Consider the following 51,188-nt stretch of genomic DNA (forward strand, 5'->3'; position numbering starts at 1 on the left):
AGGTTGTACTTTTATTGCAGATGTAGACAACAGCGGACCGTATTCAACGGTACATATGGCAAGATTCAACCTCAAGCATCAGGCCGCACAGATGGGAGCTACTCATCTGGTTGAGAAGTACGCTTACACTTCCCATATTACGTTCAAGCTTTTAGGCGTAGTTCTATCAGGACGTGCCTATAAGTGTCCAGCCGGAAAAGGACCAATTCTTGATAATGAAAAAGGAAAACTGCAGTACGATTTTCCAATGACAGATCCTGAACAGGATATCATTAACGACTAGTCAGATTGACTCACCGCAGAATTCTCTGCGGTGTTATATATCCGGCCTAATCCGAAAAGATTTTTCTCCAGATTTCCTCAACTCTGAAGGTTGCAGGAATTCTGTCTGAAGCAGCAATAACCCTAGGCAAATCAGCCAATGAAAGTTCATGATAGATCTGTCTGATGTCAATGTAGGCAGAAATCAGGACATCAGTTATGTTCTTGTCCACAATTCCAAGATTAGAACATTCTTCCAGAATACGAACATTATCGGACCACAGTTTCATCTGCGGATAGGATGGTGCATATTTTAAAAGCAGATACTGAGAGATGAACTCAATGTCAATCATGCCTCCGACGCCATGCTTGATGTCATAAAGCTTATCGTTTGAACGATCCAGATGAGCACGCATTTTCTCTCTCATACCCACCACATCATCCTTGAGTTTAGTCTCATCCTTAGTGGCTCTTATAACCTCCTCTCGAATCAGATTAAACTTCTCGATAATATCAGGAGAACCGGTAATCGGACGGGCTCTTACAAGAGCCTGATGCTCCCAAGTCCACGCTCTGCCCTTCTGATAAAGCTCAAAGGAATCTGTATCAGAAATCAGAACTCCTGTGTCTCCGTCAGGTCTTAAGCGCATATCAAGATCATAGAGAATTCCACCAACTGTTGTGGTGGTGGCAAGATGCATGATTCGCTGAATCAGTCGCTGGTAGAAGATAGTCTCAGATACTGCGTTTTCACCATTGGTAACTCCATCACCTTCTTTTTTGAGGAAAACCATATCCAAATCGGATTTATAACCAAGCTCAATACCGCCAAGCTTTCCATAACCAATTACAGCAATACCAGGATCATCCACACTTCGGCCCTCAGGTTCACCATACTTTTTGGCATTAAGTTCCCAGGCAATAACAATCAGTTCTTTGATAAGAGCTTCAGCAAGCCAGGTTAAAGCATCGGAGATCTTCATGAGCGGAAGCTTACCCGCCTTATCTGAGAGAGCAATTCTGAATACCATCATCTTCTTGAAAAGACGAAGCTCTTCCATAACCGCTTCAAGATCATCCCGGTCTATTCTTAAAAGCTGCTCCTGAAGCATGGACAGGAACTCTTCAGGTGAAGGAGGTTTGTTGAAATACTGAGGAATAAAGAGCTCATCCAGAAGTATAGGATGCGAAGTAATAAGCTCACTGGCAAAGTGGTTATCCTTCAGAAGTGCAATGAATCTCTCTAACACCTCATTCTTATCTCTTAGAAGCTGAATGTAAGGGGTTCTTAAGGCAATCTTCTCTATAAGTCCTGACATTCGCTTAAACAGAGCTGCAGACTGAGGTTCTTTTGCAATCAGATAGATAACCTTAGGCATAAGTTCGAGGAGAGTTTCTCTACCCACAGGCCCCACAGGCATACGGGCCAGAGATGACTTTAGTGTCAGGATATCCCCTGCCATCTCTTTGGTATTGTCCTTATTGACCATATGAGGCTCAAGTTCAGCACACATCTCCTCAAGATCACTGTCGGCCTCCCAGAGATCGAAATTCTTATAATCCTCCTCAGAATCTTCCTCATCAGCTACAACCTTCTTGAATTCATCATGAACAAACTGCATAACTACATCAAGATCATTGCGGAAAGCCTCTTCTGAAGAGTAATTCATTGCAACAACAACTCTGGCCATGTCCTTAGGATTATCAGGCAGATTCTGAGTCTGCTTATCTGAAAATTCCTGAATGACATTCTCAAGACGTCTTAAAAATACATAGCACTTATCAAGCTTCTCGCATATTTCTCTTGGGATTAGATCAAGAGAAATGATGTTCTTAAGACTCTTGCGCAATGATTCTTCTCGAAGCTCATGATATCGGCCACCACGCATTAAAGAGAAGGCCTGAGCGATAAATTCTACCTCACGTATACCGCCTTTACCCAGCTTGAAGTTATTGTTAAGACATCTGCGTCTTACCTCAGACTCAATCAGATGCTTTAGTTTTCTTAAAGACTGAATGGCTCCGTAATCAAGATATCTGCGATACACGAACGGACGCAGCATAGAGGTTAATTCCTGAGCATACTCATCAAGAGGTTCTCTCTGGCCTAAGATTCTTCCTTTCACAAGAGCATAGCGTTCCCATGTTCTTCCCTGAGTCTCGTAATAAATCTGCAGGGCATCAAAGGAATTTACAATAGCACCTGCATCACCAAAAGGTCTTAAGCGAAGATCAATACGATAGCAGAATGAATCAGAGGTGATATCCGAGAGAAAGTTGGCTGAACGCTGTACAATCTTTGAGAAGAACTCCCTGAAGGTTACAACTCTTGGACCTGCTGTCTCCCCTTCCCTTGGATAAGTAAAAATAAGGTCAATATCTGAGGAGAAATTAAGCTCCTGACCACCAAGCTTGCCCATACCGATAACAAGTAAGGGCATAGGAGCTCCATCTGCATCAAAGGCATCACCGTAAACTTTTTTAAGCTGGATACGAACCACCTCTAAAATACGCAGAACAATTGACTCAGCAAGAGAAGAAAGCTTTTCAAAGATTTCGTCGATATCTGCAAAGCCACATAGATCACGCCAGGCTATTGCCATATGATGGATTCTTCTTAGGATTCTCAGGCGACGCTTAATTTCAAAATCATTAAGCTTCTCATCAATGAATTCATTTACAAAAGAAGATGGATCGATATGAAATTTAGGATCATCCAAAGCCCCCTCCTGTACAAGAGAGCAGCATTCTTTTGGATAGGAGAAAATAGTATTAGAGACAAACTCTGATAAAGCCAGAACAAATCTGAATTCTGGACGAGCATATAAAAGAGCAAACTGCTCCTCGCTAAGTTTGCTCTTGAGGCGTTCATACTGTATATCAGAGTGCTGTTTTAATTCTTCTGGTAAATTCCTATAATCTGTTGATTCTGGCTGTATTGAAAAATCCATCAAAAATCCTTACTTTGCCATTAAAGACAGAAGCAGCCTGAGCTTTAGAGGAATCAGGAACAGCTTATTTGCCTTCTCACTGGCACGAATTTTCTCAAAGCTGGAGTCAATGCCCTTTGAGTTTTTCCTGAATCGGCATAAAAGCATTCTCTTTGAAACATGACGGCATACTCTGTGGAAAGACTTCAAAAGTCTGATGATAATCTGCAAATCACGCTTATACTCAACCGGTTCCTTTCTGCCGATAATAAAGGCCAGGAAATTTCTGCGTTTCAAATACTTCAAAGAAAGCAACAGAGAATCCAGAAGAGAGGTAATGTGAGAGAACAGTACCGCATCATGAGAAATCAGGAAGTAGCCGTATAACTTTTCTAACAGAGCTACCTGAGCAGTCACATAGTCAATGAAGGTCTCAGCATCATCAAGCTCAGAGAAATCCACTGTAGGGTGTCCCTGATGCTGCAGTAGTGCAGCACGATGCATTTTAGAGAAAGGCTCTAAAAGCAGAGGAATATTGTTTGCAGCCAGATGGGTGCATAGAATTGAGAACAGATTTAAAAGCTCATCAGAATGAACTGAGGTTTCCTTAAGCTCAATTTCAAGTTCACTCAAAGGATACTTGTTTGAACTGTCCACCTCTATGTAGCCATGATCATAGGCTACCTCAAAAGTACTGTCTAAAAGCTCAAGATTGAAAAGGTATCGGGTAAAGTTGATACGACAGATAGGCTTGAGTCTTTTCTGAACATTTTCAATATCAAAGTCTGAAGGAAGTGCTTCCTTAGGGAACTTCATCAGATTAGGGACATCATCAGCAAGCTCAATTGGAAGATTGAATTCCTGTCTTTTATGAAGACCGCCGATATTCTCACCTTTTACCTTTAAGGTCTGCTCGGAAAAATTGTCTCCACGTCTGATTCTAAGACCGGCATGAATACCGAATAAGGCTTTATCGTCAGTATCAAAATAGGTATTATCAAGATGCAGTGTAGTTTTATTGCTTACTGCGCCAATATGAGAAAATATCTCGTATAGATTTGAAGCATCCCCATCAAATCCAAACTTTAGCTCAATCTCTTTGTCCTGCATTAACATTCTCTCCAAAACAGAGTACGGACCTCATACTTAACTAACTCTGTCTCTGTATTATATGCAGCTTAGTTGTTATGAAAATAATCTGCTGCAAAGACTTTAATAAAATATGTTTCTGACTATTTTACTTACTATTTTTTCTATCATCTAGCATTTAAGCTTAAATATCAAACAAAAGTATTAATTCACAAAAAATGCGCTGAAAATTCAGAAAGAAAGGAAAGCGATCCACGAGCGGAGTCACTATTAAAGAAAAATGTTATGAAAAATTGTGTGCAAACTCGTAGTTAACTCGTGATACATTAAAACTTTACCCAAAGCTTGTGCTAAAATTCTTTGCAGAACAAGAATGATTTAAGGATTTACAAGTGATTTCTATTAAAAAAATTATATCAGGCTCACTATTAGGTTTATGCATCTGCGCAGCCGGAGCTGTTCAGGCTGAACCAGAGAACAATGATAACACCGATGAAATTAAGGCACCTAAGGCCAGAGAGGTATCTGATCTTCAGATCGGAGATACTCTATACGTTTCAGAGAACGTAAATGTCTGGCTTAGAACCTGCCCTCGTGCCAACTGCAAAATTGTAAATTCAATTCACGTGGGTGAGAAAATCACCTTTAACAAACTCTCTGACGATAGAAAGTTTGTTGAGATTACCTACAATGGCAAAGAGTACTGGATGCAGTACCGTGATCTTCAGGTAGAACCTTGCGGTGAAGCAAAAGTTGACGAGCTTGAAGGAAAGATTGCCGAACTAAAGAATTCTCTTGAAAACTACGACTCTGAGGTTGCAGCAAACTACAGAGCAGCAAAAGCAAAAGTAGAAAAGCTTGAGAAAGAAAATGCAAGCTTAAAGAGCACTCTTGCAGCACAGAATGAAAAGATCGAAGACCTTGATGCAACTAGAAGAGATTTTGCTGACAAGCTTGAAACCAAAGAGCTTGATATGCAGATGAGATGGTGGCTTCAGGGAGCTGTTATTGCTTTCTGTGGTGCCATTATTGGAATTATCTGTGTTTATATTCCAAGACCATCCTCAAAGAGAAAAAATCGTTTCTAATCTTTGCTGAAGTACTTTAGCAGATTCATCCATTAAAAAAAGTGAGATCATACAATCTCACTTTTTTGTTTTTGGTCTCAGAAAGTCAGTATCTATCAGTTTCCCGCAATTTTCTGTTTTACCTTCATCACACCAAGATCAAGTGCTGAATCAATAGGCTCATTGTTCTTGATAATACTGTAGAGTGCCTGCTCCATAGGCTCCCACACATGTGCCATCTGAGGAATTGTTGGCATAGGATCAGCATACTCAACCTGTGCAGAAATGGCACTGGCATAATCATCATTAGTAATCTCCTCCTTAGCTAGAAGCTCTTTGATAGGAGGAAGCTCTGCGATTCTGTGATAGCGTTTTAATGCAAAATCAGTCTGATTTATAAACTTTAAGAACTCCTCTGCAAGTTTCTTATTCTCAGATTTAGAGCAGATAGCATAGGATTTAACACCAAAGAAAGGTCTCATCTGAGTTCCGTCTGGAAGCTTAGGTAGAGGAGCAACACCATAGTTGATCCCCGAACTTGCATATCCGTCTAAGGTCCATGGTCCATTGATGATAGCTCCAACCTTTCCGGATTTGAACATCTCATCTATATTAGCCCAGCCTTCCTGACCTAAGACTGACATAGGTACATGTTTTTTGGCAAAGTCAGCAAGAACAGAAAGCCCCTTTACCGCCTTATCGTTATCAAGTCCTATATTATAAGGATTGAATTCTCCTTCAGCGTTCTGCTTGAACACATAAGAGCCATAAGCACCGAAAAAGCCATAGCTATAGTAGAAATTATCCACCTTACTGATAAGGCCATAGATTCCCTGAGCCTTATGCTTATTTGTAAAATCAATGTATTCAGATAGATTCTCATAAGGAATAGGCATTACATCCTTGTTGTAATATACAACAAGAGCCTCTACAGAACGAGGAACGCCATAGTATTTGCCATTAACCTTAAACAGTGCAGTTGCATTATCAAGATAGTGGGATTTTTCCTGCTCCATATTTTCAATAGGAGCAAGGATACCTTTGGACATGGCATCACCCACACGGTCAGATACAATCAGGAAAATATCCGGAGTCTTCTCTCCCCTGCTTATCAAATCCGCAACATCGTAAACATGGTTGGCTGAGTCTTTCCCCTGAATATCAACCTTCACGCCATACTTCTTCTCAAACTGGTCTGCAAAATCTCTTATACCGTCAGCCTTGTTAAGATCTTCCCACACCGTAAGAGTTGCACCGTAGGATGACAAACCAAGCAACATAAGAGCAAAACCAAGAGAAACTTTAAGTGTATTCTTCATATCAGAGTTCTACCTTTCAATATCCCAAAAACAAGCCTGCCCTGTTAAACCTTAACCTTAGCAACAAGTTCAGATAGTTCTGCAACAGAACAGCTTGCATTGTTGACCACGCTCTGAGTTTTCTCAACCTCAATCACAAAGCCCTGAGCTGAACTGGTAATGTTCTGCATATTTGAGGATATCTCTGCAGTGGCTGTAGTCTGTTCCTCTGCAGCGGTCGCAATCTGATTAATCTGAGAATTAACAACCGAAACCTTGTTGATAATCTCATTTAACAGCACTTCAATTGAGGAGGCATCCTCTGCAAGATTAAACATGGAAGTAACAGATTTTGACATAGACTCATTGGCAAGGTTAGCTTCATTCTGTACCAGGGTAACCATGCTGGTAATCTCCTGAGTTGAGGCAGAAGTTCTTGAGGCCAGAGCACGAACCTCATCTGCAACCACAGCAAAGCCTTTACCGGCTTCACCGGCACGAGCAGCCTCAATCGCAGCATTCAGAGCCAGAAGATTTGTCTGAGATGCAATCTCGTCAATGGTCTGAACAATGGTTCCAATCTTCTGAGCCTTATCAACCAGAGACTGAATCTGTTCAGCATCCTTCTTGGTCTGTTCTACCTGCTGATGAATAGCGTTAATGGTTACACGAACCTTGGATACACCTTCCTGTGTGGTCTTGTTGGAATCATCTGCATTTACAGCAGCTTCCTGACAGTTTTTAGCAATGTCTGAGGTGGTGGATACCATCTGATCAGCTGCCGCGGCAACAGTTAAAGAACGGCTTTCTGTTTGCTTGGCGGAATCTTTGATTTCAGAAGTTGAAGAACGAATCGTATCAAAGTTTGAGTTCAGATCATTCTCGGACTGTTTGATGGCTGATACAATTCCCTGCCACTCTGAACGCATGGATTCAAGCGAATGCAGAAGAACACCAAAATCATCCTTAAGATGAGTCTTTATTTCTTTTGAAAGGTCTCCTCTTTCAATAGTAGCAGTTGCATCACAGGCACGTTTAATAGCTCCGGTAAACACAGCTGACAGAGCAAAGCTGATTACCAGAGAAACAACAATTACAGCGACAGAAACAACACCAACCACAATGAGAGGAGTATTTGAATTCATCTCTTCAAGATGCCCCATAATATTGCCGAGAATGTTGTTGTTAATGTTCACCAGATTTCTCTGAGCGGCAATAAACTTAGGGTAAATATTGGCCGAGTAGATTCCGCGTGCCATTGGCTGGAAGTTTCTATCCAGTGTAGGTATCAGCTCATTATGATAAGTATCGATCGCCTCAGCAAGATAAGCTTTTACCTTCTTTGAGGCATCAGAATTAATCTGTTTATTCAGAGCATCAGCCACTTTTTCAATACTTGCAAGCTTATCTTCAACAGAAGATTTATTCTGAGGAGTGTATTCCTTGATGTTATTTACAAAGGTAAACAGCTCATCATTGACGTATGTGATATTCGAGCTTAATTCAGTATTCGGGTTGTACTCTGTTGAAAGAGCTATATCCGCATAGTCAATTGATGCTTTGATGTTTTTCAAATTGATCATCGCAACAACTGAAATAATCAGAGTTAAGAAAATAACAACCATGAAAGCTAAGATAAGCTTTGCGCGTACAGCTAAACGATTAAACCAACCAAACATATTCCACCTAAAAAAAGAATAACCACCTCTTTTAGTTATAGGAATAAAAACTGGTGGCTCTTTTGAGTTATATTAACTTTTTGATTTAGTTCAAAAGTTATTTTGAGGATTTGAGTTGGGAATTCAGAAGGACTTAATAATGGTATGCACGCTGGCATACCAGTCATATTACGCTCTTCTTTTGGCAGGACTCATTCTAGAGTGAGAAATGTAATCTGTGATTATAAGACAGCCCAATGCTACACAATGAGCTGTTGTACAGGCAATATCTTCAGCAACATCGTTCTCTAGAACAGCAAAAATCCAGATTGAAACAATGAAGGTCTGAAGTAGACCGGCAATGTTTAAGGTAACAAATTTAAAAAGTGATTTTTTGCGTTTTGTAAAAGCAGAGCACAGCATACTGTAGGCTGTAACTGTTCCCACGAAATATGAAAGTAATACTGACAGTTCAAAGCTTAAGGCTTCCTGAAAAAGGAATCTGCTTAAAAAATTACATCCGATACCAATGAGATCTGCCAGCATGAATTCGACATATCGATTCTTCTGCATTTTTAATCATTCTTAACTTTTAGGAGGAGTTTTTTTTGACTCCTCGATTTATTATTTTTTTGCGTTGTATTTTAGTATTTTTTTAATAACAGATCATCAAAAAATTACTTCTTATATCAAGCAATCTCTTCTAAGATTCCTATTCAAACTTACAAAAATCTGCAAATTGTACGTACATAATTTTTTTTATTTTTATAGAATGCGCTCACTGATACAAACTGACGGTAAACAGGTTCTTTTTCTGTTTGAGAATTAAACGTCGGTTTCAGTATCCGCACTTCACTTTTATGAGGAAATTACATCTTAATACAGACAGACGTTCTGTTCGTCTGATTATCATCATGCTGATTCTGCTTAGTATCAGTTCATTTCTAATCTATATCGGATCAAGAGGAGATGCCACCTCAGTTGCCCAGAGAATTAAATCAGGAGTTCTGACTGCAGATGAAGTTAACATCGCCTTTGAAAATGTTGGTGGACGTCTTTTGTCACGTAAGGTAAAAGAGTCAGACTTTGTCAAAAAAGGTCAGGTTCTTATGGTTCTTGATGACAAGGATACAGCCCTTTCCATCCAAAAGCTGCAGGCTCAGATTCAGGCTCAGGAAGCATCCATAAGACAGCAGCAGGACGCAATAAAGATTCAGACTCAGGCTTGCCGACTTCAGGAAATCTCACAGTGGAGACAGATAGAACAGTTTTACGCCGCATTAAAGGCAGCACAATCAGCCGAAAAACTGGCAAAAGTTGAGTTCGGAAGATCAAAACAGCTGATTAACTCGAAAAGTATATCAAAATCAGCCTATGACACAAACGAAAGCGCCCAGAGTCAGGCAACTCAGGCAAGAATTCAGGCTCAGCGTCAGCTTGACTCCATATCTTTAGGAGCAACTCCCGAACAGAAAGAAAAGCTCAGAACTACGGGAAGTGCTGAAGGCATGACCTTAACCGCTATCGAGAATACCAGAGCCAACATTAAAAACATGGACAACACGCTGTCAGAAATGAAAGCCCGTTTAAAAGAGTTAAATACGGAACTGGAGATTCTAAATCTAAACTATGAACGACTGACTTTAAGAGCCCCAGAAGACGGAAAGATTTTAAAACTCCTGTATCAGGAAGGAGAGATGATCTCTCCAAATGCTCCTGCAGTCTTACTAGAGTCATCTCGTAAGTATTTTGATATTTATGTAAACGAGAAGCAGGTCTTAAACTATAAGGAAAACCAGAAGGTAACCGCAAATGTAATTGCTACTGATGAAGAGGTCAGCGGTATTATCAGATTTGTTACCGCAGCCCCTTCCTTTGCAGATCTTAGAATGACCAGAGAACACGGACAGGCGGATTTAACCATGTTCAAGGTAAGAGTGTACCTTGAAAAGCCAGAGAGCTGTCTTGCCGGAATGACTCTTGAGGTTGAAAATGATTAAAAAAATCACCGATGCAATCCTCGAAGAAGTTGATGCGATGATGTCAGGTCACTTTATTCCCTATCATCTGGCGGCCTTCATGATGGCGATTCTTACAACTTTATTCTTCTCAGTGACTATGACTCACAGTGCAGTGTTTGAAGGAAAAATTGCAGTAATTGATCTTGACGCCTCCAACTACTCAACCAGTCTGATACAGCAGCTTAACACCAGTGCTTATATTGAGGTAACAGAGGTTTATCACACCCCGCTTCCAGTAATGAAACTGCTTGCTCACGATAGAAATATCGGAGTCATCTATATTCCAAAAGGACTTGAACAGGCAGTAATGCGAGCAGAGAAAACCTTTAATCTTGGATATTTTGCCGATTACTCAAACATGGCGCAGAATGGGCAGGCTATAGCAAATCTCAAGAGCGTAATTTCAGAGATCGGAGCTCAGAGTACGGGTACCAGAATCGCGCTCAAAATGGAAACCAGTCAGGAAAAAACTCAGGCACTGATGCAGCCTATCAGTATAATTGACAGAGATCTGTATAATCCGACACTGTCTTCAACTATATCTATCTGCTCGGCTTTTATATATTTCTTCTCATCCATCATCTTCGGTATCACCGTACTGATGATTATAGGAAGGCTTAAAGTAACCAACCGATGGAATTCCGTATTAAACGAAAGCGTAATTGTACTTATAGCAAGACTTGTTCCATACGCTTTAATCTACACCACAGCCATAACTCTGGTAACTTCGGCTATTGTGGTGTTTGGACAGTTAAGATTTGCCGGAAATTATTTTCTACATATTCCAAGTATTTTTATGACCGCGATGGGACTGGGAATGCTTGCATTCATTATCACATGGAACACAACCAATCCTTCAGAAGGTGGAAGCAGAATGATTCTGATTATTCCTCCAGGTTTTATTCTGGGAGGAGCTCTTTTAGCTGCAGCAGTACTGCCTGACTGGGTCAATACCTTTAAATATATCTTTCCTCTAACCTGGATGTTTGAGTTCTGGAGGGATAATGCCTATAGAGGAGTCGAATTTACCACCATGCTTGGAACCTATGGAAAGTATATTCTATACCTCACTGTACTGTCAGGTATTCTTTATGTTCTGCATTACAAAAGCCAAAAGAAGGAGCTAGAGAACTCGTCTGACATTGTGCATATTGAGAAGGAAGAAAAAAAAATTACAGAAAACGTAAATTAAAGCGCAGGCAGTGCGAATCATAAAACCACACAAGACCTTTAATGTTAATTTCTCTCTGTTTTGGTTATCAGAATAGAGAGTTTTTTTCAATATTCTTTATAGAGGAAGAAGCCCAATTATAAAGATTGACAGGGGTACCATTAGAAGGGCCGGAATGTAGTTTATTACCTTAAACTGAGTTATGCCTATCATATTGAAACCTAAAGCCAGAATAATTGCACAGCCGGTCGCGGAAATCTCACCTATCAGAAAATCGGACATATATGGAGCTAGATACTTAGAGAAAAGAACAATTGCTCCCTGAAATATTAAAGTAAAGGCGGCTGAACCTAAGACGCCGGCTCCCATAGTTGCCGCCAGCATGATTCCAGATATAAGATCTAAAAGAGATTTGGTATATAGCATACTGTAGTTTTCACGTAAACCAGCATCAATAGAACCAACAATAACCATTGCACCAACGTTCATGATAAGACATGAAGTAACAAAAGCCTCAGTAATTCTGGACACACTGTCGCCATCTTTTGCAAGTTTTCCCAAAAGATTCTGAGAAAAGCGATTTACCTTCCCTTCAAAATTAAAGAATTCACCAACAAAAACACCAAGAGCAACAGATAAGATGAGAATCAGGATATTAGAAGTCTGAATAGCCCCCTGAACACCAATAATCACAGTACATACACCGAGAGCTTTTAGAATATTGCCGGATATTTCCTTTGGAATGCCCTTTTTTATAAGAAGACCTACAAAGGCCCCAATGATAATAGCGATAGTATTAACTATAACCGCAAACATATTTCTATCTCGATATTCAAAGTTTAAATCTAACTCTTTGATTTATTATACAGTTATTTCAGATTCTTGATTTATATTTTCTAAAACAGAAGTAAAAAGGATAGTAACAAATATGACAAAGCTCATTGCTAAGTCTTGTCTTTCGGTTCAATTTAATTAAAACTTGGTCCGTCTGTACTATACAAATACGGAGCATTTTTATAGTTAAAGATTCTGAAAATCATAATCAAAAGGACTCCTATAAGTGCACATATTTTAATTGCTTGACGATGGAAGTCAGAATAAAGATAATAACTAAACTAGCTTTAGCCTTATTTTAAGAGATAAAGAAAAGATTCCCCAGAGAGATCCATACAGGAAACTCTCAGATTACATAAAACAATGTAATGCTTGTCGGAGTGCCTTCGGGCTGAGACTGCATCAGCAGAATCCGTATACCTGATCAGGATAATACCTGCGTAGGAAACAAGACTTCGGCATGCATGTAAAAAAACATAATGGAAATGCCGATGTCTAACAATACCCTCAATACTTTCTCTGTTAATTCAAAAAGAATCACAAAAGGCGCACTAAAGGTACCTTTCAAAGAACTTACCCTATCCAACGGCGAAAAAATACTGCTGCAGACAGTTGAAGGCTGTCCTGAGAACTTTCCTAATCAGCCAAAGATAACCTCTGGATGGACGGAATCATATCAGGATGGCGATGCCAGAAAGGTAAAAAAGACTCAGCTTGATTACGCTAAAGAAGGTGTGATTACACCTCAGATGGAATATGTAGCTATAAGAGAATCCTTCTGCACTGAAGATGAAGGGAAAATGGCCTTTACACCTGAGGATGTCTGCAACACCATAGCTCAGGGACGAGCAGTAATACCTTCAAACATCAATCACCCGGAAGCTGAAAGCATGATTATCGGCGCAAAGTACAGCGTCAAGGTAAATGCAAATATCGGAGCATCTGCTATTGGTTCTGACTATTCAAAGGAGCTTGAGAAACTAAGGTTCTCTCTGCAGTTTGGTGCAGATACTGTAATGGATCTGAGTGTGGGAATCGAAGGTATACCAGAACTTCGCAATGCAATTTTAAGAGCATCCCCAGTTCCTCTAGGAACTGTTCCTGCCTATGAAGCACTGGACAGAGCTGAGGGTAACATCAAAAAACTTACCTGGGATCTGTTTCGCGATACTGTTATTGCACAGGCAAGACAGGGCGTGGATTACTTTACGATTCACGCAGGTCTTCTTCATGAATATCTTCCATACGCAGCGCAGAGAATTCTGGGAATTGTCTCACGCGGTGGATCAATCATGGCAGAATGCATGATGAGTCAGGATACCGAGAATATGGCTTATGAGCATTTTGATGAACTACTAGAAATATGTCATGACTATGATGTTGCCCTATCCTTAGGTGACGGTCTCCGACCTGGCTGTATCAATGATGCCTGTGATAAAGCTCAGTACGGTGAGCTTAAGACTATCGGTGAGCTTGCAGCTAGATGTTATAAGGCAGGAGTGCAGTGTTTCATTGAGGGACCAGGTCATGTAGCCATGGATAAGATAGAAGAAAACCAGAGACTGCAGGAAAAATACTGCAACTATGCCCCATTCTATACCTTAGGACCACTGGTTACAGATATTGCCCCAGGCTATGATCACATCACCTCTGCAATCGGAGGCTCTCAGATCGCAGGCTTTGGAACCGCAATGCTCTGCTATGTTACCCCTGCAGAACATCTTGCACTTCCTGATGCCGAGGATGTAAAGACTGGACTTATCACCTACAAGCTTGCTGCACATGCAGCTGATCTTGCAAAAGGACTTCCTGGAGCTAAGATTCGAGATGATGCAATGGCAAGAGCTCGAGCAGATTTCAGATGGTTCGATCAGTTTGCATTGAGCCTGAATCCAGAGCACGCCTACAAAGTCTGGAGTTCTCAGATGCCGGACAACTGCAGTCATAATGCATCGTTCTGCTCTATGTGTGGTCCAAGATTCTGCCCTATCAGACTGAATAGAGTACTCAAGAACAAGTACAAAGAGGATCTGCTGTAAAAGCAGAGTTATTTATTTGTTCTGCTCCAGTATCCACTGGAGCTTTCTTTTCAGTATTTTTCCATACAAAAAATACTCTTTCCTGAACCACAAAGATTAGATTAAAGCTTAACGATATTTCCGTTCTTGTGAACGACTACGTATGACTGAAGAATTTCCTTGTTCTTCTCAAGAAAAGTCTTTACTTCGTCAATAGAACCAAATTCATAGCTAACTTCAGATGGATTGGTAATTGTTGTAAATTCGACGATATACATGTTTCAGTCCTCCAAAATAGTAGCGAACACAACCTTATGTTTTCTACAATTTAGATTGTGACATAAAACACAAAAGATTAAATCCGATAAATGAATCCACAAAAATAAACCAAAATTGGATATTTAGTTTTACATATTACTGTGACAGTCTCCAGATAAAAGAAAACCTTAAATACAGTCTCAACCGTATTTAAGGTCATTATAGAAAACGAAACTTTTAATATGAATTAGTTAACAAGCTTTGTTACTGACTCTGAAGGCTTCAGACCGCCATGAAGTTCCTCAATTGCCTTGACCACCGTCTTGGCAAGCTTCTCTGTATCAAATTTTGCAACACAGGAGTTTGCTCCTGAACGATGAAGCATACTTTCATTGAACACACCTGACAGAGAGGTATGCAGAATTACATAGATATCCTTGAGCAAAGGATCTTTACGCAATGCCGCACTCAATGAGTAACCATCAAGCTGAGGCATTTCCACATCAGAAATCAGAAGCTCAATTTCATCAAGCTTGCCCTTGGCAGCGTAATCCTTAATGATATTCAGAGCCTCAAGACCGTTATTAGCCTCGATAACCTCAATTCCAAGGGTTCTTACAGTATCACCTGTCTGTTTGATTGCAACCTTAGAGTCATCTGCAACAATGATCTTAGCCTCTGGATGCTTGAGCATAGAACGAATATGCGCCTTGAACTCTTCGGTGTTGTTATCGACAATTTCCTCGTAAGGAGAAATCTCAGAGAAGATCTTCTCAACGTCTACAATTTCAACCAGCTCATTCTGATACTCGGTAACAGCTGTCAGATAAGCCTTGTTGCCAAGTCCACTAGGAGGGATCATGATCTTATCCCAGCTATAGTCAACAATACGCTCAACCTTAGATACAATAAAGCCCTGAACAGAGTTATTGTACTCACTCATAACCAGCAGATACTTACGGTAATCATCGGTTTTTGGACCTTCCATTGCCAGACTTAAGTCAATAACAGAGGAAGTTGTGCCACGGTGATTCAGCACACCAATCACTGATTTATGCAACTTCGGCATGATGGTAAGATGAGGACAAGGAAGAATCTCCAAGATCTTGAACACATTCATACCATAGAGTTGTTTTCTGTTAGGAAGGCGGAACAACAGCATTTCCATGCGGTTCTGACCAACCATACCAGTACGTCTTTCAATATTTTCAATTAAACCAGCCATTTGCAGATCCGTTTTCTAGTAATAATGAACTTCTACATAATCTATTTTAGGTTATGAATGAAAAATTTCCTTTTTTTACTGATATTTTTGTAGTTTATGTGAGAAGGCGAGCTGTATATCTCAAATTTTCATTCAAAAACGTGATAGCTACAAAAATTCTAGGACAGTAAATGCTCTTGGATAGTCGTTTTTTGAGCAAAAAAAAGCCTAAATCCAAAGAAGAAAGGATCTAGGCTTATGACAATAATGGATTTAATGTTTATTTAATAAGGTCCTGATAGAACTCGTAAGCTTCCTTGTCAGTAAAGCCCTCATGAACAATCTTGTTCACTGCCTGAAGCATCTCAACGCTGTGCAGACTCTGGAAGATGTTTCTTCCCATATCAACACCGTGAGCACCGCCCTTGATTGCATTGTAGGCCAGAGTTAAAGCCTCATTCTCAGGAAGCTTCTTACCGCCGGCAACAACGATAGGAACAGGACATGCTGCTACAACCTCTTCAAAGTCATCGCAGTAGTAGGTCTTAACCATATTTGCGCCTAACTCTGCCAGCATACGGGTTGCAAGCTTGAAGAACTTGGTGGTTCTCTCCATCTGCTTACCAACAGCAACAACACCTAAAATAGGAATTGAATATCTGCAGCCCATGTTTACTGCATCTTCAAGATTCTTAAGTGAGCTTAGCTGACCGTCACCACCGATGAAGGTCTGGATTGCAAGACAGTCTGCGTTCAGTCTTACAGCCTCTTCAGCATCAACAGCCAGAATCTCATGAGAAAGATCTTCCTGTACCATGGATGAACCTGAGGTTGCTCTTAGGGCAACAGCCTTACGGCAGGATGGGTCGATACAGGTTCTGAGGGCACCGCGGGTACACATTAGAACATCAATATAAGGCATCAGCTTTGGAAGCAGCAGATCAAGTCTCTCAAGACCTGATACTGAGCCCATGAAATAGCCGTGATCAAAGGCAAACATTACTGTATTGCCGCTTACAGGATTGAAGATATTAGCAAGGTGCTTCTTCATGCCCCAGTCCAGAGCGTTAGCACCTTTAACATAGAAACCTTTATTATTAGCAAAAGGCTCATCGATATGATAATCGTGAGCAACCTTTAAGCCGTCTAAATCTGCCATTTTTACTCCTAGAACCGCCGGATAGTACCGGCGGTCGCATAATTAAACAAGATCTATAAGATCATTAGAAATTGTAATTGTCAACATTGTCCTTGGTGAATACCAGACGCTCTGGAAGCAGAACAACACCATTGTTCTTAGCACCAGTCTTTGAGCCTGGAACTAGAGAATCATTTGGCATTACCTTGATCTTGCCGATTTCTGGTAATTCAATCTCGTCACCAACCTTAACCTCGTTGCCAGCTGCAAGATAAGCACCTAGGTAGGTACCGATCGCGCCCTGAACACCGCAGTCCCACAGGCCCCACTCTTCAATGATGTCTGACTTGGCGAAGTTCTTGATAGACATTGGTGAAGCAAAGCCGGTAATGGTTACCTTTGACTTGTTCAGACCCTTGTTCTGAGCAGCGGTTAACTGTCCTGGAAGTGCAGTTGAGTCATTGCAGATAATCAGATCGATATCTGGATTTGCCTCAAGTACGGAAGCACCGATAGATACAGCCTTCTCTGCATCCTGCTCTGAATAGTAGTTATCAGGAGCAACATTTACCCAGTTAGGATAATTTGCCTTGATGAACTTCTCGCCTTCCTTCTGCCAGGAGTTCTGATCAGCTACGGTTGCCTGTGAATAGTGCCAGCAGTATTTAACAGCCTTCTTCTTAGGATCAACGCCACGCTTCTGCAGAGCATCTACAGACATATCAACCAGCATCTTGCCTAGAATATCAGGAGTACCCTGTGAAACCATCAGAGTACGGCAGTCTTCACCGACGTCAGAGTCCCAGGTTACCACAGTAACACCATCCTTCATGGCATCAGACAGAGCCTTATTCAAACCGGTAGCATCAACTGAGGAGATACAGATTGCATCAACACCTCTTGCTACTGCCTGGTTGATAACATTAACCTCATCTGCTACTGATGCATTTGGTGAACCCATATATTCTACGGTATAGCCTACCTTCTTTGAATAGTTCTGAGCACCGACATTAGCAGACTCGAAGAATGCATTACCGGTTAACTTTGGAATAAAAGCAACGGTCTTATCTTTAACATCACCAGCATATGCGCTTGATACTGATAAACAGGCTGCAATTGCTGCTGAGAGGACAGCTGATTTGAACCAAGTTTTTTTCATATAAAACTCCTTATGTAGTCTTTATCAAAGGTAAATTATGTTTAGGATCTAGTTTTTTTTTAAATTGCTGATGAATACAATGACTTCAGGACGATTGCTTAGTGCCCTTGCACTGATCACAATCAGCAATAGCAGACCTACCGGAATATCCAGATACTGCATATTCACCCTGAAGCATAGTGGCAGACCGAACTTAAGCACACCGATAATCACAGCAGCCAGTGCGGTTCCGATAATACTGCCCTTGCCTCCGGTCATAAGAGTGCCACCTAAAACCACTGCGGTAATGATAGGCAGGGTTATGGTTGCGCCAAGATCACTCTTTGCTGTACCCAGATATGAGGTTAGAAGAATTCCTGAAACTGCAGCTGCAATACCAGAGAGCACATAGGTGGTCATAATGATGAATCTGGTATTGATACCTGAATACTCAGCCGCATTCTGATTGATTCCGATTAAGAAGATCTTGCGTCCATACTTGGTCTTATGCAGCAGGAACCAGGCAAAAGCAGCCATAACCAGAAAGACCACAACCTGAACAGGAAGCACACCGCCTATACGATAGGATGCGAAATTAACAAAGGATTCAGGGAAACCGCTGATACCCTTATAGCTTTCTGTTGAGGACAAAGTAGAGATCAGAAGAGCAAGACCCGCATAAAGGAAACTTCCGCCCAGTGTAACCACCATAGGCTGCACCTGATAATAAGCCACAATATATCCGGTAAGAAGACCAACTAAAGCTGCGATAATAATGGCAACCAGAGAAGCCACCCAGATATTAAGGCCCAGATCCTGCCAGGTAACACCGATAATAATGGAGGATAGACCAACCACGGCACCGGCCTGAATATCGATGCCGGCGGTAATCATCACCATAGTGACGAACAGAGAAATAATACAGATTGGAATAATATCGTTAATAGAACCAAAGATAACTCTTGGCATCAGGAACTTTGGATTTGCATAGGCAAATATGCAGATTTCCAGAATCAAAATTATAAGTAAGGTCAGATCCCAACGTTTCATTTTGATACCTCCTGATTATCAATAAAAGCTTTCTGGGCGATACGCTTTAGAGAAATCTCTCGACGGCTCTTTACAATTTCACGATTCTGAATAATTGTATTAACCACCACGATAACAATCAGAATGATACCTGTAATGGTGTTGTCGTAATTTGAAGATAATCCCAGGAACACCAGAATTCTGGTGATGGATGTCATAATTACCGCACCAATGGCAGCTCCAATCAGAGTACCAAGACCGCCTGACAGAGATATACCGCCAAGCACGCAGGCTGCAATAGCCTTCATCTCATAGGAGTTTCCTGACATTGGGGTGATAAAGCCGATACGGCTGGTAAAGAGCAGACCTGCTACCGAGGCGAATACGCCTGAGATTACATAAGCGTAGATTTTTGTCTGAGTAGGATTGATACCCACCAGTTCTGCGCCCTGATAGTTATCTCCCACAGCAATGAAGTTATGGCCCTTCTTGGTATGGGATAGCAGGAACTGAACGAAGATGACAAATAGAATTGCAAGTGCATAGTACCAGGTCAGATAACCGCACATGTAGGAGTGGGATGCAGAGGTGAACCATGCAGGAAGATTCTCAACCCAGGCACCGCCTGTATACACATACACCATGCCTCTTGCAACACCATAGGTTCCAAGAGTAAAAATAAGGGATGGAATCTTCAGGACTGCAACACCAATGCCATTGACAAGACCAAAGAAAGCGCCAACCATTATCGAAAGAGATATAGCAGTGAAAAGCGAGCTGCCATCACGCAGAGCGGTTGCAGCAACTGCAGCACTGATTCCAAGTACCGAACCTACAGAAACATCAATCTCACCGGTTAGAATTACAAAGGCAGAACCTACAGCTAATAAAGTAAATACCACCGAGTCATTGAAGCAGTTTACGATTGACTCACCGGTTAAGAAATCTGAGTTTACCAGTGAGACCAGCACAAACATCAGAATCAGAAAGGCAAAGGCCTTAGACTCATAGCGGTTTATTATCTTACTAAACATTAGCCTCCTCCTTATAGATACCGAATGATGCAGATGTAATGTTCTGCTGATTGATCTGATCTTTCTCCAAAACCGCGCTCACTCTGCCGCGACAGAAAACTATCGCTCTATCGGCAAGCTCGATAATCTCTTCGGTGTCAGAGGAGATTACGATCACTGCCACACCGGTCTGACTTAATTCACGGATAATCTTGTACACATCGCCACGGGCGCCGGCATCAATACCACGGGTTGGTTCATCTAAGATCACCAGCTTTGGCATGGTGGATAAAGAACGGGCAATTACCACCTTCTGCTGATTACCGCCAGAGAGTGATCCTGCCTCCTGATAAGGAGAGGTAACCTTGATTCTGAAATCCTTGATGTACTTTTCGCTGATACGGACCTCTTCAGAGGTATTAAGAGCAATATTTCCGGTGATCTTTGAATTAAGTAAAGCTGAAGTTATGTTTGCACAGACAGGAGATATTCCGAAAAGACCATTGCATCTTCTGTCCTCAGGGACATAGTTGATTCCCATTCTGATGACATCAGAGGTACTGCGTCCGGTTATATCCTCACCATCTAAAATTACATTTCCACCTAAAGGGATCTCCTTTCCGAAGATGGTATTGGCAAGCTCGGTACGACCGGCACCTACCACACCAGCAATTCCGACAATCTCACCTTCCAGAACATTAAAGGAAATATCCTTAAAGCCATAACCGGAGAAATTCTTAAGTTGCAGAATTGGCATAGCGTTTCTTATTTTGCTTTCGATTTCTGTTCTGGTCTTCTGAGCTGGAGTAAAGGAAGGAGGAAGCAGGGCCTGAACCAGCATTTCTCTTGTAAACTTGGAGGTCTCACCTCTTAGAGTGATTTTACCGTCAGCCATAATACAGATACTGTCTGCAAGTTCAAAAACCTCTGACAGTCTGTGAGTAATATAGATAATGCCAATACCTTTTTTCTTAAGGTCGCGAACAATCTTAAATAAAGTCTGAACCTCATCAAAGGTCAGAGATGAGGTTGGCTCATCTAAGATCAGGATCTTACTTTCACGCATCAGTCCGCGCAGAAGTTCGACCATCTGCTGTTCTGCAATAGATAAGGTCATACCCAGACGGGTTAAATCAATTTTGCAGTTAATCTGCTTGTAAAAATGGTCAAGCTTTTCGACAAGATCAGATTTCTTTCCGCTAAAGCCTATAAGAATGTTATCCAGAACCGTCATATGAGGGAAAATCATAGGCTCCTGAGGAACCATGTAAATTCCGGCTTTCATGGATTTCTTAGGATTAAGATGATCAAGGCTTTGTCCATTGATTTTGAAAATTCCGTCATCAGGCTTGTAGATACCCATCAGAATCTTCATCAGTGTAGATTTACCTGCACCGTTACCGCCGATCAGAGCAACGACCTCTGAACTCTTCAATGTCAAAGTAATTCCCTTGAGGACCTGATTAAGTCCAAAACTCTTATGCACATCGCGAGCTTCAAGGAGGAACTGGGACTCAGACATTTTTCAATTCCTTTTACAAAAGTAAGTCAGCATTGACAAAAAATTTTTTTCGAGACTATTGTTAATTTAAACTGTTTTTTACAAAAAAATACTGAATTTTTGCAAAAATAAGCGTTTTATCTCACTTTCTTAAAAAGAGATATTTTTTTTGTAATTGCCTTTTGATTTACATTTGTTATAGATATAAACTTATGTGTAGAATTTGTCTGTAGATATTTTTTCTGACAAATATATTTAACAAAAACATGGGTAAATACTATGTCTGATACAGCCGATCTTCGTTTAATTGAAAAAATTTGCTGGTATTACTACTGTGACGGAATGACACAGCAGAACATAGCAAAACTGTTAGGATTAAGCAGATTAAAAGTTATTAAACTGCTTGAGGAAGGAAGACAGAAAGGCATAGTCAGTTTTTATATAACAAGACTTGATAACAATAAGCTTGATTTAGAAAAGAAGCTAATAGAAAAGTATGCTCTTGAAAATGCCTATGTGGTACCAGAGCCAGAGAACAGCAAAAATATAACTGAAAGTCTGGCAAGAGCAGCCTGCTCCTATGTAAATCTAAGACTCACCAATGATTCGGTAATCAATATCGGCTACGGAAAGACTCTATCTTTAGCCTTTAACTATCTGGCATCTGAAAGTCAGTGCAACTGGACCGCAGTATCTCTAACCGGCGGTGTTAACAACTATCTGCCAAATGCGCGCTCAGATATTTTCAAAGCCAAGATGTACCTCTACCCTGCCCCTCTTTTAATGAACTCAAAAGAGTTATGTGACAAGCTCCGCGAGCATCCTGATTTAACCTGGATTAAGAGAATGGCTTCAACCTCCTCAATGACTCTCTTCAGTGCCGGTGGTCTGGATGAGCATGCAACCGTGATTGAGCAGGGACTGTTTGACAGATCAGATTTCATCTATCTAAAGAGACTTGGAGCTGTAGGCGATATCCTTGGACACTTTATCAACAGAAACGGTGAAATTGTAGATGTGGATATCGACTCAAGACTGGTTTCAACACCTCTTGATACTTTAAAGGCTATGCCTCAGACCATCATGGTGGCTGGAGGTTCAGAGAAACTTCAGATTATCACCGCAGCTTTGGCCAAAGGCTTATGCAAAGTGCTTATCACCACGGAAAAAACAGCGGAGAATCTGATTTAAAAAAATAACAATTTTAAGGTTTTGCCATAAACATATATAACAATCAAAGATAAAAAGGCAAAACAAAATACTGCTATAAAAAACAAAGGCTCAGAACAAAACAATTTTATTGAGCCTGAATAATGATACACAGACAAACAGTATAAGGATTTATACAAACATAGGGAGTACACATGGGCAAGTATCTTATGGCAATCGATGCCGGAACGGGCTCGGTTAGAGCTGTCCTTTTCAATCTTAACGGAGAACAGATAAGCGAAGGACAGAGAGAATGGTTCCATAAAGAGGATCCAAGATATCCTGGCAGTATGGATTTTGATTGGAACTATAACTGGAAGCTTGCCTGCGACTGTATAAAAGAAGCTATTACTAAAGCCAATATTTCCAATAAGGAAATTATCGCCGTATCTACCACCTGTATGCGAGAAGGCATTGTGCTTTATGATGAGAATCTAAATGAAATCTGGGCCTGTGCCAATGTAGATGCCCGCTCAACCGATGAGGTTGTTACACTTTCAAAAGGCGATCCCTCCTTTGAACTCAAACTCTATCATATTACAGGTCAGTCCTTTGCCTTAGATGCCCTGCCAAGACTTCTCTGGGTAAAGAACAAGATGCCAGAGATCTACGAGAAAATCAGATACGTTGGTATGTTCAATGACTGGCTTTGCTATAAGCTCACTGGGGTATTAGCAGTTGAACCTTCTAATGGATCAACCTCAGGTCTGATGGATCTTAAGACCCGTAAATTTGATAAGAGCATTCTTACAAGCTGCTCACTTCGTGATGACATTCTGCCTCAAACCATAGAATGCGGTGACAAGGTTGGTGTAATCACAAATAAAGGTGCTGAAGATTCTGGTCTATGTGCTAGTACCGAGGTCATAGCCGGAGGCGGTGACTGTCAGCTTGGAACCATGGGCGTTGGTGCTGTTGCCAATGGAGAAGCTGCAATCTTTGGTGGCAGCTTCTGGCAGTATGAATACAATACCGATAAACCTTTAACCGATCATAAGGGCCGTGTACGTGTAAACTGTCACAGTGTTCCTGGCATGTGGCAGTTTGAAGCTCTAGCCTTTAAACCAGGTCTTGCCATGAGATGGTACCGAGATGCCTTCTGTACACATGAAAAGGAAGAGGCAAATAGAACAGGTACTGATGCCTATGATCTGATGAACAGAGAAGCACAGAAGATCCCTGCAGGCTGTTATGGTATGATGTGTGCCTTCTCTGATGTTATGAATTTTACATGCTGGAAACACGCTTCTCCAACATTTACCAATTTCAATTTCGAGCCAGAGAAATTCAATCGCTATACATTCTACAGAGCAATTTTAGAAAATACGGCTCTGGTAACAAAAGGTCATATTGATCTGGTTAAAGAATCAACCGGTCATGAGCCTTCAAGTGTGGTCTTCGGAGGTGGTGCTTCAAAATCACCTCTGTGGTGTCAGATCCTCTCCGATGTAATCGGAAAACAGGTCAATGTTCCGGTTGTAAAGGAAGCAACTGCCCTAGGAGCAGCAATGCTCGCTGGATACGGAATCGGCGAGTATAAGGACATGAAAGAGACCGCTTTAAAACTTGTAAAGATTGAAAGAACCTTCACTCCAGATCAGAAGAATCATGAAACCTACATGGCGATGTATGAGAAGTGGAGAGAATTCTATAATACACAGCTTTCGCTGGCTGACAGAAAAGTAACCAACTATATGTGGGCCGCACCAGGAATCTAAAGGAGAAAAAAATGTTTAAACTAAACGAGAATGAAAAGGAATATCGCTTCGGTGATTCAGGCCCAAAGTATCTTATGAAAGGTCCACGTCTGAACTTTGCCGTAGTTCAGTTCCAGCCTGGACAGGATTTCCCTGCTCACTACCACAATATCATGGAAGAGAATTTCTACATCATGGAAGGTGAGATTGATATCGTGGTTGATGATAAGGTAAATCACATGAAGAAAGGTGATTTCATTCATATCGAACCAGGTGAGATTCATTACGTAAAGAACAATTCTGACAAGAAGATCGTGATGATTTCAACCTTAGGCCCATTCCAGGATACAGATAAGGTAGAAGTAAAAGATTTTAAGTGGCCTGAATAAAACGGATTTGGAACTTCCCCTTGGGATCTGATGTAGAAATACACAGATCCCATTTTTTGAGCAGCTATTTGCTTCTCTTGAAAGACACTTATCCTGCGTTTTGGCGTCTAGGTATAGTTTAGTCCTCTCTGGTGGTGCTCCATATCAGCCATTTCCTACAAAAAAGGCTTAAGAAAGCCATTTTCTGTCTAAAAAAATGCGATCAACCCCGATATAAATCAGTTTTTCGATTGTGATACCATGAAACATATAGGAAAAAGTTATAGAAGGGCTCTGGTATGGATGCATCAGCTCTGCTGGAACAGATTCAAGTCACCGATATAGAAGATCTCAAACTGTTTTTTGTCTCCAGGACAAAAACACAGACTACAGAGGCTCCATCCTTCAGTGTGTATGAGATGCGTACTGACGATTCCGTGCGTTCATCTCTGTATCTTGCTGCAATCAGGCAGCTTGATGAGCTGCTATCCCCTAAAGAGTTTCTGGACTTTGAAAATAGCATTGAGGATTTTGATATTGTTCCCTTCAATGACGATTTCCCTGACCTATCTTTTAAAGCAGTAATCCATGAGCTTAGAAACAGCATTCCTGCAATGATCTCTTCCCAGGCTGGAATCAGTTCCAGAGAGGAAGTCTGTGCAATGTGCATTGAATTCTTTGACAATGACACCATGGAAAAGGTCTTTGTCTTCGCCAAAGTATCTCCTGAGAGGCTTATTGGAAGAACTCCTGATAATGCTGTTAAGGTGAAACTTGATCCTGTCTCTGCGCAGCTGTCTTTGGTGAAAGATGAGATTGTAAATCTTGATGCTGAGATTGACTGTGTTTTCTTCAGAGACAATCTTCTGGTGTTCAACAAAGGGCATTTTGAGGAGATGGTTGAGAAGTACTCAAGTTCTGCCTTTGAGCTTGCAGATGAGCTTTATAGCTGCTGATTGTCCTATTCTAATAAGTAGTATCTTCCTACCAGCAGCTTATCTGGTCGCAAGGCTCTCTGACGCCTAGTGCCTTAAAGATTTTTCGGTCCTATGTAATCTTCCACATTGTTTTTATCAACAAGTGTCACCGGAAGGATATAGGTTGGTATATTTTCAACTCCATTAAAATAAGACGAATTCTCTAAAACAGGAACCCCATCTTTATTAGTAATTCGGTTAATTACAACCTTAGTGATATAGGGAAGAGCCTGGGGATCTTTATATACACACATTGGCAGCTTTCCACTCTTAATCTGACTAAAGTCTGCATCTGAACAGTCGCGACCGGTTATAAAAGGGAGATCTTTACTCTTATAACCGTATTCTCTTGTTAATGTTTTTTCAATTGAGTTAGGAATATCTGGTCCTTCACTCAGGATTATATCTAGCTGCTTGGTGTTGCTCTTTATTTGGTATTGACTGAGATTTATTACATGTCGTAAACGTCTTTGAGCCGTAGCCTCATTCCATGTATATTCTGTAGTCTGATTGAAGTCAGTTTCAAAAGAGAGACTTCCTAATATTCCGGATTCAAAATAAGGAAGAAGAACCGACATTTCGCCTTTATAGATATCTCTGGCAACATTATCAGATCTCGCTCCACTAAAGAACTCAACATTCAGCCTATGTTTTTCATCATCCAGATGGAATTTATCAACAAGAAACTGCGCCTGTTTTACTCCTTCCGAATAATGGTCAAATGTAACGTAGTAATCGACAACTGGAGAGTTCATGATTAACCTGTCATACGAAATGACTGTAACGTTTTTATTTTTGGCTTCTTCAAGAATCCCAGATAGAGCTTTATCATCAATCGAGGCTACAACAAGTATATCGCAGCCGCCTTCAATCATGGTCTTTATATCTTTTATCTGAGTTTTTACACTGTTTGCCTGCATATATGAAACAGCATAGCCCTCATCTTCAAGATAGTTCTGCAGGAACTGTCCCTGTTTTTGCCAGCTGGAGTTTGAATTGAATGGAAAAGAAATCCCAATAATCTCTGATGTTGCAGAGGATAGGAATAGATAACTGCACAGTGCTACACCTGACACTGCAATGCGAAGAAGTTTCATACCTAAAAAATGTTTTTTTTATTTAAATTAAGTGTTTTTATAAATTTTAACAGTAATAAATATAATTCAGAAGAAAAATCTGTGTATTCCATATTTTCCGGAGCTTTCCTTCCATATCCTCAGATGCAGAACTAAACAGATTATTTGGGAGCCATTAGAAATATAAAGTTTGACTTTTGATAACTAATTAGTTATCTTTAACGTAGAGGGAGGTTAATTCCTTTACACGATATATATTTCTATAAAGACCATAATGGAAATCAGCCTGTTCTTGAGTATCTTAGAGAACTTGCATCTAGTGACAGTAAAGACTCAAGAATTAAGCTAAATAAAATCAGAGATTACATTCAGATCTTGAGGATGTATGGTAAACAAGCAGGTGAACCTTATATCAAGCATCTTCAAGGCGAAGTTTATGAACTCAGACCTTTAAGAGATCGTATTTTGTTTGTAGCATGGGTGAATAACAGTTTTGTTCTTCTACACCATTTCACAAAAAAGACACAAAAAACTCCACGAAAGGAAATTGAAAAGGCTTTGCGTGAGTTACAAGACCTAATGAATTCTGGGGAGGTTTCAAATGAATAAAGCTTTAGGAGAAAAATGGGAAGACGTTGAGAAAGAACTCTTCACACCTGAAGAGATTGCAGAGAGTGATCTCAGGGTTGCGGTTATAGGTGAACTGATTAAAGCTCGCAATGAGAAAGGTCTAAGCCAGAGAGAACTATCTTCTTTATCTGGTATCGCACAACCAGTAATTGCTAGAATAGAGAAAGGGACATCCTGTCCTAATCTGGAAACCATCATTAAGCTGCTAAGAGCTTTAGGGAAAACCCTTGCTGTTGTTCCTGCCGCAAAGGCGTAAAAGAGAGGGCTAACAGCCCTTAGCCGGCGCTGTTGGCGTATAAGAGAACCTTAGCCGGCGAATTTTAGCGACTAACTGCATTTAGGCGCCAATTACTAAGAAAAAGAAATGCAATTTGGGATAGACTAATTTCCACAATTTATCTTTAAAAACTTTTATTTTGACAATTAAGCCTGATAATCAATTCCATCCAACTATTATTAGTATATTCTTTTCCTCCAAAAACATTGGAATAACTTGTAACTTTAGATACATTCCATTTGCTGAGGTGTCTGTTAAATTATGAGTTATTGAACATTGAAGAAATGTTGGTTACATTAGAAACATCCCATTGGCTGATATCTCCGTTAAATTCTGAATCCATGAACATTCTATCCATATCATCAACGTTGGATACATTCCATTGACTAATATCTCCGTTAAATTTTGATTCCCAAAACATACTATACGTTTTGGGAATTCTAAATCTCCATCAAAACAGCTATAACAAAACCTACCTAGTTTTAATTTTGTTACATTAATAAAACGATATCAGGCTTTTGTGACAGTAGTTAATTACTACCAGCCTCACCCAAAAAGATTATCCCGTATTCAACATTAGATGCAGGGACAGCACTTTATATAGAACACAGAGAAAACGAGAAGAATTTCCTGATGACTATGAAACATACTCTAGCAGGAAAATCTGGTCACGCAATTTAATGTTGCCGCATGAAGACGAGGAAGCATTAACGTAATCTTGATATCGTTTTGTGGCGAAGGTTCCTCACCACACATGAATGCAAACAGATAGAGTCTAGAAGAAGGATAGGATCTCTTTTGCTATTTCCTTACAATGGGATTCAAGAGCAAAATGTCCGCTCTCAACACCAACAACTCTTGCCTTAGGAACATCTTTTAAAAAGGCCTTTGCACCTTCAAAAACAAAAGAAGGATCATTCTTGCCCCATACAGCAAGAAGTCTTGGCTGATGCTCACGCAAATACTTCTGAAATTCCGGATACAAAGCAACATTAGTCTGATAATCAAAAATCAGATCAGACTGAATTTCAGCATAATCAGGAATTGTCTGAGAATAATAAATATCAAGAAGATAGCCATCCGGAGCAACTGTATTTGAAGGAGCTCCAAACTCATATTGACCTTTCACGGTTTCAAGTGCAAAAGCCTGTTTATAACTTTCCCTTAACTCTAAGGTAGGATTTTTCCAGTACTGAGCTCTAGCTTCCCACTTCTTTCCAAGACCTTCTGAATATACATTTCCATTCTGACTTACAATTCCGAGTATTTTCTGAGGATTCCTCATGGCGATTCTAAATCCTATAGGAGCACCGTAATCAAAAACGTAAAGATAGAATCTTTCAATTTTTAGCTCTTTTAGAAAACCTTCAACATAGGAGGTAAGATTTTCAAAAGAATATTCAAAAACAGAACGGGAAGGAGCTTCAGACTGACCAAAGCCAATAAAGTCAGGGGCAATTACATGATATTTGGTTGCCAAAAGAGGAATCAGATCTCTGTACATATGGCTTGAAGAAGGAAAACCGTGCAGTAAAACAAAATATTCTTTATGTTCTTCCCCGCTTTCACGATAAAAGATCTTCTGTCCATTTACATCAACATTTGAATATTTCATGACAAGTCCTCATATGAATTTGATTTTAATGTTTACATTTTAGTTTTATCAGCTATCATTTAAAATGATAGTTTTTTTATTTTGCTATCGCTATTAAAGATAGGTAATTAATATGAACATTACGTCAGTCAGAATTTTCAAGGCAATAGCGCAGACAGGAAGTTTCTCAAATGCAGCTAAGAAAATGCATTTTGTTCAGTCGCACATTTCAACACAGATAAAATTACTTGAACAAGAACTCGGAAATCCTCTATTTATCAGAAATAATCGTGGAATAACCCTTACTTCAACAGGAGAAATATTTCTGGATTACGCAGATAAACTTCTTGAGCTAATGGAGGAAATGGAATCGAAGCTTAAATCCCAAAATGAGCTTTGCGGAACTCTTAGAGTAATCGCTACACAAAGTTCTGCTTTATGTGTTCTTCCTTATGCCATAAATGAATTCCGTAAAAAGCATAACAATATGAAATTTAAAATAAAAACTGCAGGAGCGGTCGGTGCAATTGAATCAATTCTCCAAAACAATGATGATCTTGCGGTTGTATCATCTGATTTTGAGTCAGAACTGATAGAATCAGTTGAAATTGCAAAAGAGCGCTTATTACTTGTTGGTTCAAGAGAGTTTTCATTTAATAAACAGGATAAGCCGATTTCAATAATATCTTTTAAGAGCGGGTGTGCCTACCGTAAAAGACTTGAGGAATATCTTGATAACAAAAAAATATACCTGAGAGAATATTTAGAATTCGATAACCTCAGTGCAATTATCAGCGCTGTCAGTGCAGGATGCGGAATAACTCTGCTTCCTCATCGTGTCCTTAAACCATACCTTTCTTTGAATACATTTAACGTACTTGCTGAGGATGTAGGTGAGATCCCATTAAAAATATTCTTCAGCAAAAATAATGGAAAGAAAGAATCGATAGTTCGTTTAATTGAAGTAATTAAAAGAGAATACAGAAAGCCAGTTTAAAAGTTAGTAACCTTCTTCACATAAGAAATTCTATATTGTTTATTAGTGGTAAAAATGCGTCTATCCGCAAAAATATCTTATTAAACTCCTAAAAAAAACATTGTTCATTCGTATATATGAAACCATGGTATGACGACCACGGTATTCTTTATGTAGGAATTGAGCAGTTCCTGTTAGACGAAACTATCCTAAGGTAAAAAATAGAGATCCTTAATCTCAAAGACGATCCGTCTCCACTTTTGATTTCACAAATCTGACTTCATAGATATTCTGTGAAAGCTGTCTCTTCTGCCCTTTCACATTAACCAGCGGCTGATGAGAACTTAAAGTCAGATCTTTAGGTCCAATCTTCTTTTTTACCTCAAAAGGATATCTTTCTGATCCAATCAGGTTCTCATTGTAATGAGTATCATTGGTATATATTGAGTTTAAGAGGGTAAAGGTCTGCCCCAGCCCAGATGATACTGTTCTTGCTACTGAATAAAAGGAAACATGCATCCAGAAGGCAAGGACCAGAACTCCCAGCGAAGAAAATACCAGAGAGAACACAAATAGCTTTAGCGCCTTTCGAGGTGTAAAGCCATATTCCTTAAGCAGCAGAGCAGGATCCTCGATTTTGCGTCTAGTCCTTGGCAAGATAAGGGCCCTCCGCAAAAGCATTATCCATTACAGAATAAGCGATATTCTCATCAGAGAAATTCTTGAGTTTATCAAATACCTTCTTAATATCTTTCTTCTCAGAAGGAGCTTCAACCTTAAGTTCAGGTACAACCTGGGCGGTTCTCTTTAAAGCCTTTGAAAAATCCTCTACACGAAGCTTATCTTCAATTTTTTCATCACTCTTAAGCTTCATTCCCACGTACATGAACTTTCCGTCATAGGCATGCTCTAGGAAACTGGTTTTAACTCTGTAGAGTCTGTCTCCCATAATGATTGATGACTCCTTTGGTCCATAGCTTTTAATTACAGCAAAGAAAGGTGTCAGATCATCACTTCTTAAGGCAAGAACAGCAGGGCGGTTGACTACTGACAGATAGGATAACTCCTTGTTAAGAGTTACACACTGCATACTGTGGTTTGCAAGATCCGCACATGAAGCTTTAGAGCCATCCTGTTTGGTATACCCCCAGAGTTTAATCAGGGTATCAATCGAATCTGATTCAAATACACTTTCCTTTATAGAATTGTTGAAAAGAGCAATTTCTCTGGAGTTTGCATTACGACCTGGCAGCATATTGTTCAAAAGACGGTGATACTCTGCCATAACAGCCTGATCCTTGTGCATCAGACTCTCAAGTGCCACAGAATCGATATGGTTGTAAAGATAGATATAGGCTGCAATAAAGGTAAGAATACTTACAAGCATGCCACACAGAATAATAGGCAGCTTAACGAACAGATCAAGACACAGATGCTTTGCAAAATTCTTGTAGCCAAGTGAGAACAGACTTCTCTTGTGACGTACAACCTCAATAGCCTTCTTTACAATACGACTGGAAACTGTTTTCCTGTGATAATCGCAGGCAATGCATAAAGCTCTGTCTGCAACGGAATTAATTATTCTTGGGAGACCTTTGGTGCCTCTGTAGATAGTGCTCACAGCTCTTGAGGTGAAAACCGGATCATGACAGCCGGCTGTCTGCATTCTGAAATTTATATAGGCCTGAACTTCATCGCGCTTTAAAGCCTGCAGAGTAGCAAAAGCCTTTACTCTACCCCAGAACATCTTATGCATAGGTTTCTGGATATTCTCAATTAAATCCTCCTGACCAACCAGAAGGAAATTGATCATCTTTCCAAGATCACCTTCGATGTTACTGATAAGACGAATCTGTTCTATGACTTCATCAGCAAGTCCCTGAGCCTCATCTAAAATCACAGTGGTTACAATACCACTCTCAACTGAGCGTTCCAAAAACTTTCTTAGCTTTAAAGTCAGTTCTGCAATTGACTCAAATGAGGTTGCAACCACACCGCTGGCACGCAGAATTGTAGCCAGAAGCATATGCTCATCCAGTCTAGGATCATCAATAGCAATGATTCTCATCCTCTTTGGAAGAGAGCGGATAAGCATTCTGACTAGAGTGGTTTTACCTGACCCTGATGGACCGGATAGAATACAGATGGAACCATTTCTTGAAAGATTGGTTGTCAAAAGATCTAAAGCCTGATGCTGGCAGTTACCAACAAAATAAAAACGGTTATCAGGAAGACCGTCAAAAGGTAGTTCGTCAAGACCAAAAAATTTTTCGTACATAGCTGCAGTTATTATTCTTAAAATTCTGTGTCAGATTATACCAATTGTTTTGTGTTAACACTTAGCCCAAACTTAAATATTGGAGATTTTGTACAAAGATATTCTTGAAAATGACTGGTCGTTTGTTTTCAAAGAAGATAAAAAAGATAAGTCTCACAACCGTTAATAAACGTGAATAAGATCGCCTTTTTTGGTAAAATTTCCTAAGAATTTAAGATTAGGTAAGATATGCAGATTTATTTAGTAGGCGGAGCTGTAAGAGATAAACTTCTGGGATTGAAGCAGTCAGACCGTGACTATGTCGTGGTAGGCTCTAATCCAGAGAAAATGCTCGCTTTAGGATTCAGTCAGGTTGGTCATGATTTTCCAGTATTTCTTCATCCGAAAACTCATGAGGAATATGCTCTGGCAAGAACCGAGTCAAAAAACGGAACAGGATATCTGGGGTTTAACTGTGATTTCAATGAGAACATTACCTTAGAAGAAGATCTGCTGCGCCGTGATCTTACCATCAACGCCATGGCCATGGATGAGGAAGGGAATGTCGTTGACCCTTATCATGGAATGGATGATCTTAAAAACAGAATTCTAAGACATGTATCCGATGCCTTTGTAGAAGATCCTCTAAGAGTCCTTAGAGTTGCAAGATTCTACGCAAAATTCCATCACCTTGGCTTTAGAATTGCCGATGAGACCAAGGCTCTGATGAGAAAAATCGCCCGCAGCGGAGAGCTCTCTGAGCTTACTGCGGAGAGAATCTTTTTAGAGCTTGAAAAGGCTTTAAAGACAAAATCACCTCAGATGTTTATCCTTGCACTGCGAGAGGTTGAAGCTTTAAAGGAAGTTCTGCCTGAGATTGATAAGCTTTTCGGAATTCCTGGACCTAAGAGATGGCATCCAGAAATCGACTCCGGCATTCATACCTGTATGACACTGGAGAAAATCAGTCTTGAGACAGAAGATCCAGTAGTCAGATTCGCAATGCTCTGCCATGATATCGGCAAGGGCGAGACTCCAGTTGTAGTCTGGCCATGTCACAAGCTTCACGATAAGCTTGGAGAAAAACCTTTAGAAGTTCTCTGTGAACGATTAAGAGTTCCATCAGACTATGAAGAGTTTGCAAGAGTTGTGGTTTTAAACCACTCAGTTATGCATAATCTTTATCGCAGGGGAGCTCAGGGTATTGTTGAGCTTTTAAATGCAATTGATGCCTGGAGAAAACCACAAAGAGTTCTGCCTTTTGCACAGTGCTGCAAGTGTGATTTTATCGGACGCAAGGGTTTTGAAAACCGACCATTCCCAAGACTTGGCTACTTCATGAAAATGTTTGAAATCTGCAATGAGGTAAAGGCACAGGAATTTGTTGCACAGGGCTTTAAGGGCAAGGAAATCGGTGAACAGATGTTCCTAAAGCGTATTGCGTTAGTTGAGGAATACTGTAAAACCCTGCCTCAGGGTGAAATTGACAACTCCGAGAACGAAACTCCTGCTCAGCTTTAATTAAGAAAAGGTCTATCAGGTCTGACGCATTCCTCCATGACCACCGTTACCGAATTTCCTGCAGCAACGACCTTTTCTTTTTTTACAAACAGATTCTGTCTTATAGTTTTCTGAAGCATATGCCTGTTCAACCAGTCTGTTCAAAAGATCATTTCTTGAAGTATTCAAATAATCAGACATGACTTTCATGCGCTCAACATTTGACTTCGTGAACAGACATAAAATCTTTTCGCTTCTGATTTCTGCTGCAGCAACTTTAAGCTCAAGTTCCTTTTTCTGAGCTTCAAGCTCTTCAATACGTTTTTTCAGTTCTATAAGAGAATCATCAGCATTATTTAATTCAGAATCTGTCATCATAAACTCCAAAAAGGGCTCAGTCATGTATTCAGGCTGTGCCACATTATACCAAATCACTATCGGTGACAGCAGCATCCTCCTTTATGATGAACATGCTCTGAGCATGAATTGAAATGATTATTCACTCCAGATTTACAACATTTTTCATGTTCGTTACAGTTGGATATACCGCTGTGACGGCAATTACCTCTTTTTAAATCATGCGTCTGTAACTCTTTACTATGTTTTGAACAGCCATGTCCCTGACCTTTACAATGGCATCTTCCTTTCCTCATTTCACCACGACCAGAGCAGTTCTGTCCGTAACGATGCAGCTGCATTTTCTGATCACCTTGAGTACCTGGCTCAGACTCTTCAAGCTGTCTTTTCAGCTCACGGTTTTCTCTAGTCAAAGTTCTTATCCTATTTAGTAACTCTCTATTATCGGAAGATATCTCTTCGTAATTCTCTGTTTCAAACTGTCTGTTATCTGCCATATTGAACTCCATATATACATCAATATTTAAGAATTATATATATACATTATATATATGTTTTTATATTTATGTTTCTTATTAAGTAAGAGAATTTATCATTATTTATATCTAATTGAAATTTCGTTAAATATTCAAGATTAAAGTAAAAAATAAATTTTAGACTATCTATATGAATTATTTTTGATATATAATAATTATATTATTATACTTATTAGAGGTGAATTTTGATTCCTACAGACTTATCCAATATTCTGATTCTTGATACCGAAACCACCGGACTTAGTAATACCGATGAAATTCTGCAGCTGTCTGTAATTGACGGCCTTGGCAATGTTCTGTGGGACAGATACTATAGACCACTTAACCACACTTCCTGGTATTATGCGCAAAAGGTTAATCACATTTCACCTGAATTTGTGGCGGATAAACCAAATATTGCAGAAGACGCTGAGAAGCTCATTGAGCTATTCAGAGGATGTGAGCTTGTACTAGGTTACAATACCAACTTCGATCTACGTATGCTTTGTAATAATGTTCCTCAATTCAATGAGTTAGTTTTAAAATCAGAGGATGTACACAATATCTACAGAAAATACGAAAAGGAAAGTAAACTTCCACATCTTGAAAAACATGATCTAGGTTCAGTTTCTTCATTTTTAGGATTTATTCCTGAGGATAATGAAGCCATGCACAATTCCCTTACAGATGTGAAAGCCACCCTCTTTATTTATAAGAAAATTTTGAAGGTACTTAGCAATTAGATTGATCCGCCTCAAAGACCTAATTATTTATAGGAACTTCTTAAAAATCTGATAATTAGTTCTAATTCTCCATTAAGTATTCCGTGCTAGTATTTAACTTGCACTATTAGAAAAATATCATATTCTCATAATTGAGACTGCAGCGTTTGGAGATTATAAAAATGAAAACCATTGGTCTTATAGGCGGCATGAGCTGGGAAAGCACAGCAACCTACTACAAGATAATCAACGAGACAGTTCAGAAGGAACTTGGCGGTTATAATGCAGCCAAGATTATTTTAAACAGCGTTAATTTTGCGGAAATAGTTGACTGTCAGACCCATGATAACTGGGAAAAGGCAGGACAGATTATTTCTGACGCCGCAGTGTCACTTGAAAAGGCTGGTGCAGACTTTATCCTGATTGCAAGTAATACCATGCATAAGGTTGTACCAATGATTCAGCCTAATATCAGACTTCCAATTCTCCATATAGCCAAAGCCACACTCATGGCACTCAAGGAGAAAGATATCAAGAAGGTTGGTCTGATGGCGACAAAATACACCCTAACACATGATTTCTACAAAAACATCCTGACAGATGCCGGAATTGAGGTTCTAATCCCAAGAGAAGAGGAAATCGAACTGGTTAATAACATCATCTACAAGGAGCTGTGTCTGGGCAAGATTAAGGATGCTTCCCGCGGTATCTATCAGCGAATTATCGACGGACTTGATATGGGCGGTGCTCAGGGAATTATATTTGGCTGTGCGGAGATCGGTCTTTTAATCAGCCAGAAATACGTAAGACTGCCTGTATTTGATACCACCGTAATTCATGCAACCATTGCTGCAAAGGAAGCAATAAAAGACTGATTCTGTTTCATATACAGATTCATTTTTCACATTCAACCAATTTCAAAAAGGAGCGTTAATCCGCTCCTTTTATGGCTTTCACCACTGGAGTTCTCCAGAATTTTCGCAACATAGGGAGTTTTATATGATTTACGATTATGAGCTTACAAGCGGTAAGGGTGAGAAGGTATCTCTTTCTGATTTCAAAGGAAAGGTCATGCTCATTGTTAATACTGCAACCGGCTGTGGCTTTACTCCTCAGTATGCTCCAATCGAGCAGCTGTACAAGGATTACCATGACAAGGGCCTTGAGATCATTGATATTCCATGCAATCAGTTCGGTGCTCAGGCTCCAGGCTCTGATGCTGAGATTAAGGAGTTCTGTACGCTCCACTACAACACCACTTATCCACTGATGAAAAAATCAGATGTTAATGGTGCCAATGAGCTGCCTTTATACACCTATCTAAAATCACAGAAAGGCTTTGCTGGATTTGATGAGCACAAACTCACTCCTATTTTAGAGGATCTTCTGACAAAGGCTGATCCAGACTGGCGATCCAAGCCGGATATCAAATGGAACTTTACCAAATTTGTTGTTGATCGCAAGGGAGATGTAGTAGCCCGCTTTGAGCCAACAGCAGACATGAAGATAGTTGAAGAGTGCATAAAGTCACTGCTTTAAAAAAAAACAAAAGGGATTTTCTGCAACACTCGAAAATCCCTTTCAAATTTTTATGTGGAGAACTGCCTTATTAGACAGAGGTTAAATCTGACTTAAAGGTTAATTTCAGGCAAAACTGACATCATGCCTCAAGATTTAAGTAGTTGTCCAATTCCATTGGAAATATAGCCAGTCCCCAAAAAGATTCCATTACCTCGAATCAATCTAACTTCTCTTAAATCATCTGTGAAAAAGCGCTTAGTGAGCTTTGGGAGCTAACGCTGTCATTATCAGAGGAAGCTGCTTTAGGATTATACTCCTTAAGAAGAATCTGATACTCTTCAAGCTTGACTAGAAAGCGGTCAAGTTTCTGGACAAATCCATCTGTATCTAACCCTTCAAGCCTTAAAGGCAGCATAAAGACGTATTTGTTGTTGCCAGGATTCTGAGAAAGGGTTCCGCCTTCAGTGGACAGAAATAAGAAATTAGCCTTAAGCAGTAGCTCTGCGAATTTTGAGGATTCTTTCTCTGGAGGCTCACCAAATTCAGCAATGATAGTAATGCTTTCATCAGTTGGAGATTTTAAAATCCCCACTTCCTGCTCGTCTACCCTGAAAAAGGTGGAGCCGTCCGTTTCCGGAGAAACTCCTTCAATAGAATATCTCTCGCAGAACTCTTTGATAATGCTGTGTATATCCATATTCTATCCATCTTCCTGTATCTGTCGCAGCCATAGCTGTATTGTTTTTTTAAACAAATAATCATCGGACTCATTTTTAAGAATCAGTATTTTAGTTATAGACCAAAGAAGCTAATTAAAACTTGACAGGATTCACAATAATATACAAAATGTAGAGCAAAAATTATTTTCAATAAATTCAGAATAATAAGCGGACAAGAGCACTAAGAATTAAAGTTTTATCAAATAAAACAGATAATTAAAGAAAAATAATAACTATATAAAACTATACATATAAAAAAATCCTCTGTATTTTGGAACTACAGAGGATGTCTTTATCTAATATAAGTTAATTTGCTTTTAGAAAATCCATAACAACAGAGCGCCAAGAAGGACTCTGTAAATTACAAATACAGCCATACCTGATTTTGCAATGTATTTTAAGAACAGATGTATCACAATAATTGCAAAAATAAAGGAAAGAAGAGCCCCAATAATCAGGTTCACCCACTGCAGCTCTAAAGTACCCATGGAATAAATCTTGTAAATCTCAAAGGTAGCTGAGGCAACAATTACAGGAATTGCCAGAAGGAAACTGAAACGGGCTGCTGCTTCTGATTTCATTCCCATGAAAAGGCCTGCGGTCAGAGTAATACCGGAACGGGAAACTCCAGGGAAAACAGCCAGGGACTGAAACAGACCAATAACCAGTGCCTGAGTATAGTTAAGACCACGTAGTGAATCTGAGCGTACTCCCTGAATATTATCAATATTACGCCACACCATCTTCTTATTCACATAGGATGCGATTCCTAAAAGAATACCAAAGCCAATGGTGGTATAGGCTATAACATCAATATTGTCACGCAGAGCTGAGGAAATATATCCCTCAAACAGAGCGCCTACGATGCACACTGGCAGAGTCGCAATAATCAGACAGAAGCCAATTCTCGCAAGAGGAGAAATCTTCATCTTGACGCAGGCTTCAATGGTATAGGAGGAGATCTTGACCAGATCTGCAAGATAATACAGTACAACAGCCATCAGAGTGCCAAGATGCACTGCAACATCAAAGGCAAGGCCCTGATCAGGCCAGCCAAGAAGTTTTGCAGGGAAAATCAGATGTGCGCTTGATGAAACAGGCAAAAACTCGGTTAAGCCCTGTATAACAGCAAGGACCAGAACATGAAGAAATGTCATTGCTAGTCCTTAGGAGCGTTGTTCCATGAAGGAGCTTCAACATTCCAGTCAAAGGAAGTCTTTACAACTTTCTTATCCTCTGACAGAGTTGGTTCCAGCTTAGCCCACAGCTCGCTTACCTTCTGATGAAGAACAGGATGTACAAAATCAGGATCAAGCTCATTTAATGGACAGGTTACAAAAGGATAGTCCTGAATGTCATGGCGAGGAATAATGCAAGGGTTTGTTGTCTCAAGATCCCCGAAAGCAAGAATATCGATATCCAGACGGCGCTTCATTCCGAAATTGGTACCATTGTTAATCATTACTTCCTTACCAGCCATTTCCTCTATCTTCATAAGACAGGCATGGAACTCTTCAAGTTTTGACTCAGTATCCCCACTGATTACCATGTTGAAGTAATCAGGCTCACCGTTTCTTACAGGTTTACTGATCCAGATAGATGATTTCTTGCAGTTTTTTAATAATGGGGATATTTTTGCGAATGCAAATCTTAATGAGTTTTCTCTATTTAGATTGGATCCAACACCTAAATAAACCTTTGTAGACATCTTCACTCCAAAGTCTTTGTTATCTGTATTCCAACCTCTCTTACATCTGCAACCGCCTTTGGCTTGTTAAGCTTTACAGTCACACTATAAGGAGCATATTCTTTTAATATTATGTCACAAAGCTCCACTCCTAACTCCTCTAGAAGTTGGGCTTTTCGATTTATGATATATTTTTTTACTCGCTGAGACAAATCTGCATAGTCAATACTTTTAGCTAAGTCACCTGTTTGACCTGCACTTTTCAGATCTTTTTCAATTTCGATTGAAACCAAAAGAGGCTGAGGAGTAACTCTTTCAAAATCTAAAATACCGATAATGCATTCAACTTTTAGATCTGTAATAAAAATCTTGTCCATGATTAAAGAGCCTTAAGAGATGATAGAGGCCATCTTGGATATACCTTGATTCTGCCGTCACCAATCTGCCCTGCCTTAAATCTTAGCATACCAACCTGAGCAATCATGGCTCCGTTATCGGTACAGAACTCTCTGCGGGCAAAAAAAGCCTTGCCATGAATAGAATCCATAAGTTTCTGCAGTCGATTGCGGATATCCTTATTGGCACTTACACCGCCGGCAACAACCAGAGTCTTCAGATGACACTGTTTTAAAGCTCTCTTGCACTTGATTTCAAGTGTTTCTGCCATAGCTTCAGTAAAGCCCTTGGCAATATCAGCCTTCACAGACTCCAGATCATCCTTATGCTCTAAGGTTGCATTTAAAACCGCAGTCTTTAGACCTGCAAAGCTGAAGTCACAGTTCGGATTCTTGATCATTGGACGAGGGAAATTGAAAACTCCGCTATTACCATTTTCAGCAAGTTTCTCAAGACCAGGACCGCCAGGATAAGGAATCCCCAGAAGCTTTGCTGTCTTGTCAAAAGCCTCGCCGGCAGCATCGTCAACAGACTGACCGATAAGTTCATACTTACCAGGCTTTTCAACCTTGATTAAAAGAGTATGACCGCCTGAAATCAGGAGGGCTACAAATGGGTACTGAGGTTTCTCATCCTCAAGCATAGGCGCTAAAAGATGACCTTCCATATGATGTACAGGAACACAGGGAATACCTAAACCATAAGCTAAGGCACCGGCCTCCATGGCACCTGCTAAAAGAGCACCGATAAGACCTGGACCTGCAGTATAGGCGACTGCATCAATATCCTTAAGCTCAAGATTAACCTTATCCAGAGCTGCTCTTACTAGAGGAACAACCCTTTTAATATGGTCTCTGGATGCAAGCTCTGGAACCACTCCGCCATATTCAGCGTGCATGGCAATCTGAGTATGCAGTACGTGGGAAATCAATCCCTTTTCGTCATCATATATAGCAACACCTGTTTCATCACAGGAGCTTTCTATTCCTAGTACACGCATAACAATTCTCTATATTACTGAAGATGGCCTATTTTAGCAGATTATTTGATGTATGTCGCAGTTTTGATGCCAAAGATCGTGTGTTACACACATATAGGAAAAGTTAAATATGGAAACATTAAATAAAAGTAGGCTTAAAAAGTAGTTAACTTGCAGAGGATTTATATTTAAATGTAATATATTTTTTATCTTTCAGATAGTTATACATTAAACAGAATAAAGATTAAGTTTTTTTTATGTGATCAATACTGTAATTTTGAATAATGTGTTTACACTACTTTTATAAACGGCTATAATAAAACTGTAAGCTAAATGCTAAGGTGAATTTTAAGAAGAGGCTTAAGCATGGATTACCTGCAGGCCCTAACACCAATGGACCGGCAACAATAGTAAGTAAGACAATACCTAAATCTTATTGAAAACAGTATTAAGAAAGTAGGTATTGAGGTTAATCCAGAGAATCTTACAAAGATTCAATCTTCAAAATAAACACCTACCCTGTGGATTCAGAAGATTTCAAACAAATGATCCGCAGAAAAAAACAGTCCAGCCTGCAGGAGGAACCTCTCCAAGGCTGGACAAAGGTCTCAAAATCAGAGGCTGACATTTAGTACCAGTTTCATATGCAGCAGACATGAAAACATATATAGTCTGCGCAGATATATAAATGAACAGAATACTCCTTATGTTTGTTTGTAAGCCTGTATAGTTTTTTTTTACAGGCTTTTTTTTGTTTTCTGGAGAATTCCTGGCTGGTGTCCAAATATAGAGCATAGAAAAAGAATAAACTAATACCCCATTTAAAACTAAGTTATTTTTTTGAGCCACAATCGTAATATTGTAGTTACAAAAGCGCAGGATTATGTGATATTACTTCCATTTTTCAACAAAAACACACATTTTAATATATGTAGTCACATCTTTATAGAATTTTTGTATTATACTTAAGTCAAAGGTTAGGAAAAGGAATCTGAATTTTGCTAAAGCTCAGCTTCTATAAAAGATTTTCATTTAGAAAGAGGTAACGATTATGTCAGTAACAGGAATTGCAACCAACGGTGTTAACTATATCAAGGGTACTGAGTTAGAGGGCATGTCAGTCCAGATGATGGCAGCAATGGTTATGCTTGAGGTTGGTGCCACCAAGAAGAAAGAAGCCGAGATGAAGATTTCTGAGATGAAGGGCCAGAACGATAAAGCAAAACAGCTGAATAATCTTCTTGACAAAATGAATGGCGAGCTTGGCAAGTACACCAAGGATGAGGATTCAGATAAGGCTGGCAGAGCTATAATTTTAGCTAAGTATATGAATGAAGCAAAAGGCTTAGGTGTTGATATTTCTAATTGGTGTGGCTCTAAGTCTTCAGAGCAGGTGCGTGCTATAACTTCCGGCATTCAGCACATGGCAGAGAACTGCAACTCCGACAACCAGACACAGATGGTTAAGCTTCAGGACTTTATGGGCCAGTACAACAGCTTTATCAGTGGCGCAAGTGATCAGGTTAAGAACGCAAATCAGATTCTGCAGGGCCTGGCAAAGAACTAGTAATAAGGCTACTGCATGTTGTTGAGCCTGAGAACACACTGTCAGTAATAGACTGTATTGCTGAGTGGTTACCTCAGAAGACAACATGCAGTGTGGAGCAAAGAGAATACAGTTTCAGATAAAGATATTTTTGGATTATGCTAGTTTGCAGAAACAGAAAGATATTCTTTTAGAACAGATTACTCCTTATGTTTGTTTGTAAGCCTGTAAATTTTTTTACAGGCTTTTTTTTCACCAAAAAATCATGAAAACAGAGCAGTCACAAGCTGTCTTAATCTGTTGAAAAGGAGAATCAAGAAAAGAAATCAGAGCTTGAGGATGAAAGTTACAGGACCGTCATTTTCAAGAGTTACCTTCATATCGGCAGCAAACTCACCATGCTGTACAGATGGAAGTTTCTCTTTGGCATAAGCCATAAACTTGTCGTAAAGTTCCTTAGCCTCAGCTGGAGGCATGGCAGGATCGAAGCTAGGACGGTTACCAGAGGCTGTATTAGCAGCCAAAGTAAACTGGGATACCACCAGTACATTTCCTTCAACCTGAGAAACATTGAGATTCATCTTTTCGTTTTCATCATAGAACATTCTGTATTTTAAGATCCTGTCAAACATCTTATGACAGAGCTGCTCGTTATCCCCTCTTTCAAGACCAAGGAAAACCAGAATTCCCTTATCAATCTCCCCTACGGTCTTTCCTTCAACCACAACCTTTGCAAAATTAACTCTCTGCAGCAGTGCTATCATTTAGATTAATCCTTAAAAAAACATCTCATCATTAAGAGCATTAAGCTACCACAAATCGCAAGGATATGCATCTTAAGATTGTGCTTAATCTGTGATAGAGATTGCCGAAAAAATCGCTTTTTTTATTTACTTTCGTTTCGTTCTAATATATAATTCGCATGTTTTTTATCGTCATGAGACCTACTGTCTCAGACATTGGAATTTTATAAGTGAGGTGGTTTTCCACATGCCAGTCATTAAAGTACGTGAGAACGAGCCATTTGACGTTGCCTTAAGACGTTTCAAGCGCTCTTGCGAAAAAGCCGGTATTTTAGCCGATGTAAGAGCTCGTGAATTCTATGAGAAGCCAACAACTGTACGTAAGCGTGCAAAGGCTTCTGCTATTAAGCGTCACGCCAAAAAGTTGGCCCGCGAAAATGCGCGCCATACTAGACTTTACTAATCACGCATCTTTGTCGAAAGACATGGCTGAATTAGTCTAGTTGCTTGGTGCACTAGCTAAAATCTATCACTAGATTTAAATTTATAAAAAAGGGGAAAGATAATTCTTTCCCCTTTCTGTTTTCTAAATTCTGTTACATTATAAGTCCATCATCTTCACCATCATCGTCATCTTTTGAGTCTGATGAATCACTATCAAGGCCCGCAACCTCTTCCCAGAATGAAGTGGCTCTGCCAATCCAGTTGATACTTACAGAAGAGTTAGGATCAAAGCCGACACCAAAGCCATGCTGTAGTCTTGGAATCAGAATAAACTTTGATTCAATTCCCATCTTATTCAGATTATTGATGGAGGACTTCAAAATTGTCTTGTTAACAATTCGATCCTGATCGCCAACCACAATTACTGTTGGCACATCATTCTCAGATGGGTAATAGCTAAGTGGATAGCTAAAGATATTAGCAACAGGCTTTTCTTCAAGGGTTCCCTTCAACTCGCCTTTTTCTGAATTCTGAGTTACGTTAATAATCAGCTGAGCTCCAACAGCTGCTCCCCATAAGGAATACTTATCCTTACGTACCTTCAGCTTATCAGCATTATTTTTAACGAAGTTGATAGCAGTAATTAAATCCTTTGAACCTTTAATCAGATTTCCTGATCTGTAGGAGAGGACGAACGCGTTGAAGCCTGCATTGGAGACACGCAGCGCGATTGGCAGACCTTCATGAATTGTACTGCGGTAGCTGTAGCCACCAGGAAGAATAATAGCGAATGGAGCATTTTCATCACCTCTAAAGAAATACAACCCAGTTTCAGCTAAAGTAGGATCCCCCTTAATATCCTCTTTAGAATAGATCGGATAGAATACTCTTTCTTTATTTTCTATTTTAGTTGCCAGATAATCTAGGCTTTCAAGAGTATTATCGGTAGTTATATTATGATGAATTGACATAATATTCTGCAATTCATCAAGATGAACCGCCAAATCAGACTGTTTGGTATTTGGCATCAAAATCTGTGCGAATGGTTTGAATCCTGGATAATTCAGAACATCCTCAATGGTATTCTTGGCATTGAAATGTAGATCTTTGCTTTTCTGTTCTGCATTAGTCTTGCTTCTTCTAAATCTTACTGCTGATTCATCATCCAGAAGCACGTTGTAGTAATTATCACTATCTCCAATATCTGCAGATACAGGAACTACTGACTGAGATGCAAAAAGCACAGATCCAAATAGTATTGCCAGATAATGTAATTTAAACTTCATACAATCTTACTCAAACCACATCATTTCTAAAGAAAACCGATTATTTTTCAATTTCTATTCTAAGAAAAAATAACAGTTTCACATACTACATATGTTAGAAGACAAATGGGCATTTTAAAAATAACAAAACATAAGAATTTGAGCTTGGTATAATTTATTTATTATGTATTTGCGGAAGAAAGCAGTTATTTAGAATAATCCACTTTTACCACTCAATTTCTTTTACCAAGCTCAATAAATTTTAAGGTAGGAAATTGCCTGCTGCAAGGTAAAGCTCATACCATTCGTATTTTGAGAGTTTTACATCACAGGCTTTTGCACTTTCAACCACTCTGTGCTGCTTGGTGGTACCAATTACAGCTTGCATCAGAGCAGGATATCTCAATACCCAGGCAATAGCAACAGCAGTTGGAGTAGTATTCTGCTCCTGAGCGATGCGGTTTAGTACCTTGTTAAGCTCAGGATACTCAGGAGAGCCCACAAATACGCCTTTGAAGAAGCCATACTGCATTACAGACCAGGCCTGAACCACAATCTTGTGAAGTCTGCAGTATTCAAGCACGCCACCATCTCTCATCACAGAAGAATCGGTGTCCATATTTACAGTATAGCCCGCGTTGAGCATAGGAGTATGACAGATACTCAGCTGCACCTGGTTGGTTGCAATGGGGAAATCCAGACCGGTCTTAAGTAATTTCATCTGCATAGGATTCATATTACTTACACCAAAGGACAGAACCTTTCCTTCTGAGTGAAGCTGATTGAAGGCCTCCCCTATCTCATCGGGCTCCATAAGAGCATCAGGTCTGTGCAGCAGCAGACAGTCCATCTGTTCAATATTCATTCTCTTCAAAGAACCATTGACAGCTTCAATGATGTGCTCCTTAGAGAAATCAAATATTGTCAGTTTTCCGGTCTCCTTTCTGATACCACATTTACTCTGAACAATGAAGGAATCTCTCAGAGATGGATTCTTTTTAAAAACCTCACCTAATAAGGCTTCAGCTTTTCCTTCAGAATAGCAGTCAGCAATATCAAGAAAGTTAATACCATTATCTCTAGCTGTATTCAGCAGTGCATCAATCCCCTGAAGATCAAGCTCAGGTATTCGCATCAGACCTAAAACGACCTTGGATGCCTTAGCACGGTTACAGCCAAACTCTATATACTCCATAATCTGCTCCTGTGGTTAATGAGCAATTTCATTTACCAGTTTTTCACCATGAATAAATGCTTTTACATTCGAGGATGAAATTCTGACAATACGGTTCTTGGTCTCATCCAGAAAGAACCAGCCTGCAACATGAGGAGTTAACAGGAATTTAGGCTCTGACCACAAAGGATGATCCTTTGGAAGTGGTTCAGGAGAGAATACATCCGATGCGGCGCCCCCAAGCTGACCAAAGTGCAGCGCATCTAAAAGATCATCCTGATTCATAGCATCACCACGACCAACATTGATGAAATAAGCTCCTTTCTTCATCTTGGAGAACATCTTCTTGTCAAAAAGTGAGGTGGTCTCTTTTGATGAAGGCAGAACATTAACCACGATATCAGCCTCTGCAACAGCTTTATCTGCATCAGAAAGAGCATACATCTCGTCAATGTAGTCAGGCTTATCCTTAACATTTCGTCTAACACCGATAACCTTCTTAGCACCTAGAGCCTTAACTTTGCGGGCATAGCTTCTGCCGATATCGCCAAGACCGAATACAGCAATGGTAGAACCTTCGACAGATATAATCTTGCCACAGTCAGACCAGTCTTTATTGTTCTGTTTATCACGGTACAGATGGAAATGACGAATTAAAGAGAAGGTCATCGCCAGAATATGCTCACCTACTGCAGGACTGAATGCGCCAACACAGTTACAAAGCTTGGTGTTAGGTGATACAAAGCCAAGATAATTGTCATAACCGGCGGAGTTTAGATTGATAAGTTCGAGATGAGGAGCCTCTTTTACTACTGCAGGAGGAACATTACCCACAAGAATATTTACATCCTTTAAATCTGCAGGTGTTACCTCTGAAGGCTTTTTCAAAATTAGCTCCAGTTCAGGATCCTTATACATCTCAAGCTGTTGCTCGTTTGGTTCTAAAACAATTAGCACTTTTTTCATTTGAAGTTCCTTATGTCTTACTGTTTTACATTATTCGAAAGGATATTTGATTCCCATCTGAGCTCTGATGGAATCCATTAGATTCATCATATACAGAATTCGTTCATGAGACATTGACCTACACTGTATTTCTCCTTTATTTATAGCATTGCAGGCCTCTTCAACCTCGTACTCAAAACCTGTCAGCTGCTCTGGTGCCTTGATCTCCTTTATAAGGTTGTAAGCTTTGTCGAAAACCTTTAGCGATTGAGGATTATTGATATTCTCAACCATGATAAATCCATCTGAACCGTGAATCATACCGTATCGGTCTGAAACACAAAGAGCTGATGAACAAAGGACTGCCATTTTTGCTGTATCCTTGTAAACAAAAGTAACAGAGTCTGACATATCCACGCCCGCAGCATTCTTTATGCAGGACGCTTCGACATCATCAGGATCACCTAGAATCATATTGGCAAAGTTCAGAGCATAAATTCCAACATCAAGTAAGGCACCTCCAGCAAGCTCAGGCTTTAACAGTCTTTCCTTCTGTGTCATGTTGTAGCTAAGATTTGCTGTTACCATCATTGGCTTACCGATGATACCAGACTTAATTTCATCATCTATGATTCGGCGCATTGGCTGATAACGGGTCCATATACCCTCAGTGATAAATACCTTCTTGTTCTCAGAAAGCTCTAAAAGCTCTTTAGCCTGTTTTGCGTTCACAGTAAAAGGCTTTTCACAGAGAACATTTTTTGAATGCTCAAGACAGCTTTTACACTGTTCAAAATGAAAGTTGTGGGGAGTAGCTATATAGACAAGCTCGATATCAGGATCGTTATAAAGCTCATCATAAGAGCCATAGGCTTTTTCAATATTAAATTCCGAAGCGAATTGTTTGGATTTGTCTAATGATCTTGAGGCTACGGCTGCGAGTCTGACAATATTATTGCCTGAAGAATTCATTTTATTGATGGTGGTTGCCATGACTCTGGCGATACTTCCTGCGCCCAGGATAGCAAAATTAAGCATTAACTTCTCCTCAATATCTCACTATTTTACTTATACAGTAATATCAAGTTATATAGCTTAAAGCAAGATTGAGCAAGAAAAGTATTTAAAGGATGGAAAGTTTGTCAAAAAAATTAAGAAAAGAAAAGCTGAATTTAATACAAGCTCTGCAAAATGCAGAGCCTGTAGGAATTATTCTTCAAAATCTACAGCAACACGCTCTAGAGTGATGTCTTTACAGATACTTGCAACAGCAACATGACGAGGATCGGTTGCGTATGCATTTAAATCCTCCATTGAATCAAATTCACAGATAAGAGATGCAGAGAACTTCTCTTTAGGGTTGATGTTTGCTCCAACCTCTAAAGATTTGAGAACCTCAATCTGACCTACAAGACCTCTTAGACCATCCAGGAACTGGTTCATCTGAGCTTCGGTTCCTTCCTTGAATTTCCACATAACTACGTGTTTTATCATCATCTCCACCTTAAAGTTTTTTGTCGATTTTTTCTATTTTAAATACATTTATAGTATCCACATCAGGACAGCAGAAGGTTGCACAGCCTTCCTCCTGATGAGGAATTTTTCCTCCATAACGAAGAATATCGATATAGGGAAAAGCCACGTGACAGGCCATAGGACACAACTGTCCACGCTCGGTATCAAAGTCAAAGGTATCCCCTACCTTATGACCTCGATGGCAGGGATGTTTTCCAAGCCTGTCAATGATTGTTATTCTTATTTTAGGTCTGGCCATGATTTAGTCAATATAGAATTCTCTCTGAGGAAGACGAGGAGCAGCTGCAGGTAAATCGCCTTCAGGATAACCTAAAGCCAGATGACCAACACCAACAAAATCATCGGCATTTAAACCTAAGGAGTGAAAGATGTCCTTGTAAACATCAAACTTTAAACCTTCCTTGGCACGGTTAATCCAGCATGAACCTAAACCAAGAGAATGAGCGGCAATCATCATGTTGCCTAAAGCAAGAGTGCCGTCTGCAAAGGCAGTCTTATCATTTGCCTTAAGAGAACCTGCAACCAGGATAATTACAGGAGCACCGTAGAAGGTATCAGTATTAGGACTTCCCATAATCTCGGCATTAACCTTTGTTATCTCGTCAATCAATTCCCTGTTGGTTATGGTAATGATTACAGGAGCCTGTTTACCTTTGCCTGATGCAGCATACAGACCAGCTTCAACAACCTGCTTTAGCAGATCTTTTGATACAGACTGATCCTTGTACTTTCTTACAGAACGTCTGGTTTTAATACATTCAAGAACAGATTCCATATTAGACTCCTAGATTATTTTATACAGATTAGTAATTGATAGTAACTTGCCGAATTTTCTTCCGGTTTCAGGAATCGTTCCTCCATCCTCAAAACCAAAAGACTTGAACAGGTTAATACTTTTCTCGTTATCAGTTGTAATCACAGCAATGATGTTATGAAGATCATCTCTAGATTCAGCATATTCTAAAACATATTTGCAGAGTTTTCTTCCTATCCCCTGCTTTCGATGATCTTTGTGGACGTATAGAGAAATCTCTGCAGTCTGAGCATAAGCATCGAGAAAACGGTATGGAGATAAAGAACAATAGCCAACAACCTCATTGTCATCGTCAACATAAACAAAGATAGGATGATTGGAATCATTGTGGCCTAAAAACCACTTAATGCCGACTGAATGATCTCTAGGCTGAGTATCAAAGGTAACAGTAGTGTTTAAAACCTCATGATTGTAGATTTTGTTAATTGAAGCAACATCATCTAAAGTAGCGTTTCTAATCATTTTGAAAAATCATAATTAAAAAGAAAATAGTTAAAGTGTAACTTATGTTTTTTTATAAGTAAAATCAACAAAAATGAATTTTTCTTAATCTATTCTATAATATTGTGGAAGAAAATATCTTCTCCTAATCTCATAAATTAATACAATTTTACAATAAGATTCATTTAAGAGGATCTGTAGAGTTATGAAAAATGCAATGAGACCTGCTATGTTAGCCTCTCTAGGTATACCTGTATTACAAACACTTATCAGTAAAAATCCAATGAAGGCATTCTCAAAGGATAAATATCAATTCATATGTCTCTCCCAGATAAAAGGCAGAAGACGTTACAGAAGTGATCTTTTAAAACAGGAAAAATTTGCAACTGCCTTAAAAGATAAAATTGATTCATTCAAACTGCTGAAGAAATTGACAATCAATCCTGTTACAGGATCTATGCTACTTGAATATACCTGCGCAGAAGAAAAGATCGATGAAATGATGGCGGCACTTAATGAGCAGAGTAAAAAACTAAGTGAGGCCAATAAACAGACTCAGCAACAGAAATCTGGGAAACAGAAATTTCGGAAAGTTGCTAAAGGAGCAATGGGAGCCTCAGCAGCATTTGCTGCCGGTAAAGGAGCGGCTGCAATTGGAAAAGGCATGGGAATGGGTATGAAAGGAGGCGGAGTTACTTCACTACTCCCAACTCTATTCTCTTCATTAAATCTTAGCGGATTATCAGGAATTGTCGCTACAGCATGTCTTGCCTGGGGAGGCTATAAGTTATTTACCAGAAAACAGATTCCGGTGGGACCACAGCTTGTATGGTTCGGATACAAGGCAGTTGAAGGATTAACAAAAAAATAGTATTCAGATACGAAAAAACCGAGATGCAAAAACATCTCGGTTTCTCAGAAAGGGAAGCCTGGCGGTGACCTACTCTCACACAAACGTACGTTGCACTACCATCGGCGTTACTGCATTTCACTTCTGTGTTCGGAATGGGAACAGGTGGTTCTACAGCACTATGGCCGCCAGGCGAATTGGGTTTAACTTAAAAAACTTCTAGCTGTTCAAACTTCTTCTTAGTCTCTTGCGTACTCCAGATGCCTTCCGGGGTTGTATGGTCAAGACGTTCAGAGTATTAGTACTGGCAAGCTTCACACCTCACGGTGCTTCCACATCCAGCCT

The 51,188-nt window shown here is 39.8% G+C and carries 53 protein-coding genes, 1 rRNA gene and 1 riboswitch (1 of these 55 only partly in view); of the genes, 19 read left to right on the forward strand and 35 right to left on the reverse strand.

What is annotated here, in order from left to right; translation table 11 throughout:
• Nucleotides 1–283 carry the 3' portion of a DUF4156 domain-containing protein gene (locus tag BM308_RS02165; protein ID WP_074942656.1) on the forward strand. 116 nt of this gene lie to the left of the window's left edge, so the window shows 283 of its 399 coding nt (coding positions 117–399); its start codon lies off the left edge, out of view; the stop codon is at nt 281–283.
• A 46-nt stretch (nt 284–329) separates the two neighbouring features.
• Here the strand turns inward: BM308_RS02165 and glnE are convergent, their stop codons facing one another.
• Together glnE and BM308_RS02175 are read right to left on the reverse strand one after the other, a co-directional pair.
• The gene (gene glnE / locus BM308_RS02170) at nt 330–3,212 is read right to left on the reverse strand and encodes a bifunctional [glutamate--ammonia ligase]-adenylyl-L-tyrosine phosphorylase/[glutamate--ammonia-ligase] adenylyltransferase (RefSeq protein WP_074942657.1); all 2,883 of its coding nucleotides are present in this window, start codon (nt 3,210–3,212) and stop codon (nt 330–332) included.
• 9 nt (nt 3,213–3,221) lie between these two features.
• On the reverse strand, nt 3,222–4,301 hold the full coding sequence (locus tag BM308_RS02175) for a CYTH domain-containing protein (RefSeq protein ID WP_074942658.1): 1,080 nt from the start codon (nt 4,299–4,301) through the stop codon (nt 3,222–3,224).
• Between the two features lie 371 nt (nt 4,302–4,672).
• Here BM308_RS02175 and BM308_RS02180 point away from each other — a divergent pair, with 371 nt between their 5' ends.
• A complete protein-coding gene (locus BM308_RS02180; protein WP_074942659.1) occupies nt 4,673–5,368 on the forward strand; it encodes a TIGR04211 family SH3 domain-containing protein in 696 nt (231 codons plus the stop codon).
• A 95-nt stretch (nt 5,369–5,463) separates the two neighbouring features.
• Here BM308_RS02180 and BM308_RS02185 read toward each other — a convergent pair whose 3' ends face one another.
• The 3 genes from BM308_RS02185 to BM308_RS02195 form a co-directional block, all read right to left on the reverse strand.
• Nucleotides 5,464–6,666 (reverse strand): sugar ABC transporter substrate-binding protein, encoded by a 1,203-nt coding sequence (locus BM308_RS02185; protein ID WP_074942660.1) that lies wholly within the window; start codon nt 6,664–6,666, stop codon nt 5,464–5,466.
• Between the two features lie 44 nt (nt 6,667–6,710).
• Nucleotides 6,711–8,324, reverse strand: a complete 1,614-nt coding sequence (locus tag BM308_RS02190; protein WP_074942661.1) for a methyl-accepting chemotaxis protein — start codon at nt 8,322–8,324, stop codon at nt 6,711–6,713.
• Nucleotides 8,325–8,492: 168 nt separating this feature from the next.
• Nucleotides 8,493–8,876: a GtrA family protein gene (locus tag BM308_RS02195; RefSeq protein WP_074942662.1), complete on the reverse strand. Its 384-nt coding sequence runs from the start codon at nt 8,874–8,876 to the stop codon at nt 8,493–8,495.
• Nucleotides 8,877–9,163: 287 nt separating this feature from the next.
• Here BM308_RS02195 and BM308_RS02200 point away from each other — a divergent pair, with 287 nt between their 5' ends.
• Together BM308_RS02200 and BM308_RS02205 are read left to right on the forward strand one after the other, a co-directional pair.
• Complete coding sequence (locus BM308_RS02200) at nt 9,164–10,303, forward strand: HlyD family secretion protein (RefSeq protein WP_074942663.1); 1,140 nt, start codon at nt 9,164–9,166, stop codon at nt 10,301–10,303.
• On the forward strand, nt 10,296–11,516 hold the full coding sequence (locus BM308_RS02205) for an ABC transporter permease (protein ID WP_074942664.1): 1,221 nt from the start codon (nt 10,296–10,298) through the stop codon (nt 11,514–11,516). The genes BM308_RS02200 and BM308_RS02205 overlap by 8 nt, the downstream gene beginning before the upstream one ends.
• A 96-nt stretch (nt 11,517–11,612) precedes the next feature.
• On the opposite strand, the gene BM308_RS02210 is transcribed toward BM308_RS02205, so the two are convergent.
• Nucleotides 11,613–12,311 (reverse strand): DUF554 domain-containing protein, encoded by a 699-nt coding sequence (locus tag BM308_RS02210; RefSeq protein ID WP_074942665.1) that lies wholly within the window; start codon nt 12,309–12,311, stop codon nt 11,613–11,615.
• A gap of 384 nt (nt 12,312–12,695) precedes the next feature.
• A riboswitch (TPP riboswitch) is annotated at nt 12,696–12,793 on the forward strand.
• Nucleotides 12,794–12,820: 27 nt separating this feature from the next.
• Here BM308_RS02210 and thiC point away from each other — a divergent pair.
• Nucleotides 12,821–14,368, forward strand: a complete 1,548-nt coding sequence (gene thiC / locus BM308_RS02215; protein WP_074942666.1) for a phosphomethylpyrimidine synthase ThiC — start codon at nt 12,821–12,823, stop codon at nt 14,366–14,368.
• A 101-nt stretch (nt 14,369–14,469) separates the two neighbouring features.
• On the opposite strand, the gene BM308_RS13290 is transcribed toward thiC, so the two are convergent.
• The 7 genes from BM308_RS13290 to BM308_RS02245 all read right to left on the reverse strand — a co-directional run bounded on the left by BM308_RS13290 (nt 14,470) and on the right by BM308_RS02245 (nt 21,649).
• Entirely contained in the window at nt 14,470–14,625 is a 156-nt protein-coding gene (locus tag BM308_RS13290; protein ID WP_177214399.1) for a hypothetical protein, read from the reverse strand.
• 227 nt (nt 14,626–14,852) lie between these two features.
• Nucleotides 14,853–15,830 carry a chemotaxis protein gene (locus BM308_RS02220; protein WP_074942667.1) on the reverse strand — a complete coding sequence of 326 codons (978 nt, stop codon included), beginning with the start codon at nt 15,828–15,830 and terminating at the stop codon, nt 14,853–14,855.
• 259 nt (nt 15,831–16,089) lie between these two features.
• Nucleotides 16,090–16,968 carry a 3-hydroxy-5-phosphonooxypentane-2,4-dione thiolase gene (gene lsrF, locus BM308_RS02225; protein WP_074942668.1) on the reverse strand — a complete coding sequence of 293 codons (879 nt, stop codon included), beginning with the start codon at nt 16,966–16,968 and terminating at the stop codon, nt 16,090–16,092.
• Between the two features lie 64 nt (nt 16,969–17,032).
• Entirely contained in the window at nt 17,033–18,106 is a 1,074-nt protein-coding gene (locus BM308_RS02230; RefSeq protein WP_074942669.1) for a substrate-binding domain-containing protein, read from the reverse strand.
• 48 nt (nt 18,107–18,154) lie between these two features.
• Entirely contained in the window at nt 18,155–19,135 is a 981-nt protein-coding gene (locus BM308_RS02235) for an ABC transporter permease (RefSeq protein WP_074942670.1), read from the reverse strand.
• Nucleotides 19,132–20,148 (reverse strand): ABC transporter permease, encoded by a 1,017-nt coding sequence (locus BM308_RS02240; protein WP_074942671.1) that lies wholly within the window; start codon nt 20,146–20,148, stop codon nt 19,132–19,134. The genes BM308_RS02235 and BM308_RS02240 overlap by 4 nt, the downstream gene beginning before the upstream one ends.
• Nucleotides 20,141–21,649: a sugar ABC transporter ATP-binding protein gene (locus BM308_RS02245; RefSeq protein ID WP_074942672.1), complete on the reverse strand. Its 1,509-nt coding sequence runs from the start codon at nt 21,647–21,649 to the stop codon at nt 20,141–20,143. Before BM308_RS02245 ends, BM308_RS02240 begins: the two co-directional genes overlap by 8 nt.
• Nucleotides 21,650–21,907: 258 nt before the next feature.
• Here BM308_RS02245 and BM308_RS02250 point away from each other — a divergent pair, with 258 nt between their 5' ends.
• The 4 genes from BM308_RS02250 to BM308_RS02265 all read left to right on the forward strand — a co-directional run bounded on the left by BM308_RS02250 (nt 21,908) and on the right by BM308_RS02265 (nt 25,858).
• A complete protein-coding gene (locus tag BM308_RS02250) occupies nt 21,908–22,819 on the forward strand; it encodes a sugar-binding transcriptional regulator (RefSeq protein WP_074942673.1) in 912 nt (303 codons plus the stop codon).
• 173 nt (nt 22,820–22,992) lie between these two features.
• The gene (gene lsrK, locus BM308_RS02255; RefSeq protein ID WP_074942674.1) at nt 22,993–24,555 is read left to right on the forward strand and encodes an autoinducer-2 kinase; all 1,563 of its coding nucleotides are present in this window, start codon (nt 22,993–22,995) and stop codon (nt 24,553–24,555) included.
• Between the two features lie 11 nt (nt 24,556–24,566).
• Nucleotides 24,567–24,923, forward strand: coding sequence for a cupin domain-containing protein (locus BM308_RS02260; protein WP_074942675.1), 357 nt, complete (start codon nt 24,567–24,569; stop codon nt 24,921–24,923).
• Nucleotides 24,924–25,201: 278 nt separating this feature from the next.
• Nucleotides 25,202–25,858, forward strand: coding sequence for a hypothetical protein (locus BM308_RS02265; RefSeq protein WP_074942676.1), 657 nt, complete (start codon nt 25,202–25,204; stop codon nt 25,856–25,858).
• A gap of 74 nt (nt 25,859–25,932) precedes the next feature.
• On the opposite strand, the gene BM308_RS02270 is transcribed toward BM308_RS02265, so the two are convergent.
• Nucleotides 25,933–26,976, reverse strand: a complete 1,044-nt coding sequence (locus tag BM308_RS02270; RefSeq protein WP_083425401.1) for a substrate-binding domain-containing protein — start codon at nt 26,974–26,976, stop codon at nt 25,933–25,935.
• 333 nt (nt 26,977–27,309) lie between these two features.
• On the opposite strand from BM308_RS02270, the gene BM308_RS13645 reads away from it, so the two are divergent.
• Both BM308_RS13645 and BM308_RS02280 read left to right on the forward strand, forming a co-directional pair.
• The gene (locus tag BM308_RS13645; protein WP_373604437.1) at nt 27,310–27,564 is read left to right on the forward strand and encodes a type II toxin-antitoxin system RelE/ParE family toxin; all 255 of its coding nucleotides are present in this window, start codon (nt 27,310–27,312) and stop codon (nt 27,562–27,564) included.
• On the forward strand, nt 27,557–27,841 hold the full coding sequence (locus tag BM308_RS02280; protein WP_074942679.1) for a helix-turn-helix domain-containing protein: 285 nt from the start codon (nt 27,557–27,559) through the stop codon (nt 27,839–27,841). Before BM308_RS13645 ends, BM308_RS02280 begins: the two co-directional genes overlap by 8 nt.
• A gap of 280 nt (nt 27,842–28,121) precedes the next feature.
• On the opposite strand, the gene BM308_RS13485 is transcribed toward BM308_RS02280, so the two are convergent.
• Both BM308_RS13485 and BM308_RS02290 read right to left on the reverse strand, forming a co-directional pair.
• Nucleotides 28,122–28,283 carry a BspA family leucine-rich repeat surface protein gene (locus BM308_RS13485; protein WP_083425402.1) on the reverse strand — a complete coding sequence of 54 codons (162 nt, stop codon included), beginning with the start codon at nt 28,281–28,283 and terminating at the stop codon, nt 28,122–28,124.
• A gap of 354 nt (nt 28,284–28,637) precedes the next feature.
• A complete protein-coding gene (locus BM308_RS02290) occupies nt 28,638–29,477 on the reverse strand; it encodes an alpha/beta fold hydrolase (RefSeq protein WP_074942680.1) in 840 nt (279 codons plus the stop codon).
• A gap of 112 nt (nt 29,478–29,589) precedes the next feature.
• On the opposite strand from BM308_RS02290, the gene BM308_RS02295 reads away from it, so the two are divergent.
• Nucleotides 29,590–30,453 (forward strand): LysR family transcriptional regulator, encoded by an 864-nt coding sequence (locus BM308_RS02295; RefSeq protein WP_074942681.1) that lies wholly within the window; start codon nt 29,590–29,592, stop codon nt 30,451–30,453.
• Nucleotides 30,454–30,669: 216 nt separating this feature from the next.
• Here BM308_RS02295 and BM308_RS02300 read toward each other — a convergent pair whose 3' ends face one another.
• Together BM308_RS02300 and BM308_RS02305 are read right to left on the reverse strand one after the other, a co-directional pair.
• A complete protein-coding gene (locus BM308_RS02300) occupies nt 30,670–31,089 on the reverse strand; it encodes a hypothetical protein (protein WP_074942682.1) in 420 nt (139 codons plus the stop codon).
• Entirely contained in the window at nt 31,076–32,710 is a 1,635-nt protein-coding gene (locus BM308_RS02305) for an ExeA family protein (protein ID WP_074942683.1), read from the reverse strand. The genes BM308_RS02300 and BM308_RS02305 overlap by 14 nt, the downstream gene beginning before the upstream one ends.
• 228 nt (nt 32,711–32,938) lie before the next feature.
• Between BM308_RS02305 and BM308_RS02310 the strand changes: the two genes are divergently transcribed.
• The gene (locus BM308_RS02310; RefSeq protein ID WP_074942684.1) at nt 32,939–34,210 is read left to right on the forward strand and encodes a multifunctional CCA addition/repair protein; all 1,272 of its coding nucleotides are present in this window, start codon (nt 32,939–32,941) and stop codon (nt 34,208–34,210) included.
• Between the two features lie 15 nt (nt 34,211–34,225).
• Here the strand turns inward: BM308_RS02310 and BM308_RS02315 are convergent, their stop codons facing one another.
• Together BM308_RS02315 and BM308_RS02320 are read right to left on the reverse strand one after the other, a co-directional pair.
• On the reverse strand, nt 34,226–34,564 hold the full coding sequence (locus BM308_RS02315) for a hypothetical protein (RefSeq protein ID WP_074942685.1): 339 nt from the start codon (nt 34,562–34,564) through the stop codon (nt 34,226–34,228).
• Between the two features lie 59 nt (nt 34,565–34,623).
• Nucleotides 34,624–35,043 carry a hypothetical protein gene (locus tag BM308_RS02320; RefSeq protein ID WP_074942686.1) on the reverse strand — a complete coding sequence of 140 codons (420 nt, stop codon included), beginning with the start codon at nt 35,041–35,043 and terminating at the stop codon, nt 34,624–34,626.
• Nucleotides 35,044–35,267: 224 nt separating this feature from the next.
• Between BM308_RS02320 and BM308_RS02325 the strand changes: the two genes are divergently transcribed.
• The 3 genes from BM308_RS02325 to BM308_RS02335 all read left to right on the forward strand — a co-directional run bounded on the left by BM308_RS02325 (nt 35,268) and on the right by BM308_RS02335 (nt 37,322).
• On the forward strand, nt 35,268–35,804 hold the full coding sequence (locus BM308_RS02325; protein ID WP_074942687.1) for a 3'-5' exonuclease: 537 nt from the start codon (nt 35,268–35,270) through the stop codon (nt 35,802–35,804).
• A 161-nt stretch (nt 35,805–35,965) separates the two neighbouring features.
• The gene (locus tag BM308_RS02330; RefSeq protein ID WP_074942688.1) at nt 35,966–36,658 is read left to right on the forward strand and encodes an aspartate/glutamate racemase family protein; all 693 of its coding nucleotides are present in this window, start codon (nt 35,966–35,968) and stop codon (nt 36,656–36,658) included.
• A 124-nt stretch (nt 36,659–36,782) separates the two neighbouring features.
• Nucleotides 36,783–37,322: a glutathione peroxidase gene (locus BM308_RS02335; protein WP_074942689.1), complete on the forward strand. Its 540-nt coding sequence runs from the start codon at nt 36,783–36,785 to the stop codon at nt 37,320–37,322.
• Nucleotides 37,323–37,536: 214 nt separating this feature from the next.
• On the opposite strand, the gene BM308_RS02340 is transcribed toward BM308_RS02335, so the two are convergent.
• From BM308_RS02340 to tsaD, 5 genes are all read right to left on the reverse strand, one after another.
• Nucleotides 37,537–38,001 (reverse strand): type III secretion system chaperone, encoded by a 465-nt coding sequence (locus tag BM308_RS02340; protein ID WP_074942690.1) that lies wholly within the window; start codon nt 37,999–38,001, stop codon nt 37,537–37,539.
• 339 nt (nt 38,002–38,340) lie between these two features.
• The gene (locus BM308_RS02345; RefSeq protein ID WP_074942691.1) at nt 38,341–39,180 is read right to left on the reverse strand and encodes an undecaprenyl-diphosphate phosphatase; all 840 of its coding nucleotides are present in this window, start codon (nt 39,178–39,180) and stop codon (nt 38,341–38,343) included.
• Between the two features lie 2 nt (nt 39,181–39,182).
• Complete coding sequence (folK, locus tag BM308_RS02350; protein WP_074942692.1) at nt 39,183–39,731, reverse strand: 2-amino-4-hydroxy-6-hydroxymethyldihydropteridine diphosphokinase; 549 nt, start codon at nt 39,729–39,731, stop codon at nt 39,183–39,185.
• A 2-nt stretch (nt 39,732–39,733) separates the two neighbouring features.
• Entirely contained in the window at nt 39,734–40,087 is a 354-nt protein-coding gene (gene folB, locus BM308_RS02355; protein ID WP_074942693.1) for a dihydroneopterin aldolase, read from the reverse strand.
• A 2-nt stretch (nt 40,088–40,089) separates the two neighbouring features.
• On the reverse strand, nt 40,090–41,106 hold the full coding sequence (gene tsaD, locus BM308_RS02360; RefSeq protein ID WP_074942694.1) for a tRNA (adenosine(37)-N6)-threonylcarbamoyltransferase complex transferase subunit TsaD: 1,017 nt from the start codon (nt 41,104–41,106) through the stop codon (nt 40,090–40,092).
• Between the two features lie 1,030 nt (nt 41,107–42,136).
• On the opposite strand from tsaD, the gene BM308_RS02370 reads away from it, so the two are divergent.
• On the forward strand, nt 42,137–42,652 hold the full coding sequence (locus tag BM308_RS02370; RefSeq protein ID WP_074942696.1) for a hypothetical protein: 516 nt from the start codon (nt 42,137–42,139) through the stop codon (nt 42,650–42,652).
• A gap of 305 nt (nt 42,653–42,957) precedes the next feature.
• Here BM308_RS02370 and dtd read toward each other — a convergent pair whose 3' ends face one another.
• A complete protein-coding gene (gene dtd / locus BM308_RS02375) occupies nt 42,958–43,395 on the reverse strand; it encodes a D-aminoacyl-tRNA deacylase (protein WP_074942697.1) in 438 nt (145 codons plus the stop codon).
• Nucleotides 43,396–43,621: 226 nt separating this feature from the next.
• Here dtd and rpsU point away from each other — a divergent pair, with 226 nt between their 5' ends.
• Nucleotides 43,622–43,837 (forward strand): 30S ribosomal protein S21, encoded by a 216-nt coding sequence (gene rpsU, locus BM308_RS02380; protein WP_021888892.1) that lies wholly within the window; start codon nt 43,622–43,624, stop codon nt 43,835–43,837.
• Nucleotides 43,838–43,970: 133 nt separating this feature from the next.
• Here the strand turns inward: rpsU and BM308_RS02385 are convergent, their stop codons facing one another.
• The 8 genes from BM308_RS02385 to BM308_RS02420 all read right to left on the reverse strand — a co-directional run bounded on the left by BM308_RS02385 (nt 43,971) and on the right by BM308_RS02420 (nt 50,014).
• On the reverse strand, nt 43,971–45,104 hold the full coding sequence (locus BM308_RS02385; RefSeq protein WP_074942698.1) for an alpha/beta hydrolase: 1,134 nt from the start codon (nt 45,102–45,104) through the stop codon (nt 43,971–43,973).
• Nucleotides 45,105–45,345: 241 nt separating this feature from the next.
• Entirely contained in the window at nt 45,346–46,278 is a 933-nt protein-coding gene (locus BM308_RS02390) for an aldo/keto reductase (protein WP_074942699.1), read from the reverse strand.
• 15 nt (nt 46,279–46,293) lie between these two features.
• A complete protein-coding gene (locus tag BM308_RS02395; protein ID WP_074942700.1) occupies nt 46,294–47,223 on the reverse strand; it encodes a D-2-hydroxyacid dehydrogenase in 930 nt (309 codons plus the stop codon).
• Nucleotides 47,224–47,253: 30 nt separating this feature from the next.
• Entirely contained in the window at nt 47,254–48,240 is a 987-nt protein-coding gene (locus BM308_RS02400) for a Gfo/Idh/MocA family protein (protein WP_074942701.1), read from the reverse strand.
• A 171-nt stretch (nt 48,241–48,411) separates the two neighbouring features.
• Nucleotides 48,412–48,696, reverse strand: a complete 285-nt coding sequence (locus tag BM308_RS02405; RefSeq protein WP_074942702.1) for a Dabb family protein — start codon at nt 48,694–48,696, stop codon at nt 48,412–48,414.
• 10 nt (nt 48,697–48,706) lie between these two features.
• Nucleotides 48,707–48,976, reverse strand: a complete 270-nt coding sequence (locus BM308_RS02410) for a TIGR04076 family protein (RefSeq protein ID WP_074942703.1) — start codon at nt 48,974–48,976, stop codon at nt 48,707–48,709.
• A 3-nt stretch (nt 48,977–48,979) separates the two neighbouring features.
• Nucleotides 48,980–49,513, reverse strand: coding sequence for a nitroreductase family protein (locus BM308_RS02415; protein WP_074942704.1), 534 nt, complete (start codon nt 49,511–49,513; stop codon nt 48,980–48,982).
• Between the two features lie 9 nt (nt 49,514–49,522).
• Nucleotides 49,523–50,014, reverse strand: a complete 492-nt coding sequence (locus tag BM308_RS02420) for a GNAT family N-acetyltransferase (protein WP_074942705.1) — start codon at nt 50,012–50,014, stop codon at nt 49,523–49,525.
• 184 nt (nt 50,015–50,198) lie between these two features.
• On the opposite strand from BM308_RS02420, the gene BM308_RS02425 reads away from it, so the two are divergent.
• Entirely contained in the window at nt 50,199–50,864 is a 666-nt protein-coding gene (locus BM308_RS02425) for an HMA2 domain-containing protein (RefSeq protein WP_074942706.1), read from the forward strand.
• 56 nt (nt 50,865–50,920) lie between these two features.
• Here BM308_RS02425 and rrf read toward each other — a convergent pair.
• Nucleotides 50,921–51,036, reverse strand: a 5S ribosomal RNA gene (gene rrf / locus BM308_RS02430).
• Nucleotides 51,037–51,188: the final 152 nt, after the last annotated feature.

Origin of the sequence: Succinivibrio dextrinosolvens (genome assembly GCF_900116345.1) — a bacterium.
In the GTDB taxonomy this organism is placed as follows: domain Bacteria; phylum Pseudomonadota; class Gammaproteobacteria; order Enterobacterales; family Succinivibrionaceae; genus Succinivibrio; species Succinivibrio dextrinosolvens_B.

Bases quoted from the DNA above. Each gene is read 5' to 3' on its own strand.
- glnE (WP_074942657.1), bottom strand. From the start codon at position 3,212: ATGGATTTTTCAATACAGCCAGAATCAACAGATTATAGGAATTTACCA.
- BM308_RS02175 (WP_074942658.1), bottom strand. From the start codon at position 4,301: ATGCAGGACAAAGAGATTGAGCTAAAGTTTGGATTTGATGGGGATGCT.
- BM308_RS02185 (WP_074942660.1), bottom strand. From the start codon at position 6,666: ATGAAGAATACACTTAAAGTTTCTCTTGGTTTTGCTCTTATGTTGCTT.
- BM308_RS02190 (WP_074942661.1), bottom strand. From the start codon at position 8,324: ATGTTTGGTTGGTTTAATCGTTTAGCTGTACGCGCAAAGCTTATCTTA.
- BM308_RS02195 (WP_074942662.1), bottom strand. From the start codon at position 8,876: ATGCAGAAGAATCGATATGTCGAATTCATGCTGGCAGATCTCATTGGT.
- BM308_RS02200 (WP_074942663.1), top strand. From the start codon at position 9,164: ATGAGGAAATTACATCTTAATACAGACAGACGTTCTGTTCGTCTGATT.
- BM308_RS02205 (WP_074942664.1), top strand. From the start codon at position 10,296: ATGATTAAAAAAATCACCGATGCAATCCTCGAAGAAGTTGATGCGATG.
- BM308_RS02210 (WP_074942665.1), bottom strand. From the start codon at position 12,311: ATGTTTGCGGTTATAGTTAATACTATCGCTATTATCATTGGGGCCTTT.
- thiC (WP_074942666.1), top strand. From the start codon at position 12,821: ATGTCTAACAATACCCTCAATACTTTCTCTGTTAATTCAAAAAGAATC.
- BM308_RS13290 (WP_177214399.1), bottom strand. From the start codon at position 14,625: ATGTATATCGTCGAATTTACAACAATTACCAATCCATCTGAAGTTAGC.
- BM308_RS02220 (WP_074942667.1), bottom strand. From the start codon at position 15,830: ATGGCTGGTTTAATTGAAAATATTGAAAGACGTACTGGTATGGTTGGT.
- lsrF (WP_074942668.1), bottom strand. From the start codon at position 16,968: ATGGCAGATTTAGACGGCTTAAAGGTTGCTCACGATTATCATATCGAT.
- BM308_RS02230 (WP_074942669.1), bottom strand. From the start codon at position 18,106: ATGAAAAAAACTTGGTTCAAATCAGCTGTCCTCTCAGCAGCAATTGCA.
- BM308_RS02235 (WP_074942670.1), bottom strand. From the start codon at position 19,135: ATGAAACGTTGGGATCTGACCTTACTTATAATTTTGATTCTGGAAATC.
- BM308_RS02240 (WP_074942671.1), bottom strand. From the start codon at position 20,148: ATGTTTAGTAAGATAATAAACCGCTATGAGTCTAAGGCCTTTGCCTTT.
- BM308_RS02245 (WP_074942672.1), bottom strand. From the start codon at position 21,649: ATGTCTGAGTCCCAGTTCCTCCTTGAAGCTCGCGATGTGCATAAGAGT.
- BM308_RS02250 (WP_074942673.1), top strand. From the start codon at position 21,908: ATGTCTGATACAGCCGATCTTCGTTTAATTGAAAAAATTTGCTGGTAT.
- lsrK (WP_074942674.1), top strand. From the start codon at position 22,993: ATGGGCAAGTATCTTATGGCAATCGATGCCGGAACGGGCTCGGTTAGA.
- BM308_RS02260 (WP_074942675.1), top strand. From the start codon at position 24,567: ATGTTTAAACTAAACGAGAATGAAAAGGAATATCGCTTCGGTGATTCA.
- BM308_RS02265 (WP_074942676.1), top strand. From the start codon at position 25,202: ATGGATGCATCAGCTCTGCTGGAACAGATTCAAGTCACCGATATAGAA.
- BM308_RS02270 (WP_083425401.1), bottom strand. From the start codon at position 26,976: ATGAAACTTCTTCGCATTGCAGTGTCAGGTGTAGCACTGTGCAGTTAT.
- BM308_RS02280 (WP_074942679.1), top strand. From the start codon at position 27,557: ATGAATAAAGCTTTAGGAGAAAAATGGGAAGACGTTGAGAAAGAACTC.
- BM308_RS13485 (WP_083425402.1), bottom strand. From the start codon at position 28,283: ATGTTTTGGGAATCAAAATTTAACGGAGATATTAGTCAATGGAATGTA.
- BM308_RS02290 (WP_074942680.1), bottom strand. From the start codon at position 29,477: ATGAAATATTCAAATGTTGATGTAAATGGACAGAAGATCTTTTATCGT.
- BM308_RS02295 (WP_074942681.1), top strand. From the start codon at position 29,590: ATGAACATTACGTCAGTCAGAATTTTCAAGGCAATAGCGCAGACAGGA.
- BM308_RS02305 (WP_074942683.1), bottom strand. From the start codon at position 32,710: ATGTACGAAAAATTTTTTGGTCTTGACGAACTACCTTTTGACGGTCTT.
- BM308_RS02310 (WP_074942684.1), top strand. From the start codon at position 32,939: ATGCAGATTTATTTAGTAGGCGGAGCTGTAAGAGATAAACTTCTGGGA.
- BM308_RS02315 (WP_074942685.1), bottom strand. From the start codon at position 34,564: ATGACAGATTCTGAATTAAATAATGCTGATGATTCTCTTATAGAACTG.
- BM308_RS02320 (WP_074942686.1), bottom strand. From the start codon at position 35,043: ATGGCAGATAACAGACAGTTTGAAACAGAGAATTACGAAGAGATATCT.
- BM308_RS02330 (WP_074942688.1), top strand. From the start codon at position 35,966: ATGAAAACCATTGGTCTTATAGGCGGCATGAGCTGGGAAAGCACAGCA.
- BM308_RS02335 (WP_074942689.1), top strand. From the start codon at position 36,783: ATGATTTACGATTATGAGCTTACAAGCGGTAAGGGTGAGAAGGTATCT.
- BM308_RS02340 (WP_074942690.1), bottom strand. From the start codon at position 38,001: ATGGATATACACAGCATTATCAAAGAGTTCTGCGAGAGATATTCTATT.
- BM308_RS02345 (WP_074942691.1), bottom strand. From the start codon at position 39,180: ATGACATTTCTTCATGTTCTGGTCCTTGCTGTTATACAGGGCTTAACC.
- folK (WP_074942692.1), bottom strand. From the start codon at position 39,731: ATGTCTACAAAGGTTTATTTAGGTGTTGGATCCAATCTAAATAGAGAA.
- folB (WP_074942693.1), bottom strand. From the start codon at position 40,087: ATGGACAAGATTTTTATTACAGATCTAAAAGTTGAATGCATTATCGGT.
- tsaD (WP_074942694.1), bottom strand. From the start codon at position 41,106: ATGCGTGTACTAGGAATAGAAAGCTCCTGTGATGAAACAGGTGTTGCT.
- BM308_RS02370 (WP_074942696.1), top strand. From the start codon at position 42,137: ATGTCAGTAACAGGAATTGCAACCAACGGTGTTAACTATATCAAGGGT.
- dtd (WP_074942697.1), bottom strand. From the start codon at position 43,395: ATGATAGCACTGCTGCAGAGAGTTAATTTTGCAAAGGTTGTGGTTGAA.
- rpsU (WP_021888892.1), top strand. From the start codon at position 43,622: ATGCCAGTCATTAAAGTACGTGAGAACGAGCCATTTGACGTTGCCTTA.
- BM308_RS02385 (WP_074942698.1), bottom strand. From the start codon at position 45,104: ATGAAGTTTAAATTACATTATCTGGCAATACTATTTGGATCTGTGCTT.
- BM308_RS02390 (WP_074942699.1), bottom strand. From the start codon at position 46,278: ATGGAGTATATAGAGTTTGGCTGTAACCGTGCTAAGGCATCCAAGGTC.
- BM308_RS02395 (WP_074942700.1), bottom strand. From the start codon at position 47,223: ATGAAAAAAGTGCTAATTGTTTTAGAACCAAACGAGCAACAGCTTGAG.
- BM308_RS02400 (WP_074942701.1), bottom strand. From the start codon at position 48,240: ATGCTTAATTTTGCTATCCTGGGCGCAGGAAGTATCGCCAGAGTCATG.
- BM308_RS02405 (WP_074942702.1), bottom strand. From the start codon at position 48,696: ATGATAAAACACGTAGTTATGTGGAAATTCAAGGAAGGAACCGAAGCT.
- BM308_RS02410 (WP_074942703.1), bottom strand. From the start codon at position 48,976: ATGGCCAGACCTAAAATAAGAATAACAATCATTGACAGGCTTGGAAAA.
- BM308_RS02415 (WP_074942704.1), bottom strand. From the start codon at position 49,513: ATGGAATCTGTTCTTGAATGTATTAAAACCAGACGTTCTGTAAGAAAG.
- BM308_RS02420 (WP_074942705.1), bottom strand. From the start codon at position 50,014: ATGATTAGAAACGCTACTTTAGATGATGTTGCTTCAATTAACAAAATC.
- BM308_RS02425 (WP_074942706.1), top strand. From the start codon at position 50,199: ATGAAAAATGCAATGAGACCTGCTATGTTAGCCTCTCTAGGTATACCT.